This is a genomic window from Alteromonas sp. 1_MG-2023, assembly GCF_030547075.1.
Classification (GTDB): domain Bacteria; phylum Pseudomonadota; class Gammaproteobacteria; order Enterobacterales; family Alteromonadaceae; genus Alteromonas.
On sequence record NZ_JAUOQH010000017.1, the window covers coordinates 1 to 57,671 of the forward strand.

The 57,671-nt window shown below is 42.3% G+C and carries 47 protein-coding genes and 1 pseudogene (1 of these 48 running past the window's edge); 22 read left to right on the top strand and 26 right to left on the bottom strand.

Annotated elements, in window-relative coordinates; translation table 11 throughout:
- Positions 1–578 (bottom strand): GntR family transcriptional regulator (locus tag Q4561_RS15960; RefSeq protein ID WP_303461956.1); only part of this gene is annotated, 578 nt, incomplete at its 3' end.
- 207 nt (positions 579–785) lie between these two features.
- Between Q4561_RS15960 and Q4561_RS15965 the strand changes: the two genes are divergently transcribed.
- Positions 786–1,388, top strand: coding sequence for a LysE family translocator (locus Q4561_RS15965; RefSeq protein ID WP_303461958.1), 603 nt, complete (start codon positions 786–788; stop codon positions 1,386–1,388).
- 660 nt (positions 1,389–2,048) lie between these two features.
- Positions 2,049–4,169 (top strand): TonB-dependent receptor, encoded by a 2,121-nt coding sequence (locus Q4561_RS15970; protein WP_303461959.1) that lies wholly within the window; start codon positions 2,049–2,051, stop codon positions 4,167–4,169.
- Between the two features lie 105 nt (positions 4,170–4,274).
- On the opposite strand, the gene Q4561_RS15975 is transcribed toward Q4561_RS15970, so the two are convergent.
- Positions 4,275–5,651 (bottom strand): DUF4397 domain-containing protein, encoded by a 1,377-nt coding sequence (locus Q4561_RS15975; RefSeq protein ID WP_303461960.1) that lies wholly within the window; start codon positions 5,649–5,651, stop codon positions 4,275–4,277.
- Between the two features lie 221 nt (positions 5,652–5,872).
- On the opposite strand from Q4561_RS15975, the gene Q4561_RS15980 reads away from it, so the two are divergent.
- Together Q4561_RS15980 and Q4561_RS15985 are read left to right on the top strand one after the other, a co-directional pair.
- On the top strand, positions 5,873–7,549 hold the full coding sequence (locus Q4561_RS15980) for a S41 family peptidase (protein ID WP_303461962.1): 1,677 nt from the start codon (positions 5,873–5,875) through the stop codon (positions 7,547–7,549).
- Positions 7,549–7,986, top strand: a complete 438-nt coding sequence (locus tag Q4561_RS15985) for a hypothetical protein (RefSeq protein ID WP_303461964.1) — start codon at positions 7,549–7,551, stop codon at positions 7,984–7,986. Before Q4561_RS15980 ends, Q4561_RS15985 begins: the two co-directional genes overlap by 1 nt.
- A gap of 84 nt (positions 7,987–8,070) precedes the next feature.
- On the opposite strand, the gene Q4561_RS15990 is transcribed toward Q4561_RS15985, so the two are convergent.
- Complete coding sequence (locus Q4561_RS15990; protein ID WP_303461966.1) at positions 8,071–8,583, bottom strand: M48 family metallopeptidase; 513 nt, start codon at positions 8,581–8,583, stop codon at positions 8,071–8,073.
- Positions 8,584–8,761: 178 nt separating this feature from the next.
- On the opposite strand from Q4561_RS15990, the gene Q4561_RS15995 reads away from it, so the two are divergent.
- Entirely contained in the window at positions 8,762–9,409 is a 648-nt protein-coding gene (locus Q4561_RS15995) for a transposase (RefSeq protein WP_303461967.1), read from the top strand.
- Positions 9,410–9,619: 210 nt separating this feature from the next.
- Here Q4561_RS15995 and Q4561_RS16000 read toward each other — a convergent pair whose 3' ends face one another.
- On the bottom strand, positions 9,620–9,961 hold the full coding sequence (locus tag Q4561_RS16000) for a PBPRA1643 family SWIM/SEC-C metal-binding motif protein (RefSeq protein ID WP_303461969.1): 342 nt from the start codon (positions 9,959–9,961) through the stop codon (positions 9,620–9,622).
- A gap of 534 nt (positions 9,962–10,495) precedes the next feature.
- Here Q4561_RS16000 and Q4561_RS16005 point away from each other — a divergent pair.
- Positions 10,496–11,170 carry a nitroreductase family protein gene (locus Q4561_RS16005; RefSeq protein ID WP_303461971.1) on the top strand — a complete coding sequence of 225 codons (675 nt, stop codon included), beginning with the start codon at positions 10,496–10,498 and terminating at the stop codon, positions 11,168–11,170.
- 62 nt (positions 11,171–11,232) lie between these two features.
- Here Q4561_RS16005 and Q4561_RS16010 read toward each other — a convergent pair whose 3' ends face one another.
- A complete protein-coding gene (locus Q4561_RS16010) occupies positions 11,233–12,351 on the bottom strand; it encodes a zinc-binding dehydrogenase (protein WP_303461973.1) in 1,119 nt (372 codons plus the stop codon).
- Positions 12,352–12,554: 203 nt separating this feature from the next.
- A complete protein-coding gene (gene nhaC, locus Q4561_RS16015; RefSeq protein WP_303461975.1) occupies positions 12,555–14,042 on the bottom strand; it encodes a Na+/H+ antiporter NhaC in 1,488 nt (495 codons plus the stop codon).
- Positions 14,043–14,344: 302 nt separating this feature from the next.
- Between nhaC and Q4561_RS16020 the strand changes: the two genes are divergently transcribed.
- On the top strand, positions 14,345–15,199 hold the full coding sequence (locus tag Q4561_RS16020) for a PA4780 family RIO1-like protein kinase (RefSeq protein ID WP_303461976.1): 855 nt from the start codon (positions 14,345–14,347) through the stop codon (positions 15,197–15,199).
- Positions 15,200–15,291: 92 nt separating this feature from the next.
- Here the strand turns inward: Q4561_RS16020 and Q4561_RS16025 are convergent, their stop codons facing one another.
- The 5 genes from Q4561_RS16025 to Q4561_RS16045 all read right to left on the bottom strand — a co-directional run bounded on the left by Q4561_RS16025 (position 15,292) and on the right by Q4561_RS16045 (position 19,644).
- Entirely contained in the window at positions 15,292–16,287 is a 996-nt protein-coding gene (locus Q4561_RS16025) for a GlxA family transcriptional regulator (RefSeq protein WP_303461977.1), read from the bottom strand.
- A complete protein-coding gene (locus Q4561_RS16030; protein ID WP_303461979.1) occupies positions 16,284–17,180 on the bottom strand; it encodes an EamA family transporter in 897 nt (298 codons plus the stop codon). The genes Q4561_RS16025 and Q4561_RS16030 overlap by 4 nt, the downstream gene beginning before the upstream one ends.
- Before the next feature lie 30 nt (positions 17,181–17,210).
- Complete coding sequence (locus Q4561_RS16035; protein WP_303461981.1) at positions 17,211–17,519, bottom strand: DUF1272 domain-containing protein; 309 nt, start codon at positions 17,517–17,519, stop codon at positions 17,211–17,213.
- Positions 17,520–17,746: 227 nt separating this feature from the next.
- The gene (locus Q4561_RS16040; RefSeq protein WP_303461982.1) at positions 17,747–18,922 is read right to left on the bottom strand and encodes a PQQ-dependent sugar dehydrogenase; all 1,176 of its coding nucleotides are present in this window, start codon (positions 18,920–18,922) and stop codon (positions 17,747–17,749) included.
- A 350-nt stretch (positions 18,923–19,272) separates the two neighbouring features.
- A complete protein-coding gene (locus Q4561_RS16045; protein ID WP_368411533.1) occupies positions 19,273–19,644 on the bottom strand; it encodes a PilZ domain-containing protein in 372 nt (123 codons plus the stop codon).
- Positions 19,645–19,828: 184 nt separating this feature from the next.
- On the opposite strand from Q4561_RS16045, the gene Q4561_RS16050 reads away from it, so the two are divergent.
- Entirely contained in the window at positions 19,829–21,073 is a 1,245-nt protein-coding gene (locus Q4561_RS16050) for a DEAD/DEAH box helicase (protein WP_303461983.1), read from the top strand.
- Between the two features lie 130 nt (positions 21,074–21,203).
- Here Q4561_RS16050 and Q4561_RS16055 read toward each other — a convergent pair whose 3' ends face one another.
- The gene (locus Q4561_RS16055) at positions 21,204–21,536 is read right to left on the bottom strand and encodes a hypothetical protein (RefSeq protein WP_303461986.1); all 333 of its coding nucleotides are present in this window, start codon (positions 21,534–21,536) and stop codon (positions 21,204–21,206) included.
- A gap of 114 nt (positions 21,537–21,650) precedes the next feature.
- Positions 21,651–22,124 carry a type II secretion system protein gene (locus tag Q4561_RS16060; RefSeq protein WP_303461987.1) on the bottom strand — a complete coding sequence of 158 codons (474 nt, stop codon included), beginning with the start codon at positions 22,122–22,124 and terminating at the stop codon, positions 21,651–21,653.
- 273 nt (positions 22,125–22,397) lie between these two features.
- Here Q4561_RS16060 and Q4561_RS16065 point away from each other — a divergent pair, with 273 nt between their 5' ends.
- Both Q4561_RS16065 and Q4561_RS16070 read left to right on the top strand, forming a co-directional pair.
- Entirely contained in the window at positions 22,398–22,616 is a 219-nt protein-coding gene (locus Q4561_RS16065) for a DUF2945 domain-containing protein (RefSeq protein WP_303461989.1), read from the top strand.
- 26 nt (positions 22,617–22,642) lie between these two features.
- Positions 22,643–23,221 carry a DNA-3-methyladenine glycosylase gene (locus tag Q4561_RS16070; RefSeq protein WP_303461990.1) on the top strand — a complete coding sequence of 193 codons (579 nt, stop codon included), beginning with the start codon at positions 22,643–22,645 and terminating at the stop codon, positions 23,219–23,221.
- 53 nt (positions 23,222–23,274) lie between these two features.
- Here Q4561_RS16070 and Q4561_RS16075 read toward each other — a convergent pair whose 3' ends face one another.
- Complete coding sequence (locus Q4561_RS16075; protein WP_303461992.1) at positions 23,275–23,721, bottom strand: DUF3010 family protein; 447 nt, start codon at positions 23,719–23,721, stop codon at positions 23,275–23,277.
- A gap of 468 nt (positions 23,722–24,189) precedes the next feature.
- Here Q4561_RS16075 and Q4561_RS16080 point away from each other — a divergent pair, with 468 nt between their 5' ends.
- The 3 genes from Q4561_RS16080 (at position 24,190) to Q4561_RS16090 (ending at position 27,509) form a co-directional block, all read left to right on the top strand.
- Positions 24,190–26,589, top strand: coding sequence for a TonB-dependent siderophore receptor (locus Q4561_RS16080; protein WP_303461994.1), 2,400 nt, complete (start codon positions 24,190–24,192; stop codon positions 26,587–26,589).
- Positions 26,590–26,946: 357 nt separating this feature from the next.
- Positions 26,947–27,114: a DUF1328 domain-containing protein gene (locus Q4561_RS16085; protein ID WP_082604849.1), complete on the top strand. Its 168-nt coding sequence runs from the start codon at positions 26,947–26,949 to the stop codon at positions 27,112–27,114.
- A 149-nt stretch (positions 27,115–27,263) separates the two neighbouring features.
- Positions 27,264–27,509, top strand: a complete 246-nt coding sequence (locus Q4561_RS16090; RefSeq protein WP_303461996.1) for a DUF4235 domain-containing protein — start codon at positions 27,264–27,266, stop codon at positions 27,507–27,509.
- Between the two features lie 142 nt (positions 27,510–27,651).
- Here Q4561_RS16090 and Q4561_RS16095 read toward each other — a convergent pair whose 3' ends face one another.
- Positions 27,652–28,989: an MATE family efflux transporter gene (locus Q4561_RS16095; protein WP_303461998.1), complete on the bottom strand. Its 1,338-nt coding sequence runs from the start codon at positions 28,987–28,989 to the stop codon at positions 27,652–27,654.
- Positions 28,990–29,281: 292 nt separating this feature from the next.
- On the opposite strand from Q4561_RS16095, the gene Q4561_RS16100 reads away from it, so the two are divergent.
- The 9 genes and pseudogenes from Q4561_RS16100 to Q4561_RS16140 form a co-directional block, all read left to right on the top strand.
- Positions 29,282–30,523: a putative DNA modification/repair radical SAM protein gene (locus Q4561_RS16100; RefSeq protein ID WP_303462000.1), complete on the top strand. Its 1,242-nt coding sequence runs from the start codon at positions 29,282–29,284 to the stop codon at positions 30,521–30,523.
- A 22-nt stretch (positions 30,524–30,545) separates the two neighbouring features.
- Positions 30,546–31,340 carry a TIGR03915 family putative DNA repair protein gene (locus Q4561_RS16105; RefSeq protein ID WP_303462001.1) on the top strand — a complete coding sequence of 265 codons (795 nt, stop codon included), beginning with the start codon at positions 30,546–30,548 and terminating at the stop codon, positions 31,338–31,340.
- Positions 31,341–31,543: 203 nt separating this feature from the next.
- Positions 31,544–31,675 carry a hypothetical protein gene (locus Q4561_RS16110; RefSeq protein WP_303462003.1) on the top strand — a complete coding sequence of 44 codons (132 nt, stop codon included), beginning with the start codon at positions 31,544–31,546 and terminating at the stop codon, positions 31,673–31,675.
- A 171-nt stretch (positions 31,676–31,846) separates the two neighbouring features.
- Positions 31,847–32,425: a papain-like cysteine protease family protein gene (locus Q4561_RS16115; protein WP_303462005.1), complete on the top strand. Its 579-nt coding sequence runs from the start codon at positions 31,847–31,849 to the stop codon at positions 32,423–32,425.
- 127 nt (positions 32,426–32,552) lie between these two features.
- Positions 32,553–33,779, top strand: coding sequence for a hypothetical protein (locus Q4561_RS16120; protein WP_303462007.1), 1,227 nt, complete (start codon positions 32,553–32,555; stop codon positions 33,777–33,779).
- Positions 33,780–34,288: 509 nt separating this feature from the next.
- On the top strand, positions 34,289–35,797 hold the full coding sequence (locus Q4561_RS16125) for a serine hydrolase (RefSeq protein WP_303462008.1): 1,509 nt from the start codon (positions 34,289–34,291) through the stop codon (positions 35,795–35,797).
- Positions 35,798–36,101: 304 nt separating this feature from the next.
- Entirely contained in the window at positions 36,102–36,425 is a 324-nt protein-coding gene (locus Q4561_RS16130) for a helix-turn-helix transcriptional regulator (protein WP_303462009.1), read from the top strand.
- Positions 36,425–37,735, top strand: a complete 1,311-nt coding sequence (locus Q4561_RS16135) for a type II toxin-antitoxin system HipA family toxin (protein ID WP_368411534.1) — start codon at positions 36,425–36,427, stop codon at positions 37,733–37,735. Before Q4561_RS16130 ends, Q4561_RS16135 begins: the two co-directional genes overlap by 1 nt.
- 583 nt (positions 37,736–38,318) lie before the next feature.
- Positions 38,319–38,504: pseudogene (locus tag Q4561_RS16140) on the top strand (ATP-binding protein); the annotation flags it as partial.
- A 160-nt stretch (positions 38,505–38,664) separates the two neighbouring features.
- Here the strand turns inward: Q4561_RS16140 and Q4561_RS16145 are convergent.
- The 11 genes from Q4561_RS16145 to Q4561_RS16195 all read right to left on the bottom strand — a co-directional run.
- Complete coding sequence (locus tag Q4561_RS16145) at positions 38,665–42,708, bottom strand: NACHT domain-containing NTPase (RefSeq protein ID WP_303462013.1); 4,044 nt, start codon at positions 42,706–42,708, stop codon at positions 38,665–38,667.
- A 605-nt stretch (positions 42,709–43,313) separates the two neighbouring features.
- Positions 43,314–44,657: a hypothetical protein gene (locus Q4561_RS16150; RefSeq protein ID WP_303462015.1), complete on the bottom strand. Its 1,344-nt coding sequence runs from the start codon at positions 44,655–44,657 to the stop codon at positions 43,314–43,316.
- A gap of 313 nt (positions 44,658–44,970) precedes the next feature.
- Positions 44,971–46,383, bottom strand: coding sequence for a TnsD family Tn7-like transposition protein (locus Q4561_RS16155; protein ID WP_303462017.1), 1,413 nt, complete (start codon positions 46,381–46,383; stop codon positions 44,971–44,973).
- Positions 46,358–47,344 (bottom strand): TniQ family protein, encoded by a 987-nt coding sequence (locus tag Q4561_RS16160; protein ID WP_303462019.1) that lies wholly within the window; start codon positions 47,342–47,344, stop codon positions 46,358–46,360. Before Q4561_RS16160 ends, Q4561_RS16155 begins: the two co-directional genes overlap by 26 nt.
- 3 nt (positions 47,345–47,347) lie before the next feature.
- The gene (locus Q4561_RS16165; protein WP_303462021.1) at positions 47,348–48,835 is read right to left on the bottom strand and encodes an ATP-binding protein; all 1,488 of its coding nucleotides are present in this window, start codon (positions 48,833–48,835) and stop codon (positions 47,348–47,350) included.
- Positions 48,835–51,069, bottom strand: a complete 2,235-nt coding sequence (locus Q4561_RS16170; RefSeq protein ID WP_303462022.1) for a hypothetical protein — start codon at positions 51,067–51,069, stop codon at positions 48,835–48,837. The genes Q4561_RS16165 and Q4561_RS16170 overlap by 1 nt, the downstream gene beginning before the upstream one ends.
- Positions 51,066–51,923, bottom strand: a complete 858-nt coding sequence (locus tag Q4561_RS16175) for a TnsA endonuclease N-terminal domain-containing protein (RefSeq protein ID WP_303462023.1) — start codon at positions 51,921–51,923, stop codon at positions 51,066–51,068. The genes Q4561_RS16170 and Q4561_RS16175 overlap by 4 nt, the downstream gene beginning before the upstream one ends.
- Before the next feature lie 354 nt (positions 51,924–52,277).
- Positions 52,278–53,027, bottom strand: a complete 750-nt coding sequence (locus Q4561_RS16180) for a M48 family metallopeptidase (RefSeq protein ID WP_303462026.1) — start codon at positions 53,025–53,027, stop codon at positions 52,278–52,280.
- Positions 53,028–53,041: 14 nt separating this feature from the next.
- Positions 53,042–56,323, bottom strand: coding sequence for a type I restriction endonuclease subunit R (locus tag Q4561_RS16185; RefSeq protein WP_303462028.1), 3,282 nt, complete (start codon positions 56,321–56,323; stop codon positions 53,042–53,044).
- A 45-nt stretch (positions 56,324–56,368) separates the two neighbouring features.
- Positions 56,369–56,977, bottom strand: coding sequence for an SLATT domain-containing protein (locus Q4561_RS16190; protein WP_303462029.1), 609 nt, complete (start codon positions 56,975–56,977; stop codon positions 56,369–56,371).
- 7 nt (positions 56,978–56,984) lie between these two features.
- Positions 56,985–57,671 carry the 3' portion of a nucleotidyltransferase gene (locus Q4561_RS16195; protein ID WP_303462031.1) on the bottom strand. It continues 615 nt past the right edge of the window, so 687 of the gene's 1,302 nt are visible here — the last part of the coding sequence; its start codon lies beyond the right edge, outside the window; its stop codon occupies positions 56,985–56,987.

The window sequence follows — 57,671 nt, forward strand, 5'->3', positions numbered from 1 at the left end:
ACAGCCCGAAGGCAAACAGACAGTGCTTCTTGGCACCCTGAAGTAACAATAAACTCATCAGGTTGCAGCATACACCCCGACGCTGCAGTAAGCCTACTGAGTTGTTTTCTAAGGTTCTGATCGCCCTTTACATCGCCGTATACCATGCCATCGAGCGGTCTGTTCTTTGTTAATTCATGCAAACGTTTTGTAAGCGGCTTCAGAGTTTTTGCCGTCATATTGGGCATGGCGTGTTGGAACTGGCATTGGGTGGCAATATTGCTGTCTTTATTAAACGTATTCAACAACATGTTAAGTACATCTTCCCACTGCGACACATCCATAGGCCGCTGCGGCGGCTTGGTCATTTTAGGGGTGTTATTCAACGTGGTATTAGAAGAAACGAAGTAGCCAGATTTAGGCTTCGCCTCTACATACATTTGAGATTCTAAAACGCGATAGGCTTCCTGTACCGTAGCGATGCTAACGTTGTGCTCTTTTGACAACTGCCTGACTGAGGGCAGTTTATCTCCACACTCAAATGCCCCGCGATCGATTTGCGCTTTTAGCTCACTAGCTAACGATTCATACAGTGTCATTTTAATTACCCAATACAGACATCCCCATACAGATAACCATACCTTAACTTATTACCGCCATTTACCATACAGATTAAGAGGTAATCCGGCATACAGTCATAATTACAGCGCTTCTGTATGGTCTTATTTTCTATTTTTTGAATCTAACTCATACACAGAATTGCATTTATTATTATGCCACTTCATCAACTTTGTATGTGGATCTTCATGGAAACGTCGTTACTTTTCGCCCTCGCTACCTTTGCTTTTGTTAGCACAGTAACGCCAGGCCCTAACAATTTAATGCTGCTGGCATCTGGGGCGCAGTATGGTTATAAGAAATCCATTCCACACATGTTGGGCATCGTTGTAGGCGTTGCGGGCCTGATTATAAGTACGCTTTTGGGGGTTGGTGCGCTTTTCGCTTTGCTCCCCAGCTTATATACCGTGTTAAAAGTGTTGGGTATTGCCTACTTACTATGGCTGGCGTTTAAAATTGCCACCGGCCCCACCGGTGAAATTGAAATTGAGAAAACCACTCGTAAAGGGCCACTTAAATGGTGGGAAGGTGCGCTGTTTCAATTAATAAACCCCAAAGCTTGGATGATGGCATTGGCTAGCGTGGGCACATTTACGTTACCTGGCGAACACTATGCAGAATCTGGACTAGCTATTGTGTTAGCGTTTGCCTTAATCGGTTTTCCGTGCATTTCAATATGGGCCGCGGTTGGCGCAAAAATTAAAATATGGCTTAGCTCTCCGATTCGTAGAAAGCGTTTCAACTTCACCATGGCTGCAGCGACGGCTGCTACCTTGTTTTTGATTATCTAGCTGAGGCTTGGGTTTAGGTTTAGGTTTAGGTTTAGGTTTAGGTTTAGGCAAAAAACTTGGGAGTGGCGTTGTGCTTTTGAAAAGCGCTTAGGCTTAACGCTATTGAAAAGCGTTTACGCGTAGGGCTATTAAATTAGGCTCAAGGCTATTAAATTAGCGCTTAGATATAAGCGCCTAAGAATTAGTGGCTTGCAGATGCAAACGTAAAAATCAGGTCAAATAACGCAAAAATACGTTAATTTTCGACAATATATTTCTGATACCAGACATAATAATGCCGTAATGCATTATTCAACGTTTACCACACCTAAAAAACAAGCAACACGAGTAAAATATATACTGGTGCTGCTTACGCTGCTCAGCCTTTTGACGAGCTGGCACAGTAGTGCCCATGTGGTGAAGGCTGAATCGCATTGTCAGCTATGTTTAAGTGAGGTGGACTTAGAACATTACCTCCCCACAGATACAGCACTTTTTAAACCCTCGTTACACCACTACTTTTTTATACTGCCTATCGAGGCGGGCGTTCGTGCCTTATTTTTCACCTCTGTAGATATTAGAGGCCCACCGTTTTCATCCATCACTAAACGTTAAGCAAGTTTTTACGCTAGTTATCGTCAGATAGCTGGCAAGTTTATGATGTAATTTAGAGATGAAAGCATGAAAAATAACTACTCACACGTGGCTATCGCATTATTAACCGCGCTAAGTAGCCAAGCATACGCTGCTGATAAAACCATTCAAAAAGATGAAAACGATATTGAAACCGTTGTTATTACGGCATCCCCGTTAAAGCGCACTGTTTTAGAGTCTGCGACTCCAGTGAGTATTCTAAGCGGTGAAGCATTAGATCAAAACCAAGCTGCTACTTTAGGAGATACATTAAAAAGCGTTCCGGGTGTGCATAGTTCTTACTATGGCCCTGTAGCAAGTAGCCCTATCATTCGTGGATTAGATGGCCCCCGCGTCAAAATAGTTCAAAATGGATTAGGCGCTTCTGATGCTTCCAGAGTAGGCCCCGATCACCAAGTATCCACTGAAACCTCCACCGCAAGTCAGATAGAAGTGCTTCGAGGCCCAGCCACACTTTTATACGGTAGCGGCGCCATTGGCGGTGTAGTCAATGTGGTTGACGACAGACTACCGCTAACTAGGCAAGATGAATTTAGTGGTGAAGTATTTGCTCAGTACGATGATGTTTCAAACGGCAAAACCGTATCAACAAATTTAAATGCTGGGGCTGGCGACTTTGCTTTTCATGTAGATGCTTATAATAGAAATACCGACGATTATGAGATTCCAGTACCTGCGGATATAGACGAAGAAGGTGGCAGCACTACCCTTACCAACTCTGCCATTGATGCCAACGGTTTTAACTTAGGTGCAGGTTGGGTAACCGATGATACTCAAGCCGCATTTGCTTATGGCCGTATGGATTCTGAATACGGTTTGCCTAGTGAAGAAGACGTTTATATAAATTTAAAGCAAGACCGCTATCAAGGCGTAGTGGACTGGAATAACCTAGACGGTTTTATCTCGTCGGTACATTCGCAAAATGCCTACACTGATTACCAGCACTCTGAAATAGAAGACGGTGAAATAGGTACTACGTTTAAAAACGAAAGTATCGAATCGCGTTTATGGGCAGATCATGCGCCAATTAACGGCTGGAAAGGTATTGTAGGTTTGCATTACAACAATAGCGATTTCCAAGCTATTGGTGAGGAAGCCTTTACCCCACCTAGCGAAACGGACAGTATCGCTGCGTTCGTGATGGAAGAAAAAGAAGTCGATTCACTCTTATGGCAGTTAGGTGCCCGTGTTGAAGAAACCACTCATGATGTAGATAACAGCTTTTTCACCGAACTGACGACTGACAATGCAATGTCATTTGATGATAAAGATTACACCGCATTCTCTGGCTCTGCTGGCGTAGTATGGAGTATAAACGACAATCACTCGTTGGCATTCAACTATGCTTATTCACAGCGCGCGCCTTCAGCCACCGAAATGTATTCGTACGGACCGCATATTGGCTCGGGAACCTATGAAATAGGTGGTGAATTCGAGATTGAAGAGAACAACGGTGAATATTCTGTTGCGCAAATATCCGGTGATATGGATAAAGAAACCTCTAATAATATCGACTTAACGTATCGTTATAACTCAGACGCATGGAGCGCGAGTGTTAGCCTGTACAGTAACCATGTTGATAATTATATCTTTGAAGATTATACCGGCTTAGTAGTAAACGACGGCTCGTTTATTACCTCAGATGCTTACGACGCCTTAGCTGGTGCAGGGTTGGCAAGTGACGAAGAATCAGATGGCTTACCTGTTGTTGTGTTTGCCCAGCAAGATGCACATTTATACGGCTATGAAGCACAGGTTGATTGGCACTTTGCTGATGATTGGCGTGTAGAAGTTTTCTCTGATTACACACGAGCTAAACTGGATTCAGGCGGCAATGTACCAAGAACGCCTCCAATGCGATTCGGTTCAACACTTCATTATGAGTATGGAAACTGGCATACGGAAGTGGGCGTAACTAGAAATAGTAAGCAAGATAAAGTTGCCGACTACGAGACCGAAACAGACGGCTATACCATGCTTTCTGCTTCAGCTAACTACTACTTAGAATTAGATAATGTAGACATGACGTTTTACCTAAAAGGCGAAAACTTAGGTGATACAGAAGGCCGTGTGCATTCTTCTTATATAAAAGACGAAGTACCTCTACCAGGCCGAGCCCTTAGCCTAGGCGTAAGAGCAAGCTTCTAAAAAAAATGGGGTCAGAGTACTTTTACGCTGACCCATTATTTGTTCCAGCGAAAAGTACTTTAAATTAACGTACTCAAATTAACGTACTCTGACCCCATTATTTAATTAGTTATACACGGTAAACACTTGATACGGTGCGCCACCGTAATCGTAGTCTGACAATATCAAGTTAATCACGTCACTGGTTTGTACATCATATATAGTGGTTTCTAGCAGTAAGTCGTTAGTTTCGCTGTTATAGACATATACATCGTAGTCGCCTGCTTCAATTTCCACATCCAAAGAACTTAAGTAAGAGAATGAATCCGATTCATCGTATGAATCTGGCGAGCTTCCTTGTTCAATAACCTTCACAGAAATGGCAGTGCTGCTTTCGTTATCAATATTATGAGAGAAAAGTAGTTTCGCATGGGTTTCAATAACTCTTAAATCTTCGGTATTACTATACGATGTGACTGTAGAATTCGTGTTGCCGCTACCTAATAATAACGCGACCTGATCGGCGTAAAAATCTATGCTAGTGCTTTCTAATACCGCTTGGGTGTCACTATCATGAAGGTAAACATCAACATTTGTTGCTTCGTCAGGCTCATCAATTTCAATTGAAATAAAGTCAGAGATGTCTCCGAAAGCGATATCTTCTGCCACGATATTTGACGAAGTAGTTTGCGCGACAGAAATAGCATTGGTGTTAGTAATATTATTGCTTACGCGAAGGTAGCTATCTTGCGCTTCGTTGGTTAACTGCCTTGAGCCGCTATTATTAAGCTCCACAATGCTAAAAAATGTATCCTCTATGCCCGCACTTTCATAACTCACCAATACATAAGACAGTGCTTCACCTTCTTCAATAGTGATGTCATTTTTCATTGCTAATATGGTATCTGTACCTGATTGAGTAAAGACTAACTTATAGTCGCCAGCATCTAGTTCGGTATCGCCACTGGTATCGGCTAATGAAAGCGTGTAACTGGCTGTCTGGTTAGTAAGCGAACCATCCGCGTCAAGAATGTATACGTCTACGGCGTCATCATAGCTTGCCAAATTGGCAAACTGCACCATGGCATAGCCATCATCGAAATCAGAGTCGTAAACATCGGAAACATCTATCTCAATTTCTAAACTGCTTGGGTAGTCAGTTTCGCCGTACAAAATGTAGCTATGTACCTTTTTTTTATCAACTTTAAGCGTTTCATCGTCAATAAAACTACTGTTTTCAGTGTTAGGCAGAATTTGGTTAAATTCAATATCGTAAGAAACATTGCTTACATAGGAATAAGCGGTGGCCTCGGTAAAAGACAATTCACCTTCTGAATCATCATCTACTACAAATTCTATATCCGGTGACTGTGGCACCAAGTTCACATATTGAGCGTAACCGTTACCATCTCCTTCATCGTCATCTCCTGTATATATACATCCTGTTAACGATAACCCGCTAATAATGGCGACACTGATACAACACCGTTTATAAAAATACATAACTTCACCCTTTTTAAAATGTGTTCTAGGAGGTTTTTACGAGGCGATAGTTGCGCAAAGATGTGTAAATAAGCGGTAAAGGGTGCTGAACTTAACGTTTACGGTAGAGAAAAGCGCTACATTAATTTTAGGTTACTGAGTGGTCAGGGGTATCTTGATGTGGCAATATTTAATTAAGTTGTAGGCCTGCGGATAGTTGGCCAACTAGATAAGGAAAATCTATGCTGAATAACACGCATAAGTGTTCAGTTGTTGCTCTTGCAGTAGCGGTTGCTATGTTAAGTGGTTGTGGAGGCGGAAGCAGTAACGCCGTCACGCCGGTCTTACCTACTACACCGGTGAGTAACGAGCCCATTTGGGAGCCCGGGGTTTATGAATCACAATCTAGCCTTATCGCCCAATGTGAAACGCCACGAACCGGCACAGATCCGTTCACTGGCAGTGCTTACCCTGATGCGCAAGGTTCTGCTTTAGAAGAAAAACTATGGTTGCGTTCATGGACTAACGATACTTACCTTTGGTACGACGAAGTACCTGACAACAACCCTGCCAACTATTCGGTAATAGGCTACTTTGATCAGTTAAAAACCACTGAATTAACCTCAAGCGGTACTGCAAAAGATAACTTTCACTTTTCTCAGGATACCGCTGAATACAACGAACTCACACAATCGGGTGTATCTTCCGGCTACGGGTTTGATTGGGAGTTTGTTGCAAGCACTTCACCTAGAGAACTTATTGTGAGGTTTACCGAAGAGGATTCCCCTGCTGCTTTAGCTAACGTACCTCGAGGTGCTTCTCTGGTTACCGTTAACGGTATCGATTTTGTTAACGACAATACCCAAAGCGGTGTAGATGCTATAAACGCTGCACTTTTCCCCGACAACGCGGGCACTGTGACCAACTTTGAATTTGCGCTTGTTGATGGCAGCTCGCTGGCAGTAGAGTTAACATCAGCCGATATAACCGTATCACCAGTGCAAAACGTAAGCGTACTAGATCTTGAAAGTGGCAAAACAGGTTACTTTCAGTTCAACACCTTTATTCGCACAGCCCAAGATAGCCTAATTGATGCGTTTGATTTATTTGTGGAAGAGAACGTTACCGAACTGGTAATAGACTTGCGCTACAACGGCGGCGGACTATTGGCACTGGCGTCTCAGGTTTCATACATGGTGGCGGGCCCTAGCCAAACTAATAACGCTATTTTCGAAACCACCCGCTTTAATGATAAAAGCACAACGACTAACCCAGTAACCGGTGGTACAGTGCAAGCTACACCATTTTATAGCAATGTGATTGATTATAATGCGGGCACGCTAACCAGTACCTTATTACCTAGCTTGTCATTGACTCGCGTGTACGTGATAACCACTGGTTCAACCTGCTCTGCTAGTGAAGCGGTAATAAATGCCTTGCGCGGTATTGATGTGGAAGTGGTTCAAATAGGGTCAACCACCTGCGGCAAGCCTTATGGCTTTTACCCTGCCGATAACTGTGGCGAAACTTATTTCACTATTCAATTCCAAGGGGTGAATAATAAAGGGTTTGGCGATTACGCAGACGGTTTTATGCCTACCACCACACCAAACTTCGACTTCGAGCTACCAGGTTGTGATATAGACGATGACTTTACAGCAGCCTTAGGTAACCCCGAAGAGGGCATGCTGGCCGCAGCGATAGAATACTCTTCAACAGGCAGTTGCCCGGTGGTTACATCAACAGAAAGTCTTGCTGATACTTCGGCCAATAAAGAAAGTACGTCGAGTACGTTAGCAAGCGCTCAAGGGAGTACTCAACAAAGTACTTTACTAGCCATCGACAATCCTAACACACAAAGAGAAACGTTAGTTTTGCAGAATAAAATTAATGAGCCTGTTATAGAAGAGCGCCCGTAATGGCGCGCTTCAAGGCTGCGATTTCTAATACCGTGCTTTTTAAGCGTGCTATAGGTTTATTAGCCATTGCATTAACGTTAGCAAGCGGTTGTACAACGACAGACGTTATTAGTGAGAGCGACTTAGTTGAAGCTTATGCTAGCAACTTGAATTTAGCGCAGAAACAAGAAATCGAGAGCAAAATAAGCAGTTGGTTTGGCGGGGTAAAAATTACCCTTGCCGACGATGTTTTTTCTGAGTCGTCGCAAGTAGGTATTGAGCGCAAAGCCCATACGGATGATAGAGGGCTGCTGATTGAGGGGAGACACAATAACCCGGCATTTCTGTTTACTTTGCTCACTGATGGAAAGCATTGTGTTTTGCGAAACAACCAAACCGGTGACACTGAAACTCTTTCTAGCGTAAGGTGTGTAAAAAATGGGGTCAGAGTACTTTAATTAAGCGTACTTTAATTACTAGTACAAGCGTACTCTATCGCCCTCTTTGAAAAGTACTCTGACCCCATTTTTCCTTCTCTACGTTCAACCAAGGCTATACGGGTTCTTACCCATATCAACAGCAACGCAAAATAGGCGCAAGTCTAACTCTAGCTGATGGTAGTCGGGCTCTATATAACAGCAAAGTTGATAAAAGCTTTTGTTATGGTCCTTTTCCTTAAAATGCGCAAGTTCATGCACTACTAACGCTTTCAATAGTGGCTCTGGGGCGTGTAATAAGTCGCTGTTAATCGCTAAATCATGTTTGCGGGTTTTACCCTGCATTCTATAGGTATGCGTACCTAATGCATTGGTTACCATATCACCCTGCTTTTTAAATGCGGCACGACCAAAAGGTGGCGCATTTTTTACATACCGCTTTTTAAGTTCAGTCGCGTAGTTATAGAGCAGCTTATCAGTGGTAATAGCATGCGCATCAGGATACTTTTTAACGAGGTAACTAGTGAGTTTATTATTCGCTATTAGCTGCAGCGCTTGTTCAATAACCGTTTGAGGGTAGCCGTTAAAGTAACGTGCATATTTAGCATGTTCGCTCATTTTTCATGCTCCTAAATAATGGGGTCAGAGTACTTTTCTTAAACAAAACTCCCTGTACCTCATTTTCTCTCTCCCTTTTTTCACTGCCTTTTAGACTAGTTTTAGCAAGTACAGGGTTGTAGTGAAAGCCAAATTTATTCATCGTTATTTGAGAAAATCAAATAGGGTAAATTCGAACATGGCCAGAAAACGACGGCTAGCACCACCAGGTTTTGCGCAACACGTTATTCAAAGGGGCAATAACCGTGCGGTATGTTTTGCTAACGAGAGTGATTACTTTGCTTACATTTATTGGTTGAAGAAGTTCTCGATACAATTCAATGTAAGTATTCACGCTTGGGTGCTGATGACAAATCATATTCACCTACTTTGTACCCCACAACTTGATAATCACGGCCTAAGTACCATGATGCAATCTTTAGGGCGCATGTATGTTAGATATTTTAATCAAAAATACAAGCGAACCGGAACGTTATGGGAGGGTAGATTTAACTCTAGCTTAATAAATTCTGAAGAATACTTGCTTACCGTGTACCAATACATTGAACTCAACCCAGTAAGAGCAGCGATGGTGTCGACTCCCTGTGAATATAAATGGTCAAGCTATGCAATAAACGCTTTAGGCGTGAAGTCGACGTTATGCACTCCTCACCCATTATATCTATCGTTAGGACAAACCGTTCCTCTTCGCCTAAAAGCTTACCGTGCGTTATTCGAGACAGAAATTCCACAAGCACTTATCAATAATATACAAAGCTGCTCTAAAAAGGAGTTGGTGTTAGGTAACGCTAAATTTAAACAAGAAATTGAAAAGCTAACCGAATGAAGCTTAAAACTGAAAAAATCGGCAGACCATCAACCCGTAGTGTTATTGTGTGAAAGGGGAAACTTCATTAAAAAGGGAATCTTTAATGCACTTAGTTAAAGTACTCCGACCCTATTAATTTTTCCCTTAAAACGCCACTTATTTTATGAATAGAATGAGTGGCTTTTTGACTTCGGTGTTTGATATTAGGATTAAATATAAAGGTTCGTACTAGCCGCAGCACTTCTTATATTTTTTACCGCTACCGCAAATACACGGGTCGTTACGAGCAGGGACTTTCTCTACGGTTACAGTGCCCTTTTTATTCAGTAGTACTGTTAACTCTTGTATAGACTCTACCGCACCTTCCTTTGTATCAACGGTAATATCTGCATACAAACCAGCTTCCGCCACTAATGTATCGACTTCTTGTTTTCGAGCTTCGTTGGTTACCACTAATTTAAGCGGGTATTTTTTACTGCCTGCAATACGGCTAGCGTTTCTTTCATAACCGTATGTTAGGGTCGTTTGACGGGCGTCTTTACGACCTTTAAAAAAAAATTTATCTGACATTTGGTGTTCCAAATATTTAAAAGTAGAAGGTGGGTATCATTTTTAAATCGTCACGAAAATTAGCTAACCAACCTAAACTTTAGATAAAAAATAGCGAAATGCAGTAACTCCTACCAAACATTTCAATTAATGAACCATTGGCTATCTATTTTCAATCCATGCTGGGCGGTAAAAACAGAGAGGAAAGCTTGGCTTACAGGCGTTGCTTATCTGAGATTCTGGTTAAATAACACACCATAATGGTTAAGTGATGATTTGCTTATACCTATTCTACTACAAGTGCAAAGCTTGCACACAATCTACCTGAGATTAACGTACCCTTTATAACAAATCACAAGCGGGCAAGAACGATATAGGCAGGAAAGATATAGAAAGAAACGCTTTAAGAAAGCAGATCATCAAGCCACGGCGCTATTGAATGAAACGCAAAACTTCATCTAAACCGCTCTGACTAATGTACGCAGCTTATGTATTCGTTTAATGTGCTCGGTTACTATATTCTGACCCCATTAATTCTGGAAACGAGACTACAAAATGCAACCACACGACCACTCACCGCTAGATGACTTTGTTGAATACTCAGAAAATGAAATGGTGTCGCGCAGCGCAGACTTTTTGCAAACTATGCAACGTCGCCACAGCATTCGCCATTTTAGCGACAGGCCTGTAGACAAAAAGGTTATCGAAAACTGCCTATTAACGGCTGGCACTGCGCCGAGCGGAGCTAACCATCAGCCTTGGCATTTTGCAGCGATTAACTCTACTACGGTAAGACAACAAGTAAGGGAGCAGGCTGAAGCACATGAGCGTGGGTTTTATGAGGGACGTGCTGGGGAGCAATGGCTACAAGATCTTAAACCGTTAGGTACAGACTCAAGTAAGCCTTACTTAGAGTTAGCGCCTTGGCTTATTGCCGTATTTAGCCAGAAATCTGGTGAAACAGAAAGCGGAGACAAGCGTCAGAATTACTACGTTCATGAATCGGTAGGCATTGCAGTTGGAATGCTGCTCACTGCCTTGCATAATGCGGGTTTGGCTACATTAACTCACACACCGAAGCCCATGAACTTTTTAACCCAAGTGTGTAACCGGCCAGAAAACGAACGGGCTTATATGCTAATTATTGCCGGCTACCCTGCAGCCGAAGCCACCATTCCGGCTCATGCTAAGCAGAAAAAATCTCTTAACGAACTAGCCAGCTTTCTTTGATGAAATTGGCGATAAAATGGGGTCAGAGTACTTTTTGGATTATCTAACTCTGACCCCATTATTTACTTATTAGGAACAATAAGGTATTTCTCGCCCGTTTTCTTAGCATTGTATAAGGCTACATTTTCAGGCTGAAGGGCTTCTTCAAGGCTTAACTCTTTGGTGTATGAAGACGCAAATGTAGTGTTAATTTCAGCAGCAACTTTTTGATAGAGTGCACCTACACGTTTTTTATCTAGTTTGCCTAAGAAGCGCATCAGCAACCAACCGCCAATTCCCCATGTCATACCAAATGCGCGATTTAGCGTAGTTGGAGAGAAGTCTAAGCCGCCGTAAATATACACCTGCTTGTTGCTGTCTGAACCATAAGTATTGAAGCCTTTTGCATCTTTACTGCCCGACGCTTCCATCATGGTAAGAATGTCGCTGACTAACTCGCCGCCGCCAATGGCATCGAAGGCTAATGTAGCGCCTGTTTTATCAATGGCTTGATAAAGCTCTGCTTTGAAATTCTCGCTAGTAGAATCAAGCACAATTTTCGCGCCTAAATCTTTAAGTATATCGACCTGCTGCTGACTTCGCACAATGTTGACCAAATCTACGCCTTCTTCTAAGCAGATTTTGTTTAACATTTGGCCCAAGTTAGATGCCGCCGCAGTATGAACTAACGCTTTATGGCCTTCCATACGCATGGTTTCTACCATACCCAATGCCGTCAACGGATTTACAAACGAAGACGCCGCTTGCTGCGCGGTTGTGCTTTCCATATGTGGTAAACACGCTTGAGCAGGCACGCACGCAAACTCGGTGTAAGCGGCACCAGTAAGAATAGAGACGGTTTTGCCCATTAATGCTTGAGCTTCAGGGCTATCCCCTGCCTTAACTACTGTACCCGCACCCTCGTTACCAATAGGTAGAGTTTGATCAAGGCGCGATTTAACTCGCATCAACAAAGGTTTATGTACAGGTGCAACCAAGGCATTTTTGCTAGCATCAAAGTTTGCTTGTTCTAAGCTGGCGGGGCCGAACATAGGCCACATATCGGAAGGATTAATAGGTGACGCTTCCATACGAACAATAACTTCGTGCGCTTTAGGCTCTGGAACGTCTATTTCTTTAATAGAAACCTCTAGTTCACCTTCTGATTTGATAAGAGTAAACAGCTGTTTAGATTTATTCATTTTGGTTGTCTCGCCATGTTAATCACGCTTTAGATATACGCTAAGCTAACATGACGTTAACATCAGCAATATTTATATTGGTAATATATATATGTGCAGATGAGTTATAGAAAAATAAAAAAGGTAAAAAAGGGGTCAGAGTACTTTTTACATAAAAAGTGCTCTGACCCCATTATTTACCCAGTTTAGTTTATCGCAATGGCTTAATCCGTTTTGGGCGATCCATCTTCATTGAATTCAGCAATTGCCTCACCGGAACTCTTCCAACGTTCACGCTCTTCATCGCTTGCTTTAGGTGAATACAAACCTGTGTACGCATAAAAAATGCCTATTAATGGTGCTGTCCAACATGCAAAGGCCAATGGAATATAAAGTAGGTTTTCTAGGTTATCGCCAGTTACGCCTAAACCCAGTGCTGTAATGACAAATGCCCCACCCGCGTTCCATGGAATAAGTGGCGACATTAACGTTCCTCCTTCTTCAATGCCTCTGGCAAGGTTCAAAGTAGAATACCCCATCCCACGATATACCGGTGAGTACATGCGCCCAGGCAATGCCACAGATAAATATGGGTCGCCAGCCACCAAATTAGTCGCAAATGCGGTTCCAACGGCGGCAGTTTGTGTACCTGCAAATGTGGTTGCTTTACTTTTTATCGCATTAATAATACTTCGCAAACACCCTGTGGTTTCAAGTGCGCCACCGAAGCCTAATGCAATTAGCACAAGCGAAATAGTCCACATCATCGACTGTATACCACCACGATTTAATAGACCGTCAATCTCTGCGATGCCTGTTTCAATTGAATACCCGTTATTTGCGAAATCAAAAACCGACTGCAGATTCTGCCCTTGGGTAATCATTGCCATTGCACTACCCACTACTACTCCAGCAAATAACGAGGGCAGTGGCGGGCATTTTTTAAGTGCCAACGCCATTACAACAACAGCTGGCACTAGTGTCCAAGGAGAAATATAAAAGTTTTCTTCTAAAGCGTTGGTAATACCTGAAATTTTTTCAAATGAAACGCTTTGCGTATCGATAACAAAAAAGCCTACCGCCAAATAAATTACTAAAGCAATTAACATGGCTGGAATGGTGGTCGCCATCATATTTTTAATATGAGAAAACACATCAGTCCCTGTTACCGCTGGGGCCAAATTTGTGGTGTCAGATAACGGTGATACTTTATCACCAAAAAAAGCACCTGAAACAACCGCGCCCGCCGTCCAGTACATTGGAATATCAAATCCTTCACCAATGCCCATTAACGCCAACCCGACCGTACCTACGCTTCCCCAACTGGTACCAAGGGACACCGAAACCACTGCACATATAATCATGCCTGCGGCCAGGAAAATTTCAGGAGAGAGGGCTTTTAACCCGTAGTAAATAATGGTGGGTACAGTTCCGCTGGCTATCCATACCCCGATAATCATGCCAACAGTTATTAGTACCGATACGGATGGCAACGCAACATGAACAACGTGGAAAATACCTTCTCGGATATCTACCCAAGTAAGGCCCAAGTACATGCCAACTAAACTGGTTAACGCTAGCCCGATGGTAAGAGGAATATGTGGTTCGAATACGCCAAAGTAGAAAATCTGCGTACCTAAGATAATCAGTGTTAACACTACAGGCGTTAAGGCCAGTAACAAACTTGGTGTGACAGGTCGTTTATCGCTCATATTAATGTCCGTAGTTTTAGAAATCCATTCCTGAAGTAGATACGGGTACTAGTCTTATACAGATCGGCGGTAGAAATTGGAGGATTGTTGATTTAGCACGGCCAATGAACTGTGCTTCCATGCTTGAGTATTAAAATTTTTATTAAAAAATCACATTCTTTCGAACGGGAAAAATAAAAAGTGCCGTTACATCACTGCTCTTCGTTTTTAAGACTGGTATACTAGTTAAGCAAATTAAATAAACACATAGAGCACCTTTATAAACAATGATGAAAATACAACGCGTATTTAGCAGGAAATGAGTGAAAATACCTAAACGCCTACAACCTCTCGTCGATGATGGTTTAATTGATGAAGTACTAAGCCGCTTAATGAGCGGTAAAGAAGCCGATGTTTTTGTGGTTCGCTGTGGTGAACATGTTCGTTGTGCAAAAGTTTATAAAGATGCCGTTAAACGCAGCTTCAAGAAAGCAGCGCAGTATCAAGAAGGCCGAAAAGTGCGTGGTGGTCGCCAAGCACGTGCCATGGGTAAACGTTCAAGTTACGGGCGCCAAATAGAAGAAGAAATTTGGCAAACGGCTGAAGTTGATGCCCTATCACGCTTAAATGAAGCAGGTGTGCGTGTACCTGACACCTATTGCTGTATTGACGGTGTTTTACTGATGGAGCTAGTGTCTGATGAACACGGTGATGTAGCGCCGCAGTTAGGCCATGTTAGCTTTAGCAAAGAAGAGGCCATCACCCAGCACAAATTGATGATGCATAATATTATGCTGATGCTGTGCGCGGGTATTATTCACGGCGATTTATCTGAATTTAATGTACTTGTTGACGACAAAGGCCCCGTCATCATTGATTTGCCACAAGCTGTTAACGCGTCAGCTAATAACAGTGCTGAAGCCATGTTTGCCCGCGACGTAAATAACATTCGCCGTTACTACAGCGAATTTGCCCCCGAGTTAATGCAAACTAACTACGCAAAAGAAATGTGGGCTCTGTTTGAAGAAGCCAACCTAACGCCTAACTCTGTGCTAACGGGTGAGTTTGAAGATGACAGCGAAGATGCTGATGTAGACGCAATACTTGAAGAAATTCAAGCCGCTGCTGATGAAGAGCAAGAAAGAATAGCGCGTATAAACTTTTCGGACGATGGATAAGAAATAGCGAGAAATGGGGTCAGAGTACTTTTTAGTGAGTACTTTGCAGCACATAATGTACTCTGACCCTATTTTTCGTTAACCAGTTACCCCTACCGAAACGATGAAGGCGGGCTATTGTGATATCTAGCCCAAAGACGCCTGAATTGCCTTGGGTCCTCAAACCCACATCGCTGAGCAATCTCTTCCACCTGCAACGGCGAATGTTGTAAGAGTTGCTGGGCCAAACTCAACCGCAATTTATAGATATATTCTTTACTGGTAATACCGGTGCTGTCTTTGAATATGCGCGCAAAATGACGTTTACTGCAATGCCCTAAATCAGCCAGCTCGTCTACGCTCCAGTTCTTAACGGGGTCTTGCTGAATCTTATCTTGAATTGCATGAATTCGCTGCTGTAAATGATTTCTGTGCTCAAGATACGGTGACAAACTAGGATCTTGCATACCTCGGCGAATAAACAACACCATTTGCCGAGCTATCTTTGCAGATACCTGAGGCCCAACCTGTTGCTGCACCAAATGAAGTGCCAAATCAATTCCAGCTGATACACCGGCACTGGTATAAACATTACCATCTTGTACAAATAATCGGTTTTCAAGGACCTGATTAGGTGTAAGTAAGTCTGATAACTCGTTGCAATGCATAAAGTGCGTGGTGCACTTTCTATTTTTCAGCAGGCCCGCTTTTGCCAACACTAGCGCGCCAGCGCAAACACTGATCACTCTGGCGAATTGATGCTGTGCTAACCATCCATATACCTTTTGCAATGCGGGAGAATCAAGCTCAAGTGCATTACCCACCATGCCTGTTACTAATAACCAAGCGTTTGGTTCAATAGCTGTTGGTAACGGGTCAACCGACAAGCTCATACCAAGCGAATTTTTAAGGGCAGTTTCCGGCCCAACAAAATTCAGCTTAAAATGTGTTTCCCCGTAACGATTGGCATAAGCAAATACCTCTGCTGGGCCCACCACATCTAACATCAAAAGCTCTGGTAGCAAAACTATGTAGATAGGTACGATTTTGGCGCTTGTGTCGGCGCTAGCTTTAGTGCTTATTTCAGTGACGGAGGTTTCAATCATCATAAACTTACCGTGGCAGCCTTACGCCGAAAACGGCCACCAAAGGTGTTAAACAGCAGGCCAACTAAAACTAAAATAATTCCCAACCACTGCATAGGTGTGATGCTTTCACCCAACATGAGCGCTGCAGAACTTAGCCCTACAATAGGAACACCTAACGACAACGGAGCAATCTGGCCTGCTGGATACCGCGTTAGCAGATAGCTCCAAAGCCCGTATCCGGTGATAGTGGCACCAACCGCCAGATACAACAGCGCACCAAACGACACCCAGCCAAAGCCGCTTAAGCTGGTGATGATTTGTTCAGGCCCTTCAATAAAATAACTACCGATGAAAAAGGGAATGGGAGGGACCCATGCACTCCAAACTACCAAATTCACATTTGAATTAAAGCCTCTATTGCTAATACTTCTAGCGCTAATATTACCTAAAGCCCAACTTGCTGCCCCAGCCATCGTTAGGCCAAATCCTAAAGCTGTGATGCTATGTTCATCTTTACTTAGTGCAATGAAAGTTAAGCCAAACGCGGCAATAAAAAAGGCCCAAACCTGATAATTCTTTATTGATTCATTTAAGAAAAACAAGGCAAAAATCATAGTGAATAATGCCTGTGATTGCAGCGCAAGCGACGCTAGTCCAGCGGGCATACCATAAGCCATAGCAGAAAATAAAAAGGCAAATTGCAGGAAGCTGATAGGCACCGCATAGGCCACCCACCAAATAAATGGAGTATTCGGCCGCTTAAAAAACAACGAGCCCACAGATGCCACTAACAGGAAGCGCAAACCGCCCATTAATAAAGGAGGCATACCTTCTAAACCCCAAGCTATAGCAACAAAATTTACTCCCCATATCACCACAATAAATACTGCGATCAACAAATCTTTACCCAACATACTCTGCCCTTTTTAGCTACCGTTAATTGATTAGCGCTGATACGCTGGAATATGTTTTATTTTGTCTACAAATGTAGTGATTTCTTGCTCGTTGAACTGGCCAACAACCCTCTCTTTACTTGCACTATGATGCTGTAATCCCACACCAGGACGATACGCTTTAACTGGGCGGATAGGCCTTCTTTGCAAGTCACCACCGCAATTAGGGCAAACGCCTTGCAATATTCCTGTTAGGCAATCTTCACAAAACGTGCATTCATAAGTGCAGATGTAAGCCTTCGATGAATTGGCAGGCAAAGACACATTAGAACATTCGCAATTGGGTTTAATTATCAACATAAAGGTTTGCCCAGATGGTTGTTGATAAAGATATTATGCCTGTTTAAACAAGGATGATAGGGCAAAAACAAAATCTTAGCGGGTCAAAAAGGACATTAGTGAAAAATGGGGTCAGAGTACTTTTGGGGAAATAATGTACTCTGACCCCAATATTTTTAGTCGCTAGTTACTCGGCTGAAGCTTGATTAAACGGAAATAACGTACTCTGACCCCAATATTTTTAGTCGCTAGTTACTCGGCTGAAGCTTGATTAAACGGCCACCTTCTTTGTCTTCAAGTACATATATGTTACCCACATTATCTTGTTCTACTTCGCGAACCCGTCTACCCCACTCATATCTTTCCGCTTCTTCTACGTTCCATTTACCTTCATCACTTTGATTGAAGGTAACCCGTACTAGCGCTTCTGAAGACAATCCGCCTATAAAGCCATTCCCTTTCCAGTCTTTGTACAAATCCCCACTGTAGATAATAAAACCAGCGGGGCTTATGGCTGGTACCCACGCATTTTCCGGCGCTTTATAAATAGGGTAATCTTCGTGGTTCGGTATTTTTACGCCTGAATAATGGTCGCCCTGAGACACTATGGGATAACCGTAATTGCGCGCTTTCTCAATAACATTGAGCTCATCGCCATGACGTGGCCCCATTTCGTGGGACCATAAGTTCCCCTGCTCATCAAAATCAATACCTAGGGGGTTACGGTGTCCTAATGTCCATATTTGCTCGGTCACACTACCGTTTCCGTAAAACGGATTGTCTTTAGGCACGCTTCCATCTGCGTTTAAACGCAGAATTTTGCCTAAATTCATTGCCATATTTTGCGCGGGGGTAAATTTTTGTCTATCTCCAGAAGTAATAAACAAATAACCATCAGGCGAAAACGCCATTCGATGTGAATAATGCCCATTCCCAGTTACTTTAGGCAATTGTCGCCATATAAGCTCTCTGTCAGACACGCTGGCACCGTTTTCAGAAATGGTCAATATTGCACGCTCAATCACTGCACCGCTGTAGGCATCGTCTTTAGGGTCACGCTCTATATAAGAAATATAGATGGTGTTATTAGTCTCAAACTCAGGGTGAACAATAACATCGCCTAAACCGCCTTGCCCTCGCGCTGTCACCTTGGGAACATCTGTTACTGCAAAGCGTTTTTGCTGGTTTTTATCAAGCAGCCACAATGTGCCTGTCTTTTCGGTAACCAAACTATGGCCATTTGGCAAAAATGCCATCGCCCAGGGGTTATCGAATGAGGTTATGGCAGTACCAGCAAGCATAGTGCCTTTGCTACCTTTCATTTCGACCTGCATAGGCAATTCTGATTGCGCTAAAGAGGCAAAGGAGGTCGCTACCATAGTAATAAGAAAAGCTATTTTTTGCCGCGTGATACGTTTTCGCATAATAGTTGTTAACCTTATAAAAGGTTCGCGTAATGCTCGTCACACCTTAGTGTGGCACGCAAAGGATGATGAATTTCCCTATTTACGGGTATTTTTTCGGTTAGGCTCAACTTGAAATGATATCGTTTTGCTAACATTAAAGGCTGTAAGGGCTATTGTATGCCTAGCTTTTAGTTAGTGTCTGCGTTTGTGATCATGTTTATCTGTAAAATGCCCTTGGTTAAATTAAGTGGCGGAAGCATACATCTCGTAAATTAGCTTGAATTGGCTAGGCCCACCGTTTCTGGTCTTTGAGAACCGCTGCGCTGACGTTACAACACAACCTAGGCCCTTTCTCTCCCATCACTATGCTAATGTGACGTATCCATCTGTTTAACACATTCAAACATAAATGCATCAACCTCGTTTTCTTTATGATATTCGGAATAATGCAAACCCACCTCAGACTCAGCGTTGATATGCCGAATCGCGCCTTTAATGGTGCAACTAATACCTGAACTTGGCAGCGTTAGAACAATTTTCACATTACTATCGGGAAGATTTTGAGGCATTTCAGATAACAACTTAATTCGGATGCCGGAATAACTCATATCAACCATATTCCCCTCTAAGTAAATGCTCTTTTCACTTAAAGCGTTACTTATTATGACGTCTGCGTGCACACCTTTGAGATTAAATCGCGGGTGTTTTCTTTTATCATTAATCATCTTAGCTATTGTCATAAATTTTTATTAAGCGTAGTAGCAGGTTACAAAAAAACCAAGTTTAGTGGCGGATGATAAATGTGAGAAGAAATGGGGTCAGAGTACTTTTCGGTAGATAGTGTACTTTTTAGGAGATAATGTACCCTGACCCCATTATTTTAGTATTATGGCGCCAATTTTAATGCCTTGTGGGTTTCCTTCTATGTCATTTAGCACTCTAGGCCTATGTACCGAATTATTGAACACCGTTGCTGAAAAAGGCTATACCACTCCGTCTCCTATTCAGATGGAAGCCATTCCAGTTATATTAGAGCAGCGCGATCTTATCGCGATTGCCCAAACGGGAACCGGGAAAACAGCAGGTTTTTCACTGCCCATTCTACATTTATTAGCAGGTAAACCGAGCCCAGAAGCTAATAGCGTAAGAGCGCTAATCATTGCCCCTACGCGAGAGCTTGCCGCACAGGTTGCTCAAAATGTTGAACAATATAGCCAGAATCTAAATCTTCGCTCAACGGTCGTATTTGGTGGGGTTCGGATTGAGCCTCAAAAATATGAATTAGCGCTAGGTGTCGATATCCTTATTGCAACACCAGGGCGCTTGGTTGATTTATACGAGCAAGGCGCAATTAACTTCGATCATCTTGAAATATTAGTACTAGATGAAGCCGACCGTATGTTGGACTTAGGTTTTATTGACCATATTCATCAAATACAAAAGCTTCTACCAAAGAAACGCCAAACTCTGCTATTTTCAGCCACGTTTTCAAAAGAAATAAAAACCTTAGCAACCAGCATGCTTAATAACCCAATGACTATTGAGTTAGCCAGGGCCAATGATCACATTGAAAAGATCACGCAGATATTGCATCCGGTGGACAAAGAACGAAAAAACGAGCTTCTCATTCACCTTATCCAGAACAATGATTGGTCTCAAATTTTGGTATTTACCCGCACCAAACGCGGTGCCGACAGCTTAAGGAATGAACTTGAAGCCAAAGATATTGCAGCAGAATCTATTCACGCTAATAGAACCCAGCAAGCTCGCACGTTAGCGTTAAATGGTTTTAGAGATGGCAGCATTAAAGTATTGATTGGAACAGACCTTGCCGCCAGAGGCATCGACATTCAACAATTGCCATGCGTTATTAATGTCGACCTGCCCTATGTAGCCGAAGACTATATTCACAGAATAGGTCGTACAGGCAGAGCCTCATCGGAAGGCTTAGCGATTTCGCTATTCAGCGACGACGAAGCTAAGCAACTAAAAAACATCGAACGCCTTCTTGGCAGACAATTTAAAAAGACATTTATTTCCGAGTTTGCGCCAAAGCCTAAACCAAAACCACCTGCAGCGAAGATAGAAGAAGACCTCTACGGGAATTTTGAAGCGGACGATAAACCGAGGGGCAAAGGCAGGTCGAAAGGACGTAGAAAGCGTCGCTAACATTGGGGAATAGGAAAGGGAAAAATGGGGTCAGAGTACTTTTAGCAAGAGTACTTTTAGCAAGCAATGCACTTCAGATACAGTATTTTAATTAATGTGTTCTTAATTAATGTACTCTGACCCCTTTATTTTAGCGCTCAAAAAATACGTCAACTAAATCAGCAAGGGTTTCTTCTAACTCTTCTTCAAAAACATCAATGTCGATATCGAAACTGTTCATATACTTGTCGGCATTCTCACGCGACACAGTAATGTTTTTCATTTGAAACTCTAGCTCAGGAAGGGATTTGTCATAACGCGGCTTAATAGCCCAACGCAAGCAGTGGCCGTGATGATCTTTTAGCTTTTGTTTGGCAAATACACAAAACTCCTCAACGTAATCTGTACCTTGCGGTCCAAGGCAGCCAGGTTCGACGCGAGACATCACCAACAACTTTTTGTACAAAGGGAGTCGAGTATTCATTATATCTTTGAATGAGTTAAAGATTTGATTATCGGCAAAATTTACTAATCTTGCCAGTTTAAGGCATGAGGCAGCGGACTTTTGAAGCAATAATGTACTCTGACCCCATTATTTCTAGTTGCAGTCAGTGACGGTGATGGTTGGCCTTTCACCTTGGTTCGGATGACGGTATGTTAACTTACATACATCGCTTGCGGCGATTTCAGCAGTAGTAAGGTTGCCGGTTTGACGCTCTAACGTAAAAGTCACTTCGGGTGCTGACCCCGTTAACTTCCAGTCATCTTCTGTGAAATCCATAACTTCTTTTAGATTGGTTTGAGTTGCGTAAGGATAGCCGTAACGCACACGAATACCCGAAGCCAATGTTGTATCAGCACTGCTTTGCACGCCTTCAATAAGCGCTTTACCGTAGACAATTTCCGAAGACGATGATAGTGCTGCGCTTAATCCTTCGAGTGCCCCAGATTGGGCATCTTTTTGAATATTCAAAAGCTTGGGGGCAACCGTAACAGCAAGTATTCCTAACAAGACAATAACTATAATTAACTCAATTAAAGTAAAGCCTTTAGCATTTTGGTATTTATTCATGTAATACAGCTCTACGCTAAATCTGAATTACTCTAAGTGTATTACATTAAAGGAAAATTCAAAAATAGACAAAAGCCTAATGTGAGAGTCGATACTTTTAACCGGGACGCTAACGTACTTGATTACAATAAAAACGAGATACACCAACCTCTCAATGAACTTAAGCTACGAATATCCCGTTTAAAACTTTGCATATAATTAAACGCTGTTGATTTTTTTAGTGGACCTAATTTAGGTCGTTTAGCTTTAGTACCATCAATATAGGGGTTTGAAATGAAACATTACGCTATTAACACTGAAGTAGAATGGGAGTGGGGAAAAGGTAGCGCTTCAGGCAATATTCGAAAGAAATATACAAGCGATGTTGAGATTACTATTAAAGGCTCATCAGTAAAACGTGATGCCAGCGAAAAAGATCCTGCTTACCTGATAGAACAGGACGATGACAGTGAGGTACTGAAATCACATAGTGAGCTTAAAAAAGCATCCTAACTCCCCTATAGGTTATTGTCTTTACAATGATGCCCTCTTCCTTTTTTACTCATAGCGATGTAGTTAGTATAGCGAAAAACTTACTAGGTAAATATTTATACAGTGACATTGATGGTATACGCACGGGAGGCGTAATTTCAGAGACAGAGGCCTATTCTTGCAACAATGATTTGGCTATGCAAAAGCATTTGCTCAGGCGACCTTCTTCTGTACAAACATTAATGCGCAATGGTGGAATTGCTTATATCTACAATGTTTACGGCCACCACAGTATGTTTAATATAGTAACGAACAGCGAAGCGTTTGCAGACTCGATACTCATAAGGGCAATTGAACCCACTGAGGGTATTGATGCCATGATAACAAGAAGAAATTTGAAGTCTGCTAACAAAAACCTTTGTTCGGGCCCAGGCAAACTCACCCAAGCTCTTGCTATAACGCCCTCAATTAATGCCTCATCTGTGATAAAGAAAAATTTAGTATGGGTAGAGGACAAAGGCAATGTGATACCGAATAATCACATAATTTGCTCTCCACGCATTGGTATAGACTACGCCGAAGGTGACGCAACCTTGCCATGGCGTTTTACACTGAAAAAAGGCTAAAAAATGGGGTCAGAGTACTTTTTGGTAGAGAATGTACTCTGACCCCTTTTTATTTATTCGTCTGTTTGCGAAGCGTAGTGGTTCTGCATTAACCATGCATAAGCGGAAGTAAAGGCAGGCTCTTGAAACTGCTTTAAACCCGTTTCTGCGAAAGGCACTGCAATTGGGTTTCTGCGTAAAGATTCTTTAATATCAGTTGGGCTATATACAATAACGTCTAGCCCTCCTATTAACTCGATAGCCGCTTCCAGCTTAAAGCCAATAGCGCTGCCAGCAAATTTACCTTTGCTTTGACGCTGACGAATTATTACAGCATCAATTTTGTAGTCGGCGACGAGCTTTGCGAAAGTGCTTTGAAAGCTTTTAAGCCCTTTAGCGCTAGTATCGGCTAACGTTAACCGGCGCGTTCGGCAATCGGGAACATGAAACAAACCATCTATTAGCGACAACAGACATACATTTGCTTCGTTACCCTTTAAATCTACACCACAGACTTTCATAATTATTCCTATTTACATTTATCAGCCATTATAACGCGTTTATTTGATAAAAATAGGAATGGGATAAATTTAGAAAAGGCCAGAAAAGCAACCAGTGTTAATAAAAGTCTTATTTCAAACTTCGGCCGGCCTCTGGTGTGGTCAAAATTACTGAGCGGTATATCCGCCATTAATAACAAGTTCAGGTCCCGTCATATAACTCGACTCATCCATGCTAAAAACAATGCTTCAACGCACTAAAAAGTAGCAACTCAGAATATTTCATCGGCTACAAAAAGTAAAGGTAAGTCATTATTCTGTAAAGATTTATTAAAGACTATTTCTAAAACCCGCATTCTATCGACGTTAGCGCCTAGTACAAATTTAAGACTGTCCAATTGGTCAAGTTTTGGCATTTTCTTTGCTGTTTCACATCGGGAATAAATTGTTTTACAAACACGACAAAAAACTCAACTTTAAAGGATCATTATGAAGACTCTCCCATTCTCTTTAGGAAATCTCGCGAAAGGGATCTCTTACGGTCTATTACTCAGCGCTTCTTCGCAAACTTTCGCAGCAGATACTGACAAAGACAGCGAGGATGATATTGAAAAAATCGAAGTTCAAGGTTCATTAGGCAGTTTGCCAGGACAAGATGTTCAAGCTATTTTCGGTTTCGGTAAATCAATTCTTGAAACCCCGCGTTCAGCCTCAACAATTTCTTACGAGCAAATGGAACGATTTGATATTAGTGATATTGATGATCTTGTTGCGTTTGCACCAGGCACTTTTACGCAATCTTTTTTCGGCGTTGCTGGATCGTTAGATGTACGAGGTACTCCGGGTGAATCATACTTTCGTGGCGTTAAGCGACTTGATAACCCAGGTAATTACCCAACACCAATAGGCGCATCTAGTCGAATCGATGTGGTTCGCGGCCCAGCGTCTCCCATTTATGGACCGGCAAAAGTAGGTGGCTACTTAAACTTCGAACCTAAGTCTGCACGTTCAAGTCAAGGCCAATACATGGATCAAGATTCCGGTGAGTTATCTTATACCCGCGGCAGTTGGGATAAAAATATCCTCACCGCAGAGGTTGGAGGGCCTACCACAATTGCAGGAAAAGATGCGGGATTTTACGGATACGCTGAAATCGAAAATTCCGGTAGCTATTACGACAATACTTCAACACAACAAACTATTCTTCAAACATCTTTCAACGTAGATATTAACAAGAGTCTACGCTTTGAGTTTGGTGGCATGTACCAAGATTATGATGGCAACCAAGTAGCAGGATGGAACCGCTTAACGCAAGAGCTTATCGATAGTGGCACATATATCACTGGTACTGCACAGCCCCTCGATACCGATGGAAACGGTTCAATCTCACAAGAAGAGTTTAATGCCGAAGGGCTTGGTGGCGGCTACTATGTTGTAGATCCTAGCTCACTTGAAGCTTCCGATTTATCAAGCGCCTATGCTCTTGAAAATGTCGGTACCGCACAATTGAGTAGAAGTTCTGTATTAGTGGCAGAAGACGACCAACTAGCGAACGAAGCAATCACCTTATATTTCGATACTATTTACTACACTGATAATGGTTGGGAAATTAAAAACCAAATGTTTTACGACGGTTACGATAACCTAAATGAAAACAGCTATGGGTTCTCTCAATTACACGACTCTTGGACCGCCGAGAATAAGCTAGTTTTTTCCGCAATGTTCGACACCGATTCTATGGAAATGGCAGTACAAATTTCTCCCTCAATTCGCTATACAAACTTTGAGCATGGAGAAGATTACAGTTACGAATTTTTCGATCGTCGAGACCTTACTATGGAATCGACAGCATTAGATCGCGTGGAACTTTCCACTCGCACGGGCGAGGACTACACTAACTATTATAAAGGAAACTATATCGATTACGGTTTAGCGGCGTTAGGTGATTTCACTTGGGATATGGGTTTAAACCTTGTTCTGGGTTTGCGCTACGACTCTATCGATATGGAAAGCCGCCAAGTTCTGGATAAGTTGGAAGATCCAGATAGTGTAGATTATGCCGAGGCTTCTGGTACTGATGGTGGTATTTCTTGGACAGCAAGTGTTTCTTATAAAACCCCCATAGGTCTTATCCCTTATGCCACCGCAGCGCGTCAAACTACCGTAATTGCAGGTCAAGGTGCAGAAATAACCACCACAAATATAGCTGAAGGTACAGCTACCGCTGCATCTAAAATGCACGAATTCGGTATAAAAGGCAGCTTTTTAGATGACTCATTATACGTTGCCGTAGATTACTACGAGCAAGAACGTACTGATTACTCTGCGCAAAACACAACTACGAATAACACAACAAGAGCAGAAGGTTACGAAGCGGAATTACGCTGGGTTGTAAACGAACAATTGGTTATTACCGGAGGTTACACCAATACTGAGGTTACTAACTTAAGCGCATTAGGGGTGGGTCAATATGGTCGTTTAGGTGCCGACGATCTTGCCAATATTGAGGGTTATCAAATGTATGGTGGATACCTAGCAGCCACCACAGGTGCTGAAAGTAACTTGGACGCACTAAAAGCAGGCATGCCTGAGAACATTTATACCTTAACGGCTACTTACGACTTTCAAAACGGGTTGGCCGCGAACGTTAACGTAGTTGACGTGGATGAAACCTACTCGGGTTTCACCCAAACAGTAAAATTGCCGGCTTACACACTCGTAGGCGCAGGTATTGTATATACTCAAGACGCATGGAAATTTAGCTTAAACGTGAAAAACTTAACTAATGAAAAGTATTTCCGTGCAAACTTCCCAGATTTTGCAGGGGGAGATGTAGTGTTACCTGAATTACCACGTAACTGGACAGCTAAAGTTTCTTATAAGTTTTAACTAAGAAATTAATTTTAAAAAGCGCGACTTGTTGTCGCGCTTAATCTTGAATATCGACGTAAATTTCAACGTCATCGCGTTAATAGTTAATTAGTTACTTTTACGATTCGCCTCACAAACTATTGCTTACATAAAATTAAGAAATATTTACATTCTATATCAGTAAAAAAGTTATCCTTTTCTTTTCCTCGTATTAAAAAGACGCACAATTTGCGTTAATTTTTTTCTTCAAAAATAGCCTATAAGCCACGTGATATATGACGGTCGAACAATATCTAAACAAAAATTTCAAAGTAGGCCTACGCTTTGCACCTTAAATATTAAGTCACATTAACTCACAAACTGAAGGGATACATTATGTTACGTTGGGCTTTAATATTTTTAGTTGTTGCATTAGTTGCAGCAGTATTAGGATTTGGTGGAATTGCTGGTTCTGCAGCGGGTATCGCCAAAATTATATTTGGTATTTTTGTCATTCTACTGATCATTTCAATTGTTATGAATATGGTCAGGGGCAAAAGGTAGGCAACCGCCAATTTAAAAAAATTGGTTGTAAGACTTGTAGTAAGTCTGAATTAAACAGCTATTAGTCATTTGATTAATGGCTGTTTTTTTTTAGCTTCCGCCTTATCAATAAAGAGCGTGTCAATGAACACTGGTCAATGGAGAGCATCATGAGTAACAAACAGCTAATTACGAATGTAGGTATCGGACTTGCCGCAGCATCTGCAGGCATATTGGCAAGAAAAACGCTTCAGAAGTCATGGGAAAAGGTGACTAATGAACCAGCCCCGAAAGATAAAGGAAGTGAAAACACAGACCTTAAAGAGGCCGTCACCTGGGCAGTCGTGTCAGGCATAGGTGCCGGTGCTGCTAGAATGGCCGTTCAATATGCGCTTGATAAACGTGAATCTAAATAGTGTTTTCAGATTGATATCCCTTATAAATATCGGAATTTATATGAGATATCAAGATATTGGGTATGTATGTTGGCTTTCTCATGAAGAAGGGTCAGAGTAATTTCAAATAGATAATGTACTCTGACCCCATTATTTCTCTTAACTATTTACCCTGGACTCTGCCTATCTCCCTTCTGGTATAAAAGAAGGCAATAACGGCACTTAAAATAACGACGGTAACAATGGTGTAGAACATAGACACCATGGGATAGCCCCACACTACAATCAGCATATAATTAATTATAGCGGGCACAACAAGTTGACGAGCAATGCCTAAATACATAGGAAACATAGGCTTTTGCATTGCCTGTAATATAGCCACACTTTGAAACAAAACCACGTAAGCGTAAAAAGCTAATGTATCAATTCTAAGGTAGGTAACGCCTGTGTTTTTAATTGCGCTATCGCTGGTAAAAAGGCTCATCGCCAGCGGCGAAAGAAAATACATAATTGGAACAGACACTACCGCCATAAAGAAACCGATTAACAACCCTTTGCGATACGTTTCTCCAACGCGGTCGTAACGGTTCACGCCCATATTTTGACCCGCTATCGCCATTACCGCACTATTTAGCCCTAAAGCTGGCAGCAATAACACTTGCTCTAGGCGCAGCCCTACGGTATACCCCGCCACATGTTCACTACCAAATTGACCAATAAGCGCTACGGTAATAAACCCACCTAAAATGATAGTGAGCATATTAAAGCTAGCAGGCAGTACTTGTTTTAATAACGCCTGCCAGCGTTCTTTATCAAAGGCTGGCATAACCGATATATTTAATCGCTTCATCAGCACGCGGAACAAGTAAAACGCGGTGGCAAACTTGATAACCACAGTGGCCAGCGCTATACCGCTTACGCCTAAATCGAGTACGAAAGTAAAAAATGGATTGAGCCCAAAATTCGCAATAAAACCAATCATTAGCGCGTTTCGGTTAGACTTAGTATCGCCTAACGCCATTAACGCGCCCGCAGCACCGAAAGATAAGGTAAAGCCTACCGACCCTGCCAGCGTTACCCATAAGTACTCCATTGCAAGTGGCTCAATGTGCGGCTCTGCGCCAAGCAACACAACAAGAGGCTGTGCAGCAAAAAAACCGATAATACACGACACTGCGCTAAAGGCGATAGCTAGGCCGCTAACGTTATCTAACCACCCTTTCACTTCGTGGGTTTCCCCTCTTCCAGCGCCCGGGGCAATCATTGCCGAAGCCCCGGTTTGAATGCCAATACCAATAGATAGCAATAAGAAGAAAACGCTGGATGCGATAGATAAACCGGCCAATGCATTATCAGACAAATAGCCAGCAAACCAAATATCAGTCAGGTTATACAATGTATTAAAAATCATGCCCGTAGATGCCGGGATAGCAAGCCGCACCATGTGGCCGACAATAGCGCCTTCCGTCAACGATGGTTCAGATTTGGTTGCTTCTTGCATTAGCTTCCTCGGCTACAACGAATACTCGCAACAACATACCGATATTTAAGCCCGCTGGAAATGGAAAAGAATGGGGTCAGAGTACTTTTAGCGGATTAAGTAGGAGGTAATGTACTCTGACCTCATTATTCTTTCTTTTATCTTGGTATGCAATTGTACTGTATATTTATACATGATATAACGTTTTTTATATTCTGAAAACGAAATAACCGATACACACATGTCTCATTTCATAATTTGTTACTGAAGCCACTGACTGTGTGTATTGGTTTAGAGAAAGTATAAATCTGCGATGCATGACAAACTGATACAAAAGCTCGAAATTCTCTCAGATGCAGCCAAGTATGACGCTTCATGTGCAAGCGGTTCTGCAGGTAAACGAAAGGCTGGCAAAACCGATAAAACTGGCATAGGTTCTCTTACCGGTGGTACGGGTATATGCCACAGTTTTACCCCTGATGGGCGGTGTGTGTCTTTACTTAAGATACTAATGACGAACTACTGTATTTACGATTGTCACTATTGCATTAATAGAGTGTCGAGCAGTGTTCGCCGTGCTCGTTTTTCTGTTAAAGAAACCGTAGATCTAACACTGAATTTTTATAAGCGTAACTATATCGAGGGCTTATTTCTTAGCTCAGGCATTGTAGGTTCTCCAGACCTTACAATGGAAAGTATGGTGCGTATTGCCAAATCTTTACGTCTCGATCACGGGTTTAAAGGGTATATTCACCTTAAGACAATCCCTAATGCTTCGCCTGAACTACAGGCCGAAGCCGGTTTATTTGCCGACAGGCTTAGCATTAATGTAGAAATGCCGACCCAACCATCTTTAAACAAGTACGCACCAGAAAAAGACCTCGGCGCTATTCATAGCTCGATGAATACACTGAAAGACAAAATAGCTGAGCATAAAGTTGATAAAACCCATACAGGTAAACGCCCTCCTCGCTTTGCTCCTGGCGGACAGTCTACTCAAATGATCATAGGGGCCGATGGTTCGAATGATAAAGTTATCTTGGGTACCAGCGTTAAACTTTATAGCGAACAAAAGCTACGCCGCGTTTATTACTCAGCGTTCTCGCCAATACCAGATGCTTCAGAAGTTTTGCCGCTAAAGCCAGCGCCTTTAATTCGCGAGCATCGTCTTTATCAGGCTGATTGGCTTTTGCGTTTTTATGGATTCAAGCTTGATGAAATATTACATGATGACATGCTAGATATGGACCATGATCCTAAACTTGCGTGGGCATTGCGCAATCGTCATTTGTTCCCCATTGATTTAAATAAAGCCGACAAAATGATGTTGTTACGAATTCCTGGCCTTGGTGCGCGCACCGTTCAAAAGATTCTAACTATTCGCCGCTATGCAAAGCTCAGTTGGATGGATCTTACGAAAATGCGTTTGCCACTACAAAAGCTGAAACCTTTTATTAGCGTAAGCGACTACTCTCCTGATATTCATCTACTCGATAGCAACAATTTTGAACTGCAATTCAAACAGCCAAAGCAGTTTGAGCTATTCAGTGCCTAATTGAAGTAGGATTAGGATTAAGATGAAAACAATCACAATTACTTCAGTGCCTGGATACGACGAGTGGCGCACGGCATCAAGAGAATGTTTGGCGCAATCTATTCCCCCTGAAAACATTATTTGGCAAAGTGCAGAGTCTATTCAAGACGACCTGTTTGGCGATAGTGAACAGCTTATGCCCGCCCCTAGAGGGCAGGTAAAACACTCTATTCCCAAGACAGTCTTAATGCTTATTCAATATGCGCTGTGTCATCGCGATGTTAGCCGTTTTGCATTATGTTACCGGGTGTTATGGCGCGTTGTTTTCGAAAACAAAAACCTTATTAAGTTAAAAACTGACGACGATATAATGCAGCTAATTACGTTAGCCAAAGCGGTAAAACGCGATGCGTATAAAATGAGTGCATTTTTGAGGTTTAGAGAGGTAGTTCATGACGAACAAGAGCACTTTATCGCGTGGTATGAACCAGAGCATTTTAGTTTAGAGGTTAAGCTCGACTTCTTTCAAACCCGCTTTAAGAATATGCGGTGGTCTATACTCACGCCTTACCGGGCAGCTCATTGGGATACTGAAAAGCTAGTTTTAGAAGATAACCCCGACCCGAGTGTATTTCCAGATGACGACCGTATCGAAAAATATTGGCTAACTTATTATGCCAATATTTTTAACCCCGCCCGTATCAAAAAGAGCGCAATGCTAAGCTCCATGCCTAAAAAGTACTGGAAGAATATGCCTGAAACATCATTAATCGACGATATGATAAAACAATCGGATGCCAGAGCCCGCAAAATGATAGTAGATGGGAATAAGCGCTAGTTTTGATGATGTGTATGACAAAAAATGGGGTCAGAGTACTTTTAAGAGATAATCTACTCTGACCCCTTTATTATGCGGCGTTAAACAAAAAAGACTTTGACTCTGCCATTGCAATTTTTAAGAAAAATGTAGCTCGCTTCCCTAACAAGTCTGATGCCTACGACAGCCTAGCGGACGGTTATGAAGCTAATGGTAATTTAGCCATGGCGCTTGAAATGAGAGAGAAAGCGCTAGCAATGAGCTATGAAGAAAATGTAGAAAATGGTGCTTTTAAAACGCGGTTGGCTAACTTGCGAAAGAAGATTGCGGAAGGTGTTGAAGTTGGAGCTCCTTGAAAATTGTGTTTTTAGTATTTGTCTGTCAATAGAAATAATAGCAATAATTAACTAACCAAAGCTTGTACAGGCACAATCTAGAATAACTTTAGAGGTGACGGCCATAGCGATTTGATATTTTGCACTTCGTGAACTAAGGTTAATTAATGACCACAAAAATATGGATGTTTTATGGCTATTTATAAAGTTGTTATCGTCCTCTGCTTCTGTGTTGTATCAAAGCATTCTATAGCTCAGTACTCGCCAAATATACCACCTCCGGTAGACCTTGGAATTCAAAATATTTCTCAACAAACTCAAGTCTGGTGTTGGGCTGCTGTAGCTCAGCAAATTATTGCAGCTATAAACGGTCCTCAGAATACACCCCAACAATGCGTAATGGTTGCAATTGCCAATAATGCGTCACCACAATATTGCTGTAATAATACTCAAGGCTGTATGGTCACAGGAAGCTTGCAACAAATCCAGAGTTTGATAGCCCATTTTGGAGGACGTTATTCGTCGATTGCACCTCCAGCGGATCCGATGACGATTTACAACGCTCTAGCATCCGGAAAGGCCATAATCATGGCCGTGAGGTCGTCCCCATATAGTGGTCATGTAGTTGTCATTAGAGGGATGCATTGGATACAAACTCGTTTTGGATTTCAACCTGTTCTTTTGATTAATGACCCAATGTCACACTTCACTCAACCAGTTCCGTTTCAAAATTTAGCTGCAATCTGGCAAGCAGCAATTCTAGTTTATTGATACACCTTCTCTCTAATACAGGGCATTAAGTATTATAGTTGAAGGCAGGGAAAATGAACTTATCTGATTTATCGAGACTTTCACTAAATTCGCTAATATTGAAAAAAGCATTGAGGAAGCTAGGTTAATGAATAAGCAAAAAGGATACACTGAAGGACTCGATGAATGCGAATCATTTCGAGATAATAGTTTTACGGAAATCGTTGATAGATTAAAAAAACTTGAAAAACGACAACCTGAAGAGCTTAAACCTTGGTACAAAAATGCCTCCGTTTTAGTCAACCTGTTAGCTGTTTTCGTAACGTTAACTTTCACTCTATATAACCTAATACAACAATCAGAGCACCTGAATGAAGAGGAATCTAAACATAAAATTTCCCAACTTGATACTGCTGTTTCAACTCTTCTGCAACAACGGTTAGAGTTCTTCAAAATTCTGTTAGACACACCTCCCGGACCAATCAGGGATCAAATGGATTATACAATAAACACAATACGACAAATCTCATTGGAAGAACTGAAGCATCTGGTGGAAGAGCTTGGCGAGGATGTTCAAGTAAACCAACTTTTAACAATTGGGCTAGAGCTATCACAAGATTCAAAATTTGAAGAAGCTCTCAATTATTATGAGTTGGCATATAAGTATACAGATAAAAATGATAGTAAATATGTGTATATTGTCAGAAGCTTGGCATCAATTTTAATGATTCCAAACAGCCCAATTGTTGATATCGAAACAAGCAGGGAATATTGGAAAGAGGCTGTAGTAAATAGCAGCTTGCAGTCTGATGAATATAGTTTATCTGTATTAGCAAAGATCTATTTAGATTGGGGAGCAAGTGAAGCACTTTTAGGAAATATTGAAGAAGCACAGTTGCTCTTTGCCAACTCTAAAGAAACTTATGAGTCTATGTCTGAACTAAACCCAATGAGAATACAAGGCCTTTCTCGTCTTAGTAGTTATATTAATTCGGTTATAAATAAGTCTTCTATTTTGGCTGAAAACAACTTAGTAGGAATTTGGACTATCAATTACGACAATGCTAGAAAAGGATTGATGATTATTAATCAACCAAGCCACAATATGCCACCAACTGTTGACATTGAAATTTATGACAAGAATTCTACACTCGAAACTATTCTGTCAGGAAAACTATCGAGGGGAAGCTCTCTAGGCTCTTTCAAAATTTACTGGAGTGGCATCTCTTCTTCTTACAGCTCTTTTATACAAACTACAGGAACCACTACACTGGTCTCCGACGGGCCACAAAGGTTTACCGGACATGAACAATCTCTTGGCAAGCTAAAAGAAAAGATAGAAGTTATCAAGGTGGACAGTATCACTCTGAATTAAAACACACCCGTTCACTGTTCAAGTCCGCATCGTTGGCGAACTTTCTATTTGTAAATTGAGTCCAGATAACTGCTTTAGCATTATAATTCAAACCTTCCAACTATATTATCAATCATTAATTCTGATAAATTGAATAAGTGATTTAAACTTCACTTTTCAATAGTTAAAAAATTATTGATCGCGGGCGTATACGTCACTTCACTCTCATCGATGATGGGAGCAACAACGAGTGAAAATAAAGGCTAGAGCTGACATCATTTTAGACCTCATAAAAATAAAGCTAATGGCAATTTAGCCATGGCGCTTGAAATGAGAGAGAAAGCGCTAGCAATGAGCTATGAAGAAAATGTAGAAAATGGTGCTTTTAAAACGCGGCTGGCTAACTTGCGAAAGATTGCCGAAGGTACAGGCAACTAGCTATTAAGTGCCTGAATTAGCATATTCCTAGCATTGACCAAACAATATAGTGAACGTGCGCTGGTACCTTCAAACGTAATGGAATATACATAATGAAAACAAACAAGATCTTCGCCTCTTTAACACTTTCGTTTTGTTTAGCTTCATTATTGGGCTGTACAGAGCCTGAAACCCTACCCGCCTCTCCCTCTCCTGCTGAAGAATCAAAAGAAGCTAACCTTATAAAAACCGGGCTGGCTGAACGCATTCGTATTGAAGGGCAAGAGGTTGATTTTCAATCTTTAGAACAACGGCAGGCCTTTTATAATGTACCTGGGGTTTCAGTTGCGTTTATGAGAAATGGGCAGCTAGCTTGGACCATGCAAAGTGGTGTTAAAGACCTAACTACTGGATTGGTTGTTGATAAAGATACTGTATTTCAGGCAGGTAGCATTTCTAAACCCGCGTTTGCCACAGTATTAATGAAATATCGCCAAGATAACTCGCTAGATTTAGATACAGACGTAAACAATTTACTTACCAACTGGCAGCTTCCTGAACATGAATGGACAGGGCAAGAGGTAGTTTCATTACGCAGGTTGTTAAGCCATACCGCTGGCACCACAGTGCATGGTTTCCCTGGTTACGCGGCCGGTGAAGCAGTACCTACTTTGCAGCAAGTGTTAGATGGTGTAACGCCTGCAAATACCAGCGCGGTAGTGGTTGATATTCAACCGGGCACGCAAATGCGCTATTCAGGTGGCGGTACTACGCTGGCACAACTTACCTTGCAAGATGTGTCTGGTGAACCCTTGCCGCCAATGGCACAAAAGCTTTTGTTTACACCGTTAAACATGACGCGTTCTAGTTTCGAACAACCCATCTCTCCAACTTTATCAGGCAATATGGCTACGCCCTACAATGATGACGGTAGCCCAGTAGAAGGTGGCGCTCATACTTATGCCACGCTTGCAGCTGCGGGCATGTGGAGTACGCCATCGGATATGTTGAAAATGGCAAGCGGCGTACGTAGCGCATATTTAGGGTTAGAAACTGATTGGATAACGAAGGCCACAGCACAAGAGATATTAACCAATAATACGCCAACCAATAAAGCGCCCAATGTCGGCATAGGCTTTTTTATCAACATGGGTGAAGACGGTAAAATTCGGGGATTTGGCCATGGCGGCGCTGATAAAGGCTTTATGTCGCAGTTATATCTTGAATTAGATACCGGCAACGGCTACGCCATTATGACTAACGGAGATCGCGGTACTCAGTTAATTAGCGAGCTGGAAATTCGCCTAAAAGAAGCCTTGGATGTGGGGTACTCGCAAGCCGAGGTTAAAAGTTTAGTGTCAATCAGCCAAACGGAGCTGAGTAAGTATATTGGTACCTACGTAGTAACAACACCGGTTGATGTTGAAATTGTACTGCAGGAAGCAAAAGACGGCTTCGTGCTTAACGCTTTACCTAATATCGAAAATGAAAAGTATTTTCATGAGGGTGGCGATCGCTTTTTTGCGAAGAACGGGAGTAGTATCAGCTTTGAGCTTGACGACAACGGAATTGTTAAAACCCTTGTGATGGATAATGACATACTTGGTGAAAGGAAGGAGTGATTTTAGGAGATGAAAAATGGGGTCAGAGCACTTTTTAGAGATAATGTACTCTGACCCCATTATTTGGTTGGCTCATTGTGTAGATATGTCTATGCTCGCCCCCGATATCGCTTTTATCTGATATTAATAGCGTTTACTAATGATCACATAAAGACCCATAATGGTTACTCTAATAGGTTGAAATGCAGTTAATGTAACCAAAAGCGGACTCTAAATGCTAACTTGACAGGATTTATTTAAAGTCCTAAATTAAGTACATTAAGTGGAAATATCTTGCGTAGTGTAACCAAGGTGGGACTTTATAGTGAAAAGCGTGACAGCTACAGCATTAGCAGAAGAGATCGGCGACCGATTGAAGCAAGCTCGACTTAATCGAGACTTAACACAATCAGAAGTTGCGGAGCTTGCTGGCGTTGCTCGCAAAACGGTTTTAAATGCAGAAAAGGGCAAAGTTCAGCTCAACATCATGATTGCTATATTAATGGCATTAGACCTCACGCAGCAGATTGATCTATTTCTCCCTAAACAAGAAATTTCTCCCTTACAGCTGGCCAAACTGCAAGGAAAGAAAAGGCAGAGAGCCTCTGGCCAACGCAGTAACAAAAATGAGGAAGCACCAGAATGGTAATGGAAGTTATTACAATAACATACCAAGACGACGTTGTTGGTGCAGTGAGTTTCGACACTGAAAAGGGACTAGGGTCATTTGAATATGATCCAGGCTTCATAATAAAAGGCATCGAGCTGTCCCCGATCAAAATGCCATTATCGAATCGCATTTACAGCTTTCCCGAACTGGGCTTCAATACCTTTAAAGGCCTACCAGGTTTAATAGCTGACTCCTTACCTGATGATTTTGGTAACGCAGTTCTCAACGCATGGGTTGCAGGTCAGGGTCGTTCACCGAGTGACATTACCCCACTGCAACGCCTTCAATATACGGGAAAGCGAGGCATGGGGGCTCTTGAGTATGCGCCTGCTACAAAGTTACGAAGTTTAAATGCTTCACAGCAAGTAGAAATCCAATCGCTCGTTTCAATTGCACAAGAAATCTTAGATTTACGAGGTAATTTTGAAGTAGAGCTCAAACAAAGTGGCCAAGACGATAGAGAGGCAATGATGTCTTTATTATCTGTTGGCATGAGTGCGGGAGGAGCACGACCGAAAGCCGTATTAGCATTTAATGAAGATTTTACTCAAGTTCGCTCCGGCCAAGCCAAAGTGCCAAGTGGTTTTACTCATTATTTGATGAAATTTGACGGCGTTAGTGAGCACACCAAAAATCAAGAAACCTTCGGTGACCCGTTAGGCTATGGGGCAATGGAGTTTGTTTATCATTTAATGGCTAACAAATGCGGTGTGGATATGATGCCATGTCGCTTACTTCATGAAGGCAATCGACGCCACTTTATTACGCAACGGTTTGATCGAATTAAGAACAACAAGGTACACGTACAAACGCTAAACGGGCTTGCCCACGTTGATTATAAAAAGCCAGGGGCATTTTCTTACGCAGAATTATTCGGTATTGCCAGACAGTTGAAGCTTTCTGCTGTTGAAGCTGAGCAGCTATTTAAGCGCATGACGTTCAATATTATCGCTCGAAATCATGACGACCACTCAAAGAACTTTGCCTTTATGTTAAAAAAAGACAAATGGTCTCTCGCCCCCGCTTATGATTTAGCTTATAGCTATAAACCAGGCAGTAAATGGGTGAACAGCCATTGGATGAGCTTGAATGGTAAAAGAGATAAATTTACACGAAGTGATTTCTATAGTTTAGAGAAAATTAGCCCTATTTTTAACAAGAAAAAGATCGACGATATTATCGATTCAACAATTGAGCACATATCAACTTGGCGTCAGCTTGCTGAAGAATGGGATGTACCAAGAACACTGATAGATGAGATACAGGAAAACTTACGGCTCGATATTTAGTATGCACAGAGTTCGATACTCACTTCCGCTATTCGCTCATTTGAGTTCTAAACAGCCACTGCTGAGGCTGAAAATGGGAGTTGCCGGACGGACACATTGAATAAAGGGGTCAGAGTACATTATCACTTAAAAGTACTCTGACCCCTTTATTTAAAAATCAAAAAGTTAAAAACGTACTTTTTACAATTAAAACTGTGAATGGATTGGATATTGAGCATAAGTGGCTGTCCGGTACATACAATAAAATAAACAAGACAGTCATCTTTAGAAATGGTAGAAATGACGTGCTTGACGTCTCTGCACTAAGTTATTGATGCAGATAAATTTACCTGTTTTAGGGATTATCTTTAAAAGTAGATGTGTGCGTAAGTCTAATTTTTACTTAACGGTATTTATTACTTCACTCGCGTTAAGTGGCATTAAACTATCTATTCAAGCGCAACGCTACCCCAGTAACCGCCTAGCAACCTGTTTCCCCTGAGTCCGTTGCTGATGTTGATTGTGGGCGTACTGCTCAAGGTGAACCACTTTGCCAGCAGCATGTTTAAAGCAAGTTTCAAAGTGCGTGGTTAAGGTTAGCTTCTCGAGTAACTTAACGTTCTCACAATGGCCAACGGCCTTCGATGATGACCAAACGCTGACTGCGGCCTTGTTAGATAGACTGTTACACCATGCTCATATCGTTCAAACTGCAGGAAACAGTTATCGGCTTAGAGGTAAGAAAATGGCTGGAATAGCACCAGTCACCAATAAACAAAATGAAGTATAAACGCTAAAGGTGGGTCAATTTTACTTAACCGCTAAGTGGGTCAAAATTAGATTACCGTTGACATTGAAGGGCTACCGCGCCCATGGTTTTCACAGAGACAACTTCCAGAGTTGATTGAATCCTACTAATCGAGCCTAATTGAAGACTTATCCACCTACTTTTAACTTCGGGATACATCTAAAACAAATACATCTATAAGCCCTTTTAACTCAGATGGTAATTGCTTTTCTATATCATTTTTAAGCTCGTTTGCTGTCGTTATTCCATGCGATTTACGGTTAGCGACCTTTTCATCGGAGCCAAACCAGATAACAAGATAAATCCCCTGTTGCTCAGCATCAGGATGAATAGAATATCGTTCGTAAAGTTGAGTTGATGCAGCAGAATATAGCTCTGAATGCCATTGTCCTTTTGCTTCGATAACAAGAAGCTTTTGCTCCCCTCCAAATGCCTTCGTTGCCGTTATATCAATTCGATTTTGATTTTTAGTTTGATGTTCTGATCTAATAATTATATTCAAAGGCTGAAGCATAACATGAAGGCGCTCGGCAACAATTTCAACTGAATTCACTTCATCTAGTCGACCATAGTTTCCATTGGTATCTTTGTTATAAAAACGATTAGCTGCATTGAACTCCCCACCTTGTATTTCTTTTTGATAGCGTTCTAACGTATGAATAATTAACGCACGTAGTCCTTCGACAGTAACCACCTCATTATTATCTAACAACTCAACAATATCCTGGGCTGATGGTGGCTCAAAATCTCTTAAAGCCAACTTTCTTTGCTGCTCCGCCTTAATACCTTTTAATGGTAAATGAATGTCTTCATAGCATTTATTATGAAGTAGACGATTAATGACGGTAATTGCTTCCTCGGGTACATCACTGTTCATACACCAAATAATATCTGTTATAAATCGATAAGCTACTTCATTGTCGGGACTGCCTGTTCCCCAATGGCTTGGTAAATGGACTTTTGGCCACTTGTCATAGAAAGCAATTAATATAGCCTCAACCATTTGAGAATTAGGTTTAGGCCAGTAAGGATGTTCTCCTCTGTTAAATGACCCCGAACGGCTCTCAAGTAAAAAAATAGACTGCTTATCTGACTTAAGCCAATCCCAATAAGGCTCAGCCTCTTCTAAGGTTAAAAAATAAAAGGCCCTAATAAACCAAAACTTACACTGATTTAGATGTTTTTCGTCACTTTTCATTTCTGGCAATTGTGAAAGTAAGGCATGACAACGGGTACGTATAACGTTATCTAATTTACTTCGCTCAGAGTATTGAGCAGCAATATCAAATAACTCATCTAAAGCATATATATCAAGTTTTTCAAAATGAGATAACCAGTCAATCGCAAGTTCTCCGCGTAACGAAGCGAAAACTTCATCATACTTTAGTAAACCTATCTCTGGATGTTTACAGTTTCCATTAGCCAACTGTGGTTCTAGATATAGAATGAGAAATTTTTTGGCCGACTCGATATCGGGAAATACTAGACGATCTACTTCAGCTTTTAGCGAGTCTCGTTCCGCCTGCTCAAATTCCTGATAGCTCACGCTTAAGTTGGTTCGAAGAGCCAATAACATTGCTGGCTTAACGTTCTCTAGGTGGCCATTTAACCTAAAAATTTCTATGCACGCTGCTAATAATATAGTTTCGACGTACATACATTGGGATGCGCATTGCAATTCTGCGAGCTTTTCTAAACTAGGGACGTCTGGTTCAATAAAGTCAAGGCAATTGCGTAACGCCATTCTTACTAACTTTTCATCCCCTACTTTTTCGTTAATTTCGGCTGGCTTGTTAAGTACTAGGTATGAAATAAAACGAAGAGCAAAAAAATCTTCTCCTTTTTCAATCATCTCTCGATTATTATTAAAGTAAGCGATGTTTTCTATACGAGTTCTATCCTCTTGATTTTGCCTACGCCTCATAATACGGCGATGTCTCTGCTCCCATTTAACATATTCTTCCTTTCTCGCCATCCTTGCTTTTCTTACCTTTAATGCCCACTTACGCATAAACGCTGGCTTACTATTAGCTTGGCTACGCATATGCTGCTTAATAGGATTTCTATTGCCTTTTTTATTGTCTTGGTGATAGTGAGCTGGAATGAAATGTTCCCATAATTCAACATTATTATTTTCATATGCGAAATCTACAAGAAACTGAATATCATTTGGACGCAAGCACAAGCCTGCATGAGAATAATGCCCATTGAACTTATCGATTCGCATTTGAAAAATAGCGTCACTATTGGTTAGGTTTCCAAATACATGAGCAATAATTTCTTGCCGTAGTTCATGGTTTTCTTGCAGTGCTTTAACAGAAGCTATATCGTTTGTTCTTCCGTATCCCGAGAAGTTTAGATTTTCTACCCATTGCCATATTTGCAATGGCTGTAATGGTGGTTTTGCTAATTCAAAGAAACGATCTAATAGCGCCCCAATAATTTTGCTAATTCCAATACGACAATCACATTCATAAGCTTTTTTGCCACAAGTACAGGCTAAATCTTCACTTAATCGATCTAATAAAGGAGTAACCACGCTAAGTGATAAACTCGAAATCAATGATTTAATATAGTATCGGCTTTCAAATGTTCGTTCAGAACATTCTGAGCAATTAGAATAAAGTTGAGCACAGTTTCTAAAATAGCGTTCTAGCTCTTGTAGTGAAAAATTATCAATAGAGGTTTTGGTTATCACATGAGTTGCAAGTCTTAGTGAATCATTATTTGCCTCATCAATTAATTGTAACACGTCAGGGTAAGTATCATATTCATTGCAATCAAGAAGGCTAACAATAGCTTGCAAGCGAGTAGTAAAGCTTTCGCTTGAACAGTGAACTATTTGCTGCAACTCCACTAAAAGTTGCGAAACGGCAGGTGAACCTTTTAGTAACTCCAAAATAAAATTACGTAAATCACCATCATTATTTGTCGTAATAATCGTTTTGATTTCGGCTACAACCTCCTCTGTGAAGAAGCCTGCCACACTATAACTACGCCAAAAATCGCCACGCCTAAAATATGGATCGGCTACTTCAACTTCAACCAGTCTAGTCAACAGAAAACGTTTAGATGAATGAGATAACTGAGATGGATCTCCATTAGCAATAACAGCGTAAGGGTCCAGTTCAATAATTACCCTTTCAAGGTCTTGATTTCCTAACGATGCCATCCAAGCAACTAAGCCACGCAGTTCATCTCGAACTACGCCATTAGGAGCAATTACTGAAAAACATTGTTCAACTGTAAGCGAATCTGATGGAGTACAAATGCGTTTAACAAGGTAAGTAGCTGCGCCATACTCCGCAACTATTTTATGAATAGGTCGGTGTTGCTCGGAATTGTCACCTAGCTTGAACAGCTTAGTCGCTAATAGTGCATTTTGATCATTTTTATCCACCTTTAACAATGAATATATCGAAGGGTAGATCCTGTCTTGGCTAGTTTCGCTTACACTAATACCCTCTGAGCCCGATAAAAGTAGTTTCGCAAAGACTTCTGATGCTAAAGAAACTTTATCCTCTACGGTTAGCGTAGAGTTAACTTTAACTGCATTATTTACTTCACGCGCTAAATGGTACAAGGCTTGTTGGAATATTGTGCTTTTATCTGAAAAGTGTCCGTCGCTTTCTATGTATGCATCAGCAAACAACTTCAAAAATTGAGGGTTAGGTAGTATAGGGCTAAGCTCAAACCTCCCGATTTCAGCATTAAAGTCGTCAAAATCATCTCTACCGGTATGATTAGAATAAATATCTCTCTGTTCTACTTCATCAAAGTCAGAGAGTTTAACAATTAAAGGCTCTTGACCAATAAACTGTTTAAAAACGCTTGATGATGAATTGCCCCACTCCGACGAGCGACTTGAAATTATGACGTAGTTTGGACGTACAGATGAAACCTTGCCTAATAACTTATGAATACCAGCATCATCAATTTTAGCCAGTTCATCAAAAGCATCTAATACTATTGCAGCGTCGTTTACTGCAACATCGATATAATTAAATACGCTTGCAGTTATCGTATTTGTATTTAGCTTACGAGCTAAACTGTTTAATAACTCTGTTTTTCCTGCGCCTGGCTCGGCAAGAATAATAATGTATTTAGATTCAGTTAACAGCTGAACCTCAGTGAAAATATGGTCTTCACGAACAAGTCTTCGTTCAATATAAAAGTCGTCGCTCATCTTTTTAAAAAATAACCTATATGAGAGTTTACTCAAGCAATTTTATTACCGTGACTTTCACATAACTGTAGGAAATTTCAAGGCAAAATATTAATTAAATAATACTATTTCCATGTATATTCAGTTAAGCACCTAGGTTTATCATCGTGAGTTTTATATCCAGATGAATACTGCCTTTACCACAAAAAAGGCGAACCATTTCTGGTTCGCCTATTTCATATCTAGCTATTCACAATCTTAATTGCATTCACAAACTTAATTGTCGCGTTCACAATTTTAATTGCAGTTAGTCAATACCTGGAGAAGAACAATTAAAATTGTGAATGGGTCTCGCCAAAATTCAGAAAGTTACAAAAGAAATTTTTACAATCAAATTTGTGAATAATTTTCAGTTCAGGCTAAAGTTTTTCTCGTTGTTTACAATTAAATTTGTGAATAAATTTAAGCTGGTCTTTCCGAATATAATGAACTGGATACTACAACCAAAAAAATATGATTAGATAGCCTAAAACCCCTATTAAAAGGGATATCCAAACGAAACAAGCTCAAATCATAGTGCTAAGAAAAAACTAATCAAACTCTAACCCTAAAACTATTTAACTATCTCAGACGATACACGCCTTTGAAAAATTTGATAAATATGCAAGGTAGCCAGTTAATTCAAAATATCTTTTTTCAAAATTCTCTTGGCTTCCTCCTTTTTGACTTACAAAAAATCCATCCCCTAGAACAAAGTCAGGTATTAAATTTTCATCAAGATTAATAAAGTGACTACCAATGAGCCCTAAATCACTATGCAGTTTAACTCCGACTTCAAGCAGTGCGTCAACATGATCTTTGTCTAAGTTAAAGTTAACTGAAGAGCAAATCTTTTTTATTTCTTTTTTTGATCTATCAAACAGCTCTGCCAGTGTTAAATTAAGGTTTTTTTCAAATATTTCAGCTAACAGGCTCTCTAAATTAGAACTTGTAACTTTAATGCCTTTTATTTGAAATTCGCTATAAAGAGAGTCAACAAGAAGTGAAAATATAGCTCCGTAATCAATATATTTCAGTGCATTTTCATAGGGAGTATAAAAAGGTTCAAAATTTTCATTCAGCATCTCTTTAGGCTTTAAAGAAGTGATGACATCGCTAGGTAGATTTAATATTAAGCGAGTTAGTTTAGCCGCAATATTATAAGCTTCTATAGCATCAGAAATGCTAAAAGAATTCGATATTTTGTGAGCTACTACCGAGTATTCAACTAAATTTTCGTCATATAGATCCGCCATTGTATCTTTCAACAGTTTATCTTTTTCTATCTTGCTAGAAATTGGATCTTCTATCATACTTATGATTCTTGACTTAGCGTTAATCTCCTGAGCGACAGCCGAAGATTCCAACAGGGCACAAAGGCTAAAAGGCACTCTGGCAATTAATTCTCCTTTGTTATTTTCAAACCTTGTAAAAAACAAGTTTCTATCGGTTGGTTTCCCGTATTTAGAAAACATTATTCCTGCTGAATAACGATACTTCCAAGGTGCTGATGTATTTGCATTTGGATTGGCAGTTGAATAATACTGAGGAAATTTAATATATTGCACTCTATCGAAAATCTCTAGCTGTCGGTAAAAGTGCGGCAACTCTGTCGCTATACCACTTTGCTCTGCTTCATGAAGATCATTTCTGCAATGATAAATATCACTTAGGAACCTTAAACCCCACAATGTTGAATGAGCATCATACCAATGTTTAACTTCGTGATTTAATAAAGGACCAAACTTCAGAATTGCCCGATGATTTTCATCTATGGATTTACTATTATCAGTAAAAGCTAATAGATCTTTTTCGTCTAAATCATTTAATTCGATACACTGGCTAAAGAAACAATATGAACCAGCTGCTGTATAGTTTGGAAGTGAATTAATTTGACTTCCTCTTCCCGTTTTCCTTTCTAAATAACTCATCAAATTCCTAAATCATGTGCATAATAATCAATAAAAAACAACAGTGTCTTCGTGTACCTTGAAGCTTCATACTCACTTTAAGTACTTTTATCACTTATGCCCCAGAATTTCTATTGCGGTTACTCAAATTCGGATGATTGCCAACTTTTAAGATGTCATGATCGAATCGCTCGTTAGGGTTTTAAAAATAAGCGTACTTAACGGGAAAACTAAGGGACATACATTATTTTTTAAACTAATTGAACCTTAAATTAACCTTGAGTACATTCGAATTAGAATCCCAAAAATAGTATGAGCTGATTAATTTAAGCTTTTAATAGCCACCCCGCCTTTTACTTCTCGGTATAGCCTCAGGCATCACGCTATAAAGCCAATCTTTGTCATGTTTGAAAAGCCAGCTGTAGCTTGCTCTGCACTCACGTTGAAAGTCACTGCGATGGTATTCCGGATGTTCTGCCAACGCTTGTATAATACAATTTTGATGTTTATGGCACTGCGCGTTAAAACGCATCTGATGCCGTTTTTCCACAAGGCCTGGATGTTGCGAAAGCACTTGCTCCACAGCACCAACAGAATAATCGACCTCGGTCGCGATTTGCTGCGTTTTAATACCATCTTTTAGCAGCCCAACAATCAACGCTATATCTGCACCAAATATTCGCTTTGCGCGTGTTTTAACAGGGATATTGTTTTGTAAGGCGAACTTTTTCACATAGATAACGCTTCGCTTACATTGCTCAGATACAGCTCGCAATGATTTTCCTTGTTGAAGCAAATAGAGGATGTCGGCATCTGTTTCGCCTTCATTTAAAACCTTAGCACCAGCACGGTCGGAGGTAACACACTCACATGGCTTGTATTCACAGAAATCTGTCCACGAACCCCATAACATGCCAATGAGCAATAAATGTTTTAACGGATGAAACTTGGCGCGCTTGGCCCTAAATAGGGTTTCTGGGTAACTACTATCTACCAATAACTGCTGAACCGCAGGCGAAGCGCTCTTTGCCCAATATGCACGTAATGCGTGGCGCAGCTTGTCTTGGCGAATAGCACCAATGTTTGACGCAAAACCCGTCTCTACCAACCGATGACGGTAGCGAGTCGTTATGTGTTGATAAGCGATTAAAGAGGTGCGGCTACGCCATACATCATTCGCTAAGCGTGTAAGTTGAACATCCACGTTCATCAGCACGTCATTGTGTTGAAGGTTTATCTCGCTCGGCAAAATTAAGGCTCTGCGCTGCACAGCCACCTCCAATAGCGGTTCGCTGTGCTTTAGGCAAACCAAGCAACCAGGCAGTTGATGTTGCACATGCCACCACGCACGCCCGACCGTTTTAGCATCGCTTTCAACACATTCCGGGCAAGCTCTTAATACTGTGCCACTGTTTATCCTATTGGCTACCAGCGACATTCGAGAATGTAAATTGCTGGCACGTCCCGTTGCAAGGTTAGCGAATGCGCTGGAATAGGTCTTGGGATGAAGAAAAGGCTGAAACACCGGTAATATCGTGTGCTCATGTATGACCTCATGTGCAGATACGTGTGACTGTCCACTGATGAAAGGAATATATCCGGGGAATTGTGAGGCTAATTGATAGTGGGCTATATGAAGCTGCTCTAAAAGCCCCCTTGCAGAAGGGAGCCCCGACAGTTGGCAGTACGTTACTAACCAACTGTAGGGTATTTCATCGGGCTCAAGAGGCGGATGAAAGCCGAGCATGGTCGAATTGACCTATGTGATGAAAAAACGCGAGCCAAATGATATGGGCCAGTGGCGTTACCTTTGTGGGAGTATTCATTATCGATTCTAAGCAAAGCAGCGTTTGCAGCTCTTCGTCTGAGTTGACGACGAAATAGCTATCAATACGGTTTTCCCAAAACCAGTTCCAAAACGTGTGCTCTACCTGCCCTTTTGTTACCCAATAAGCTTGCTGCCGGTCTCTTATCGTATCTCCAAAGGCATACTCTACTAACCGATGTATTTGAGGCTTATTTGATGGCCGTTGGCTCGTGCCACTGTCTAAGTGAAGCGTTAACCCTATTTTTTGAATAGTAGCTTTCGCTGCATTAGTTACGGGTAAGTTTTCTGACATGGCGAGGTTACATTCAGGGCACGTGATATCAGGCTGCGGCGTTTCTCGCAAATCAGCTTGCTGCCAACCGCAGTGACTGCACCCTTCAATCAGTGTTTGCGATGCGTGTTTGTGACAAGTGGTCGCAGTGGGTAACTGATGAGCCACATGCCAATAGCTTGTGCCATAGTTACTGATATCGCCTTCTATGCATTGCGGGCAGCTTCGCCAGCAGTGTGCGTGTCGCACTTTCGTTAGCCACGGTATAAAAAACGCCTTACGTTTGTCTTTTGATGCAACATCGAGCAACGCTCTTTGCTGCTCAACATTCAGAAAATGGCGATAGAACCCCGCACTCGTGTGCCGGTAAAGCACATCCTCACGGGCAGTCGTTTGGGGGGTCGCATGGGCATTCGCATGAGTAGTCGTTGCCACATCATGACGAATAGCCTCATAATCTTTTAAAGGACTCAACACCCGATTCACACCCAGCCACGCGTGGTAGAAGTCTGTAATCGATTTAGTGGGTGTCAGTACCGCCATACGTGCAATGCGCGAATAGTAATGTTCATCAGGCAGCAGTGGTAAGAAAAAGTGCATTGTCGCCATCAGCTAGCCCTTAATGCCTGTGTTAAAACTCGCCATACTAGGGCCTGAAACGGTGGCCTCTCCTAACATAGGTGCCAGCATTGGCGCCCTCGGGCTTGTACTTGCGCTTGCGCTTGAGCTTGCAATTGATGTTGATGTCGACGGTTCAGCGGATGCTTTACGAGGTGCTTTAGCATGCGTTTTACTTATTGGCGATGCAGCCTCTGTGTTTTGTGCTTGTTGCGCCGCCGCAATCGCACTTTCATAAGCGCGTATGTTTTTACTCTTCAGGTACGTTAGCGCCATTTTATAAAGCTGAAATTGACTCACAAACACCGTGTTTAAATAACTGATGGTATTGGTCGACGCGTCAGGCTCCAACTTGCCCTCTTGCGATAAGTACACCAGATACTCCTGATGCACCTGCGCCAGTCGGGTCATGAATGCGGGCAGGCCGCAGGTGTGCTCGTAGAACGTAGCAATGAATTCGGTGGATAATTGCGTGCAATTAAGCAACGACCATTTAGGGTATAGCGCCTGCAAGGTTTTTAAAAACATATCTCCTTTCTTTGAATATGTCTCCAGCCGAAACTCCCTGTCATTCACTAACCGGCGCAGTGTCGTAATTTCAGGTTGGGACTTGCCGCCCACTTGCACATGCTTGGAAAACAGCTGCAACCCAGAATCTGTGCAGCTGATAATCATCGGAATACCAATTTTGTTGAACATCGCTTCAAGAATGGTCAAAGTGGGCGCTTTATCAGAGTTCCCATAGGCCAGTAAAAACTGAAGCTCATCAATATGCACCAAGCCAATTTCGTGTGTTGCAGCAACCAGCTGCATGCCGGCTAAATGCCTATCGACTGACTCACGGTTACGGGAGTCCCATTGCTCAAAATAATCGGTGCTTCCTGTGGCATCATCCACCGCCCGAAAGAAATTCAGCGCCAAGGCTTTTAATGAAGGCGTAGAGGGCATATCCAGCGACAGCCATACAATTTGATTTTGATGATAGGGCTTCCCCTCAAACTCAACATGGTAAATAACCTGTGGAATAAGAGATAACGCACTACGTATCATCGTGGTCTTGCCCGCACCGCTGTACCCTGTCACCAAGACACTGGACGCGGTGGTTTTGTGACTGGCCACGCTGCACTTAACAGGGCGAACTACTTTTTCGCGGTACTGCGCGGCCAACCCCATCTTAAGTGCCATCGCTTCAGGCTCAAGGGGATTTCTGTATGCATAAGAGTGCAGTAGTAGCGACCAACACTTTTGATAAAACGTGATGAACTTATCCGACGGAATATGGGTGTCTCCCATACTCTGCAAAATGGCGCGTTGGTACAGTGAGTCTAACGACCAGTAATCAGCATCACACTGCATTTCTCTACCCGCTCGGCTCAGTACCTCACTACTGCGCAGTGGCGCGGGCAAAGCTTCGGTAAGTGGATTGTTGTTAAACTGTGACACTGGGTGTTTAGAGTAGCGTGCTTGTATATGTAAATTCATTAAAAACCTTCCGTGGTTGTGAGTATTTCTGTTGATTCAAATTCTACTTCCTCGCCTTCAAATCCTAATGCGACCATCACATCTCGGGCATGAGTCAGTGTGTTTAATTTCTTGCCAATGGCTTGAAACTCTTTAATTCGAGGAACGATGGCCTTACGTTCGTTCTCAGGTAGCAACGCAATTTGCCCCATTAACTTGTCAAATTCGGGCTCATCCATACTGCGCATGTGTTGACGCAGGCGTGCGGCATATTCCTCGTGCGCCACAATTTTTAATTTGAGCCACTCCATTTGATGCAAGGCAATTTCCCAGGGCATGCCTAAATAAGGTGAGTTGTTATTATGGTTTTTCAGTGACAGCTTGATGTACTCGAAAGTCGATGCATTACGCTGACTCTTCACGCGGTAAAAGAGATGGTTCGTCCAGTCCCTGACCCGTTTCACAATAATGTGGAACGTGCCCTCTGACGCTGCGAGTTGATGTAACCTTATGACTCTATTATCAGCGCTGTGGTATTCAAGCCCTTTGAAGTAGATGCAACTTGGACGAACTATCGCCTCTTCCTCTGGCAAGAACGCCCACCGTAGCCTTGCTTCGTCACTCGGCGCGGTTTTGCGCCCACCGTTCATATCGTTGGCTAGGCTGTAAAGAAATATCGACTCGGGCGACATACCAATATCATCCACCATGGCCTCATAACCACACTTCTCAAGGCGCTTAGCCGACTTGTTTTGTAAGATGATGAAGTGAATAACTTTACGAACTAAACTATCGTAGTCCCACACCGCGTGATGTGATGGATGTTGCTCGGTGCGGTCGCGCTCTTTAAATATTGAGCCCGGCTGAAAGTGAGCTACTTCGCCGTTAAAAGTATTAAACGTACCTTCAACCGTCCCTTTTGCATCACCCCGATACACCGCTGTAAAATTAAAGGCCTTAATGCCAAGCGTAGCTTTTAATATAGAGGCAATAAGGTTATTGGGATATTCGGTGCCGTTGTCTATGGTGACTTCTTCGGGAATAAACGAGGCGGGCCAGTCAGTCTCATCGAGCACCAAGCCATAACGCTTTGCGAGCTCGACTTTGCACATGCACGCATTCACCATGGCCTGCGCCACACCATCAGCGCTCGGCGCACCAAAGCCTAAATAAAACCCCACTATCATGGTCGAATACACATCGATAACAAAGTACAACGTAGGGCGCCCCATACTGTAACGAGCGTGTTTGATGTAGGGGTAGTTGACGTACAAATCTAAGACTGTCGCATCTACCTCATAACGGTGCGTCGCGCCCATGATGCCATCAAGCGCAGTGCCCTGTCGGGCGGCATGGTCTTTTTCAAATTTGAAACTGCCTTCTTCCATTTTAAGCTGGTCAGCACGGCTAAAAATTCGATTAAAATGGTAGTAGAACATGCGTGGTGAAATACGCTTTTCGGGTGGCAGCAAGTCATGGTAAAGAATTTCGTTATTTCCTACCTGTCGAACCACCGTGCTTACTTCAAATGCATCCTGAAAGCGGTCAAAAATCTTTCGGCGACTCAGCTTTTTACCTTCACGTATCCACTGCTTCACTACATCTTCAATATTCTTTTTATCGCGCACAGTAATGCCACGAAAGTCACTTCGGCTGTTTTGGTTGTGCTTTCCGCCTCTGCCTCGTTTGATGATTGGGTCGTCCGGGGTCTCAGCGACAGGAAAGCTTTTTCCTATCTCATTCCATTTAAAAGAAATCAGCGCATTAGGCACCATGCCAAAAACGATAAAGCGATTCAGCGCATTGTGATATGCCCCTTTCGACTTCCACGTAGACGTTGGCGTTGCAATTAACGAAGCTATCTCCTCCCCAAGCCCTTTACCATAAAGATATTGTTCAAGTAAGTGTGGGGCCGTTAACGAGGCTATTTTGCGAAATTTATCATCTCGCTTAGCAAGCCAACCCTTGTAGCCTTGTTTTAACAGCGCCTTGTCAGACGTGCTCAATGTTTCTGGCAAGTCATACGCCTGTCCCGTTTTAAGGCCGTGCTTTTTGATAAACTGTGTCAGCTGGGCTTGGTTAAACACCTTTGGCTTAGGCGGGTTAGCCACCTTCATTGCTTGCAGCATGTCTGCCACGGCATAAAACTCACGGCATTGGCTGATATGGCAAATACGGAAGGACATGCGCAAGTTAACTTGCTCTCGCTGATGGTCTAGTTCATCTGTAAATAAATGCTCGCCTTCATACCTCATGCGGCTATCCCCAACTCGTCCTGCATGAGATGAACAGGTCGAAACCAGCGAACCATGTGCGTTTCACACTCCTCATAAACAGGAAGAAAGCCATATAGAAGGGAAAATTTGAATAGCTGACGGGCGTCACCAACTGACATTGAGAGTGTATGACTCACCTGAGCAATTAATGCCTGTAATGGACACCAAGGCGCACGCTGCCATGACTCACAAAAACAGGCTAAAAAGGCAGTAAGGGTTTCGTTTGAGACTTTCAAATCTTTGGCGGACTCTGAGAACAATTTGTTGTGATAGTGCACTTTGGTGGCATCACGCTCGGTCACCACGCGATATTCAATACCACGGCGGCGCCAAAACTCTCGTTCAATCGCAAATTTTTGCCAGGTTCTCATGCTTTTGTACTCAACCTCATCGAGCCAGCTTAATTTATAAATTTGGTCCCAATATTTAAAGGTGTAAGCTGTGAGCTGCGTGGTGTTGTCGTCAGCCGATAAGCTCTCGACTAAGAAATCAGTCGACATGACATAAGCCTCATACGTCTTCCAATTTCGCGGGTGCATAATGTTAAGCTCAATGGCGATATCTAATGTTTCGTCTAAGTCGAGGGCATATTGCTCAAACACCGCCACGGTGCTTGGCTTGTAAAGCAGCTCCATGTACATACGCCTTTCACCGTCGGACAATAGATGCACTTCGCGGTTTTGCTTATCGCAAAACATCCAATGCCGGCGGCCCACCTTGTTCACATCTCTCACCGTCAAATAAGAGCGGTATGTGCCATTGGCAATATCATCAGTCCATTGCTTGTATTTCTTCACTGTTTTGGGCAATTTTAGGTAAGTTAACTTCTTCATGCGCTCTCCTTTTCACACTTTTTCCAGCGCGTATTAGAAATCGGAACGGGAGATAAAATCAAGCCCCGGAAACTGCTAACTACATGATTAAAAACACTTTTGTTGTTATTTCAGGTTGTTACTCAGGCTATAAATTGGATTATATTAACGATGAGGTTGCGAGTGATTTTATAACTGATTGATTTGATTGAGCGGAAACAAAGGTTTTGTTGTGAACGTATTTTATGAATCAAAAAAGTGAAAAAAGTTAAGACATTTTTAAGATTATTTTGTTTAATTACTTTTATTGGACATGTTTCAATCAAATTATTGGATCTAATCTAAAACTTAGTATTCAGAGTAGAAATAATAGCGCTATTGCAGTAAATAATTTGCCATCCCATCCAGCCGTTCTTTCTTCTTGTCCCACTCTGGCATTACCTGACACATTAACCGGTAGAACCGCTCGCTGTGGTTATGCTCAGCTATATGGCAAAGCTCGTGCAGAATAACGTAATCAATGCACTCACGAGGCGCTTTAACCAGGTGAGGGTTCAGGGTGATTCGACCACTGGGTGAACAGCTGCCCCATTGGGTTTGCATCGTCAGAATACGCAGTGGAGGGCGTTTATCCACCCAGAGGGCTTGTTCCAGCATGGCATCGAGGCGTTTGGCGAAGGTTTCCTTAGCCCGCACTTTGTACCAGTCAGTCAGTAACACTTTCACCTTGTCGATGGACTTCGCTCGTACCGAAACTTCCAGTTTGCCGCGTAGGAGTTTCACGCCTTGAACCTGCTCAGGCGATTCAATTACTTTCAGCAGGTACTGTTTCCCCAGGTAGTAATGGCTCTCACCACTGATGTATTGCCGAGGCGTGGTGAATTCAAGCTGTTTGCGAAAATCTCGAAGCTGCTCATATATCCAACGTCCGCGCTTTTTAACTGCAAATAGTACCGCTTCGCAGCCAGTTTCTTCCGGGGCGAATGCGATTACCCGACAATCGGGATGAACCTTGATTAATATCTTGCCTGCGGCTTTTGGGCGCTTAACTCGCTCAAACGTAATTTTCTCGTCACCATAGCGGAAACTCATAGTCTGACTTTCAGGTTTAATCGGCACATTCATCTGGTTATACCTATTCAAGCAACGTTCAACCCGACCCGGGTGATCTGAACAATCATCTCAACGATCTTCTTGGCCTGATCCATACCGCCACCAATGGCTTTACATTCCCGAAACATGCGCGGCAGTAGCTTTTTACGAATGTCGGCTTCTATATTTTGAGGATTGATGGAGTTTTCCGCGACAGAGTTTTCTACCGCCTGGTCAATTTCAAAGGCAACTTTGACCCACTTATCCTGAACTTGCTGGTCGAGCACGGCCAAAGCTTCCGGCAATATCTTTTTGAATACACCGAAGTAGGCCTGAGCATGGCGATTACCAGAAAATGCATCAGGTATGTCATTCAAGCATCTGTCTTGTACTTGCTCTTCGAATTCACGAAACAGCATATACTGTTTCAATGGGTGGTCGAATAGTTTTTCGGCCTCTTCAATGGCTTGGCGCAGCAGTTTGGAAAATGCTTCTTGAGCATAGGGGTCATCCCGTAGCTCTTGTTCAATCATTCGGGTCACGCGGGTTTTGATAATGTCGGTTTCGTTGCGGGTTTTATCTTCGCTCCAATCTTCCGGCTGTTGCTTTTGGCCCATCTTACCCACTTCATACACGCCACCGGATTCTTTAACCTCGACACCAACCACATGCTTATCCAGCAGCTTTTTTACTTGTTCAGCGTATTCGTCGTAATCAATCTTCTCACCGGCATCTTGCTGTATCAGTTGACGCAGGCTGGAGAACTGCTTCACCGTTTCTTTGTAGTGGCGGCGATCTTGGTCGCTAAAGCTCTTATCTTCAAAGAAAGTGGCTGATTGGAGCGCTACCTTCAAGCAACTGGCGAAGGCCGTCAGGGCTTCGTAGAAGTCTTCACGGACTTTTAGATGCACGTCAACCAGCTCTCCATCTCGCTCTTCAATCTTTGGAACAAGCACCTGACGTAATTGTTCAATGTCGTTCTTGTTTTTCACGCCATCGAATATGGCCCATAGGTGCTTATAGAGTTGTGGCAGGCGCTTATATTCTGTACTCATCTGGTTGTAGAGGCCAGCAATATCATTAATGTCGTAACCGCCCTGAGTACGGGAGGCCAGATCCTGATACTTCTGAATGGTGGTATCCAGTTCCGCCAGAATGCCGCGATAGTCGATAAGTAAGCCAAATTTTTTCTTTGGGTGCAGACGGTTTACCCGCGCAATTGCTTGGATCAAGCTGTGCTCTTTTAGGGGTTTGTCGATATATAGCACCGCGTTTTTCGGCTCATCAAAGCCGGTGAGTAGCTTATCGACCACGATGAGTATCTTTAGTGAGTCATCTTTGTCGAAGCGTTCTATCAGATGCTTGGTGTAAGTCTGTTCATCCTGGTTGCCAATATTGTCTTTCCACCACTGGGTCACTTCCGGTGTGGTGGCCTCATCCACAGCGGTATTACCTTCGCGGCTATCGGGTGGGCTCATCACTACGGCAGATTCTAACAAGCCCGCTTCGTCGAGATACTTTTTGTATTTGATAGCAGTGGCTTTACTGTCGCAGGCTAATTGGCCTTTCAAACCTTCGTCGATATTCTTTACGAAGTGGTTGGCAATATCAAAGGCAATCAAACGAATGCGATCATCCGTACCGTATATCTGATCTTTTTTAGCAAACTTACGCTTTAGGTCGGCCTTTTGCTTGTCTGAAAGCCCTTCTGTAATGCGCTCAAACCAACTGTCGATGGCGCGTTCATTCACTTCTATATCGGGAATGCGCTCTTCGTACAGCAGCGGTGTAACGGTTTGGTCTTCTACGGCACGTTGCATGGTGTAAGCGTGCACAATGGGACCAAACTTATTAGTGGTCTTGTCGTCTTTTAAAAGTGGCGTGCCGGTGAAGGCAACAAAGGCGGCATTGGGCAGCGCCTGCTTCATGCGGATATGGTTTTCACCGCCCTGGCTGCGGTGCCCTTCGTCAATAAGAACAATGATGTCAGAGCTGTTGTTTACACATTCTGGCATTTTGGTAGCGGTATTAAACTTCTGAATGAGCGAGAAGGTAATACGCTCAGTGCCTTTGCCAATCTGTTCGGCCAGGCGTTTGCCCGAGGTGGCCATCGCCGCTTCTTTGTCTTTTTTACCGGCCAGTTCGCCGCCAGAGGAAAAGGTTTTGCTGAGCTGGGTTTCCAGGTCCACTCGGTCAGTCACCACCACAATACGGCATTGCTTCAGGCTTCCGTGCAAGATCAGCGCTTTACTTAAAAACACCATAGTGAATGACTTACCCGAACCCGTGGTGTGCCAAATCACACCACCTTCACGGCCGCCCGTTACGCTACGAGTATTGATGCGTTCAATCAGGCGCTTGATACCGAATACCTGCTGATAGCGGGCAACGATTTTGCCTGCCTTTTTATCGAACAAGGTGAAGTAACGGGTCATCTCCAGCAACCGAGTTGGGCTTAACAGGCTGATCAGCAATTGATCCTGACCGGTCACAGCAAGCTCCCCCGCAGCCGTTAGGCTCTGGTACCAATCCAAGTCTTTTGCCGGGCGATGGTTGAACAAGTTCGCCAGCTGTTCATCTTTGAGCGTTTTGTTTTTGATGGCGTACATTTCGGCATCGGTGATATCTTCTTCACGCCAAGCAGCCCAGAACTTAGCGGGCGTGCCACAGGTACCATACCGGCCTTCGTTGCCGTTTATGGAAAGCAGCATCTGGCTATAGGCAAACAATAACGGGATTTCATCATGGCGCTGGTTACGCAGACTTTGCGAAATGCCTTCGTCAATGGTGGGGCCTTTCTTGGCATTGCCATCGGGGCGTTTCGCCTCAATCACAACCAGAGGAATACCGTTTATAAAGCAGACAATGTCGGGTCTGCGGCTTTCAACCCCGCCAGAGCGGGTAACGGTTAACTCTTCGGTAAATACAAAGCTGTTATTGGCTGGGTTCTGCCAGTCAATCAGAGAAACAGTCGGGCTAGCTTTTTTGCCATCCACAAACTCAGTGACAGAAATGCCATACAGCAAGTGGTTGTAAAGGCGCTCATTAGCAGTTAACAGACCCTCGTTAAGTGCCGGGCTGCATACCTCGGCAATCAGGTTGTCGATAGCCTTTTCAGACAACGGGTAGCTTTTACCGGCAAAGGTGAAGGTGCGCTTCTGGAGTTCACTGCGCAGTACCTGGCGTAAAACCACTTCATCGGCTTTACCACCACGAGCGGTTAATGCGAGTTCGGGAGAAAGGAACGACCAACCGAGGTTGGTCAACAACGTCAGCGCCGGTAACTTGGCACTGTATTCTTCCTGAAATTTGGGTGTGGATTTTGTCATTCACTATCTCTCTTCAACCCCTGATACCCGAGATGCGGCTTCGAGTTATGGTTTGGATACTGTACAAATAAAAGTGGTGATGTTGGAAAAAGAACAAGCTAAGCCTATGACTATCATAAGAATTGTTAGCCATAATGACAAAGGAATCTTGTCACGGAAAAAACTGAAATTGAGCTGCTCGTTTACCCATTCAATTTGGTGTTCCCAATAGAACTTATAGTGTGCATACCAGTTACTGAACAAAATTTGCTTGCTGATACATATTGGATAGTAACGATTCTCAATGTCAGAAAGCTCTTTCTGAAATTCTGCAAAGTCACTTTCTTCGCCAAGATTTTTAACCTTGAGATAAAGTGCTTTCAGCTCGTTATACAGCTTGGTAAGAGCTACACCTGACTGTTCATAGGATGATTTCTTATGGCCATACAGGCTGATATATAGGCCAACAACACCCAATACGATAAAAATTGCTGAAATTAATTCAGTTGATAGCCCTTTTACAGCAAGTGCAAAAATGCCAAAGGCCATCGATGAAAAGCTAATTAATCCAGGCGCCTTTTCGATAATATCGTAGGTGGCAAAATGTTTTTTGGCTCCAAAACCAACATCATAGCCTTTCTCAGCAATGCTCTTTAATAAATCCGATTTATTCACTTAAACCTCACAATATTGGTACTCGAATTTTGTCACGAGCAACTACTACACCGTCTTGAATCGCATAGCATTCAACTAGATGCACCCCATTAAAATCGGCAGTTTCTTTTCGTGACGACCCTTCGTAATTTGGTATATCTATTTCGCCCCGAATGCAGTCTCGCCTTTCTGCTTCTTCACCTACATTCAATATTTTCCACTTTACGGAAAAATGGCCTGGAATATCGTGATTTTTAACCTTGAAGATAAGCTTTTTGTTATTACTAATACCAAAGCCTTTCGCCAACATGCCACGTAAGCTTTTTGGTAGCCCTTGATTTTGATGCACGGAGCAATCGATTTCGATATTGTATTTAATATCCACCGAATACATATCTTCGATAAACTGCTCTGTATTTCGCCATGTGCCCAAAGCTTTTGAAACGGATTCCTCCACAACATTTGATGCGGGGAAATATCGTCCATAAACCTTTTTCCATTTTGCATTTACAGTGCTTTTTCCTTCAGCTTCAATAGCCGCTAAACAAAGTTCATAAGCGTCCTCAGCCTTCTTTTGGAATTTCTTTTTAACTTTTACGTTTTGGTTGCTACCGGGCGCCTTATAATGATCTTGCTCTGGCAATTCCGAAATATACTTAAAAAAATCGCGGCTCAACCAATCAAAGTAGATATAACCTCTGTCATCATACTCTGT

Bases quoted from the DNA above. Each gene is read 5' to 3' on its own strand.
- Q4561_RS15965 (WP_303461958.1), top strand. From the start codon at position 786: ATGGAAACGTCGTTACTTTTCGCCCTCGCTACCTTTGCTTTTGTTAGC.
- Q4561_RS15970 (WP_303461959.1), top strand. From the start codon at position 2,049: ATGAAAAATAACTACTCACACGTGGCTATCGCATTATTAACCGCGCTA.
- Q4561_RS15975 (WP_303461960.1), bottom strand. From the start codon at position 5,651: ATGTATTTTTATAAACGGTGTTGTATCAGTGTCGCCATTATTAGCGGG.
- Q4561_RS15980 (WP_303461962.1), top strand. From the start codon at position 5,873: ATGCTGAATAACACGCATAAGTGTTCAGTTGTTGCTCTTGCAGTAGCG.
- Q4561_RS15985 (WP_303461964.1), top strand. From the start codon at position 7,549: ATGGCGCGCTTCAAGGCTGCGATTTCTAATACCGTGCTTTTTAAGCGT.
- Q4561_RS15990 (WP_303461966.1), bottom strand. From the start codon at position 8,583: ATGAGCGAACATGCTAAATATGCACGTTACTTTAACGGCTACCCTCAA.
- Q4561_RS15995 (WP_303461967.1), top strand. From the start codon at position 8,762: ATGGCCAGAAAACGACGGCTAGCACCACCAGGTTTTGCGCAACACGTT.
- Q4561_RS16000 (WP_303461969.1), bottom strand. From the start codon at position 9,961: ATGTCAGATAAATTTTTTTTTAAAGGTCGTAAAGACGCCCGTCAAACG.
- Q4561_RS16005 (WP_303461971.1), top strand. From the start codon at position 10,496: ATGCAACCACACGACCACTCACCGCTAGATGACTTTGTTGAATACTCA.
- Q4561_RS16010 (WP_303461973.1), bottom strand. From the start codon at position 12,351: ATGAATAAATCTAAACAGCTGTTTACTCTTATCAAATCAGAAGGTGAA.
- nhaC (WP_303461975.1), bottom strand. From the start codon at position 14,042: ATGAGCGATAAACGACCTGTCACACCAAGTTTGTTACTGGCCTTAACG.
- Q4561_RS16025 (WP_303461977.1), bottom strand. From the start codon at position 16,287: ATGATGATTGAAACCTCCGTCACTGAAATAAGCACTAAAGCTAGCGCC.
- Q4561_RS16030 (WP_303461979.1), bottom strand. From the start codon at position 17,180: ATGTTGGGTAAAGATTTGTTGATCGCAGTATTTATTGTGGTGATATGG.
- Q4561_RS16035 (WP_303461981.1), bottom strand. From the start codon at position 17,519: ATGTTGATAATTAAACCCAATTGCGAATGTTCTAATGTGTCTTTGCCT.
- Q4561_RS16040 (WP_303461982.1), bottom strand. From the start codon at position 18,922: ATGCGAAAACGTATCACGCGGCAAAAAATAGCTTTTCTTATTACTATG.
- Q4561_RS16045 (WP_368411533.1), bottom strand. From the start codon at position 19,644: ATGACAATAGCTAAGATGATTAATGATAAAAGAAAACACCCGCGATTT.
- Q4561_RS16050 (WP_303461983.1), top strand. From the start codon at position 19,829: ATGTCATTTAGCACTCTAGGCCTATGTACCGAATTATTGAACACCGTT.
- Q4561_RS16055 (WP_303461986.1), bottom strand. From the start codon at position 21,536: ATGAATACTCGACTCCCTTTGTACAAAAAGTTGTTGGTGATGTCTCGC.
- Q4561_RS16060 (WP_303461987.1), bottom strand. From the start codon at position 22,124: ATGAATAAATACCAAAATGCTAAAGGCTTTACTTTAATTGAGTTAATT.
- Q4561_RS16065 (WP_303461989.1), top strand. From the start codon at position 22,398: ATGAAACATTACGCTATTAACACTGAAGTAGAATGGGAGTGGGGAAAA.
- Q4561_RS16070 (WP_303461990.1), top strand. From the start codon at position 22,643: ATGATGCCCTCTTCCTTTTTTACTCATAGCGATGTAGTTAGTATAGCG.
- Q4561_RS16075 (WP_303461992.1), bottom strand. From the start codon at position 23,721: ATGAAAGTCTGTGGTGTAGATTTAAAGGGTAACGAAGCAAATGTATGT.
- Q4561_RS16080 (WP_303461994.1), top strand. From the start codon at position 24,190: ATGAAGACTCTCCCATTCTCTTTAGGAAATCTCGCGAAAGGGATCTCT.
- Q4561_RS16085 (WP_082604849.1), top strand. From the start codon at position 26,947: ATGTTACGTTGGGCTTTAATATTTTTAGTTGTTGCATTAGTTGCAGCA.
- Q4561_RS16090 (WP_303461996.1), top strand. From the start codon at position 27,264: ATGAGTAACAAACAGCTAATTACGAATGTAGGTATCGGACTTGCCGCA.
- Q4561_RS16095 (WP_303461998.1), bottom strand. From the start codon at position 28,989: ATGCAAGAAGCAACCAAATCTGAACCATCGTTGACGGAAGGCGCTATT.
- Q4561_RS16100 (WP_303462000.1), top strand. From the start codon at position 29,282: ATGCATGACAAACTGATACAAAAGCTCGAAATTCTCTCAGATGCAGCC.
- Q4561_RS16105 (WP_303462001.1), top strand. From the start codon at position 30,546: ATGAAAACAATCACAATTACTTCAGTGCCTGGATACGACGAGTGGCGC.
- Q4561_RS16110 (WP_303462003.1), top strand. From the start codon at position 31,544: ATGGCGCTTGAAATGAGAGAGAAAGCGCTAGCAATGAGCTATGAAGAA.
- Q4561_RS16115 (WP_303462005.1), top strand. From the start codon at position 31,847: ATGGCTATTTATAAAGTTGTTATCGTCCTCTGCTTCTGTGTTGTATCA.
- Q4561_RS16120 (WP_303462007.1), top strand. From the start codon at position 32,553: ATGAATAAGCAAAAAGGATACACTGAAGGACTCGATGAATGCGAATCA.
- Q4561_RS16125 (WP_303462008.1), top strand. From the start codon at position 34,289: ATGAAAACAAACAAGATCTTCGCCTCTTTAACACTTTCGTTTTGTTTA.
- Q4561_RS16135 (WP_368411534.1), top strand. From the start codon at position 36,425: ATGGAAGTTATTACAATAACATACCAAGACGACGTTGTTGGTGCAGTG.
- Q4561_RS16145 (WP_303462013.1), bottom strand. From the start codon at position 42,708: ATGAGCGACGACTTTTATATTGAACGAAGACTTGTTCGTGAAGACCAT.
- Q4561_RS16150 (WP_303462015.1), bottom strand. From the start codon at position 44,657: ATGAGTTATTTAGAAAGGAAAACGGGAAGAGGAAGTCAAATTAATTCA.
- Q4561_RS16155 (WP_303462017.1), bottom strand. From the start codon at position 46,383: ATGCTCGGCTTTCATCCGCCTCTTGAGCCCGATGAAATACCCTACAGT.
- Q4561_RS16160 (WP_303462019.1), bottom strand. From the start codon at position 47,344: ATGGCGACAATGCACTTTTTCTTACCACTGCTGCCTGATGAACATTAC.
- Q4561_RS16165 (WP_303462021.1), bottom strand. From the start codon at position 48,835: ATGAATTTACATATACAAGCACGCTACTCTAAACACCCAGTGTCACAG.
- Q4561_RS16170 (WP_303462022.1), bottom strand. From the start codon at position 51,069: ATGAGGTATGAAGGCGAGCATTTATTTACAGATGAACTAGACCATCAG.
- Q4561_RS16175 (WP_303462023.1), bottom strand. From the start codon at position 51,923: ATGAAGAAGTTAACTTACCTAAAATTGCCCAAAACAGTGAAGAAATAC.
- Q4561_RS16180 (WP_303462026.1), bottom strand. From the start codon at position 53,027: ATGAATGTGCCGATTAAACCTGAAAGTCAGACTATGAGTTTCCGCTAT.
- Q4561_RS16185 (WP_303462028.1), bottom strand. From the start codon at position 56,323: ATGACAAAATCCACACCCAAATTTCAGGAAGAATACAGTGCCAAGTTA.